Origin of the sequence: Paenibacillus anseongensis (assembly GCF_009757995.1) — a bacterium.
Lineage (GTDB): Bacteria > Bacillota > Bacilli > Paenibacillales > NBRC-103111 > Paenibacillus_E > Paenibacillus_E chondroitinus.
In genome coordinates, this window is the sequence record NZ_WSEM01000008.1 from 865,072 (window position 1) to 918,241 (window position 53,170).

Here is a 53,170-nt window from a genome sequence, read left to right on the forward strand (position 1 = left end):
CGTTCGAAATTGAGGAAACGTCGATTTCAAACTGAGATTGAACGTATCTCCCGCATAAATCCCCGCTAACAGCGGTTCTACAATTCGCTCCAAGACTTCCTTACCTAATCGGCGTTCCAAAAAATGTCCCAAAGACTCATCGTTCGTTATTTCACGCTTAGGTAAAACCAGATCTAAGGCTGCCCGCACTTTGCCTAGCGGAGAGATAAGACCTGTTTTCATGAACGGGGTCATTTGTGTGGGAATCCCAAGCACTAATCCAGGAGGCATCCGATGCAGCTTCCCTTGACGCACAATATACGTCTTTTTGGCCTTCGGATTCGTACCTGTAAGCTCCTGTTCAAGTCCAAGATCATACGCCAGATCAATAATAGGCCGCTTCCGGGCAAGAAAGGAGTCGGGCCCCTTTTCAATAACGAAGCCCTCTTTCTCGATCGTGCGAATTTTCCCGCCAAATGCAGCCGACTTCTCCACCACAGAAATACGAAATGGCCTGCCTTCCGCTTCCAAACGTTTCTTCAGATAAAACGCAGCGCTAAGTCCTGTAATTCCCCCGCCAACGATCATGTAGTGAGGTGTAGGGGTACTCATGACTGTTTACTTTCTTCCTGCCATTTGGTGTAAACAACATCACTAAGTGTTTGCATATATAACGGGTCCGTATTAAGCGATTCCGTTCTTTCTAAATGCAAGCCCAGCTCCTTAGCCAAAGCTTGCGCTTCAATATCAATGTCATAAAGAACTTCCAAATGATCGGATACGAAACCGATTGGGCAGAGCAGAACGCTCTTCACGCCTTCTTCTTTCTGAATTTGCTTGAGAACGTCCAAGATGTCAGGTCCCAGCCATGGCATGGCCGTTTGGCCTGCACTTTGCCAACCGAATTGCCAGTTGGTCAACTGTACGCGTTCAGCGATAGCTTTGGAAGTCGCAAGCAATTGATCCGGGTATGGATCTTTCATTTCGAGAATTTTCTCAGGCAAACTATGTGCTGTAAAAATAACACGGATGTCACTCCGCTCCGCATCATTGAACTTCGTTAGCGCCTTTTCGACCCGAGTGCTCAGAGCATCAATCAATTTCGCATGAAGATGGTAATCCAGAACGAAGCTCATCTTAAGTCCAAGCTCCTCTGCCTTGTCCTTCGCTCTCTTCACATAACCGCCAACGCTCATCGTCGAGTAGTGAGGGGCCAGAACGACTCCTACAGCCTCTGTGATCCCGTCTTTGACCATTTGCTCCACACCATCTTCAACATAAGGCTGAGCGTGCTTCAAGCCTTGATAGCACACAAACTCAACTTCCGGATGTTCGGCGCGCAATGTGTCCTCAAGGCCTTTGACCTGCTTATTCGTATTTTCGCGCAGCGGGAAGAACCCGCCTACAATTGCTTCATAACGCGCAGTTAATTCGTGCAGCTGCTCAGGTGTAGGCGGATGTCCGCGTCTAATATGCGTGTAATACGCTTCCACCTGATCAAGACTTTCCGGTGTCCCGTAGGACATGACTAATACACCAACACGACGTTTTGTCATCCTAAACACCACTCTTTTCTGCTTGTTGAGTTAACACGGAATGCGAGTACGCATGAATGAATGCCGTCAAATCTTTGAGCTTTTCCAGCGACGCTTCCGGGAACAACCCATGTCCAAGGTTGAAAATATAACCTGGCTTCTTCATGCCCTCATCCATAATCTCTTTCGCCTGCTGCTCGATGACGTGCATAGGAGCCGTCAGGATATAAGGATCCAGGTTGCCTTGCACCGCGAAGCGCTCGCCTACCCGCTCACGTCCTACCGGAATCGGAATACGCCAGTCCAAACCAATGACATCCGCTTGCAGATTGTGCAAATAAGGAAGCAATTCGCCTGAGCTTACGCCTGGAAAATAGATTTTCGGCTCCTTCAAGTGAGACAGCTCCTTGAAAATCCGCTCCATTGTAGGTAATACATACACTTGAAAATCTGCAGGAGACAGCGCCCCTACCCAGCTATCGAATACTTGAACAGCCTTCGCACCTGCGGCAATATGGGATTTCAAATAAGTAATCACCATGTCGCCAAGTTTATCCATCAGCGCAAACCAAACGGCAGGCTCAGAGTACATAAGCTGCTTCGTACGAATATAGCTCTTGGATGGCTTCCCTTCAATCAAGTAGCTGGCAATCGTAAATGGCGCGCCGGCGAATGAAATCAGCGGAACTTCAAGCTCTTTGTCTAATATGCGGATCGTCTCAATGATATGGGACAAGTCTTTGTCCACATCAATAGGACGCAAACGTTCAACATCCTGCGCCGTCCGAACCGGTGTATGAATAACTGGACCAACATCCTTGACAATATCAAAATCGATCCCAAGTGAAGCAACGGGATTCATAATGTCTGAATATAAAATTGCCGCATCAACACCAAGCTTCTTAATGGGCATCATCGTAACTTCTGCAGCAAGCTCCGGCTGTTTGCAAATCTCGAGCAGAGTGAACTTTTCTTTAATTTTCCGATAATCCGGATCGTAACGACCGGCTTGGCGCATATACCATACCGGCAGTGTATCCACCTGTTCTTTCCGGCACGCTTTAATAAAATTGTCGTTGTAGCTCATGAGGCACCTTCCTCTGGTTTCCATCTATTCTCATTCATTATGCCCTAATTATACCCCTGTCACAACCGACGTAAGCTTACGTTTTGCGACAAATGTATGACAAAAGAACCACCCGCAACTAGGTGTGGCGGCGGTTCAATTTCCTCGGGAAACTGCTTGGCTGCGCCTTCTAGGGTGGATGGTTCCATCTTCTAAAATTAGCTGTTTTTCAAATAGCGGGCAATATCTTTGGCAAAGTACGTCAGGATAATATCAGCACCGGCGCGCTTAAAGCTCAGCATGGTTTCCATCACGATTGCCTCTTCATTAACCCATCCTTGCAGGGCAGCAGCCTTGATCATGGAGTACTCAGCACTCACATTGTAAGCCACGACCGGCAGGTCGAAATTATCTTTGAGCATACGAATGACGTCCATGTAAGCAAGAGCCGGCTTCACCATTAAGAAGTCAGCGCCTTCTACAACATCGCTTTCCGCTTCACGCAGCGCTTCTCTTCCGTTCGCAGGATCCATCTGATACGTTTTGCGGTCGCCGAATTGCGGTGTGGAATGTGCAGCGTCCCGGAACGGGCCGTAATACGCTGACGCATACTTCACCGAGTAGGCCATGATCGGTGTATTTTCGTAGCCTGCTTCATCCAAACCGGAACGAATCGCATGAACATAACCGTCCATCATATTCGATGGGGCGATAATATCAGCACCGGCTTTCGCTTGGGAAACCGCCGTTTTGACCAGAAGCTCAAGGGAGGAATCATTCGCAACGTCGGCTGCTCCTGTAATCGGATGATGATGAATGACACCGCAATGTCCCGTATCTGTAAACTGGCACAGACAAGTATCCGCAATAATGAGCAAGTTCGGGTTCAATTCTTTGATAAAACGAGTTGCTTGCTGCACGATACCTTCATCCATGTAAGCGGATGTGCCTTTTGCATCCTTGAAGTCGGGAACTCCGAACAGGAGAATGGCTTGGATACCAAGCGATGTAATTTCGTCAATTTCGGCTTTCAGCATGTCTAATGACAAATGGTAAACGCCAGGCATAGAAGCAATTTCGGACTTGACGTTCGTGCCATGGGTTACAAAAATAGGCTGTACCAGGTCATTGACCGTCACCTGATTTTCACGAACTAAATTACGAATAGCTGCATTACCGCGTAAGCGGCGATTACGAACAATGGGGAAACTCATGAGGATTCCGCCTCCTTTTTTAATGCCATTATTTAGGTTGAATCATGCTTTGAACAAGTGAAGCAACAGTGGCCTCTTCAGCCATATACGTAATCGGCAGTCCATATTGACGTACCGTTTCTGCGGTTTTGGGTCCGATACAGGCAATTTCAACACCTTGCAGCAGAGATAAAGGCTCTTCTATGCCAAGCTGCTTCAAGGCTTCAATCAAATTCGTAACGGTGGATGAGCTCGTAAAAGTAATAATATGAATGCTATGATTTTGCAGCAGATGAATGATTTCATCTCCGTCATCCGCTGTGAGCACATTCTCGTACACATCAACTTCCGTCACTTGCAAACCAAGCTCGCGCATCTTAGCAGGTAAATAATCACGTGCCAAATCGGCTGTTGGCAGTAGGACCTTCTGACCCGCTATCAGATCAGCCTGAATGGCCTCCAGCATGCCTTCACCCTGATATTTGCTTGGAAGTACGTCGGCGATAATGCCTCGCTCAGCAAGCGCCTCAGCCGTTCTGGGGCCAACTGCCGCAATGCGGGCATTGCCCATTCTACGAACATCGATCCTCCGCTCGCGCAACCGGTTGAAGAAAAACTCCACCCCGTTCACACTGGTCAATAAAATCCAATCGTAAGTATGCAGTTCATCTAAAGCCTCGTCCAATGCTTGCTGGGCTTCAGGACGACTTGGCGGCTGCAGCTTGATCACCGGGAACTCGACAGCTTCTCCACCCAGGTCATCGATCAGATCCACTAGCTCGCTGGCTTGGCTTCTGGCGCGTGTCACCAGAATTCGACGGCCAAACAACGGCTTCTTCTCAACCCAAGCTAGCTTCTCACGCAGCTTCACAACTTCACCGACAATAATGACAGCAGGCGATTTGAATTCAGCTGCTCTCACCTTCTCCGTAATGTCGGAGAGCGTGCCTGTGATGGTTGCCTGGTCAGCCCACGTGCCCCATCTGACCAATGCTACCGGCGTTTCCGGGGGCTTGCCGCAGCGTATTAATTCACGGCTGATCTGTTCGATATTCGCAACACCCATTAAGAAGACCATCGTACCGATTGCTTTGGCCAGATGCTCCCAGTCCAGACCGGAATACGTTTTATTGGGATACTCGTGACCCGTAATAATCGCGAAGGACGACGTGAAGTTGCGATGTGTTACGGGAATGCCCGCATAAGCCGGAACGGCAATGGAAGACGTAATGCCAGGAATGATGTCGTAAGTCACATCGTGCTCCGCAAGCAGCTCCGCTTCCTCCCCTACACGTCCGAAAACACTGGGATCGCCGCCCTTTAGACGCGTCACGACCTTGCCTTGCAAAGCCAAATCTACGAGTAAATGATTGATTTCTTCTTGCTTTAAAATATGTTTGTCCGGAAGCTTGCCGACAAAAATCAGCTCAGCATCCGGTCTGCGATGCTTGAGTAGACGGGGATTCGCCAAACGATCATAGACAATGACATCTGCTTTCTGAATGGCTTCCAAACCACGAACCGAGATCAGCTTCGGGTCGCCAGGACCCGCGCCAACGAGATAAACTCTTCCCTTGTTCAAGTGGCTCACTCCCTTACCTCAGCTAGGATACGTTCAGCGCCTTGTTCAATCAGCTTGCCTGCGATAAGTTCGCCAAGCGCTTCCGGATCACGCCCGGAAGCCGTTTCCTTCAGCATGGTCGCGCCATCCGGCGTTCCGACCATGCCTGTCAGCGTCAGCAGCGGTCCTTCAGACTCGCTGCCTTCTTCGCTTACGCTCGCGTAAGCGCCGAGCGGCACCTGGCAGCCTCCGTTGAGTCTGCCGAGGAATGCCCGCTCTGCCCGCACCGCGAGCGCAGTAGGCTCATGCTGGAACTTGCCCAGCAGGTCCATCACGAAAGCATCGCCGCCCCGGCACTCGATGCAGAGCGCCCCCTGCCCTACGGCAGGGAGGCACTCTTCGGGCGGCAAGTACGCGCTGATGCGATCCTGCCAGCCGATCCGGTGCAAACCGGCTGCGGCCAACATGATCGCATCGAAGTTCTCTTCATCGAGCTTGCGCAGCCTCGAATCAATGTTACCGCGGACCGACTCGATGCGGAGGTCCGGGCGAAGATGCTGCAGCTGGCTGGCACGGCGCAGCGAGCTGGTGCCTACAAGAGCGCCCTGCGGCAGCTCCTGTAGGGAGCCGTATCCGCGTGTGATAAGCGCATCGCGCGGATCCTCACGCTTCGGTATCGCTCCGACCACAAGCCCTTCAGGAAGCTCGAAGGGCATATCTTTCATGCTATGGACAGCGATGTCAATCTCGCCGTCCGTAAGCGCCTGTTCGATCTCCTTAACGAACAGCCCTTTGCCGCCTACTTTGGATAAGGTTACGTCCAAAATACGGTCGCCCTTCGTGACAATTTTCTTAATTTCAAATTGACAGTCAATCCCGTGCTCCGCAGCCAGTTGCTTTAAGAGCTCTACCGCCTGCCCCGTTTGGGTTAACGCTAGTGCGCTTTGTCTAGTACCTACAATAATGGTTCTCATCTCTACCCGCCTCCTAAACTCGCTGTCCGAAATCTGTAATCGTTGACCATGAAGGCCGGTCTGTATCCACTTGACCTGCTAATCCATTCGGCCAAGGTCCTCTCTCTATCGCCAAGTAAAGCTTGTCCTTCCAATTGTCGAACGAACCGTCGCGAATTTTCTCCAGCACGTCCCAGTCCAGCATTTCTTTGAACATGCGCTGTCTGGCTTGCTTGTCCGCTATTTGACTTTGAACGAGATGCCGTACTTCGCTGAGAAAATCAAGATAAATCTCGTATTCCTCACCGTAATTATTATCCAGCTCCCGGGCGATTTTACGTGCTGCCGAAGGACTTGCTCCCCCGGTTGAAACGGCAATCACCAGCTTCCCTCTTCGTACAACTGAAGGTTGTATATACGAGCTAAGCTCCGGCTGATCCACCACGTTGACCAACTTCCCGTGCACCGTTGCAAATTCATAGACTTGTGCGTTTACTTCAGCGCTGTTAGTTGCCGCAACTACCAATGTAAAAGGCATAAATTCTTCACTGGTCATCATAGACGGATGAAACGTCTGCCTGTGCAGGACTACTGCCGAATGATTCGCCAGTTCGGCTAATCTCTCCGTGAATTCCATGCTGATCATCGTCACACGGGCCCCAGCTTCGAGCAATGAGAAAACCTTACGTTCAGCAACAGGACCACCGCCAATTACCAAACATTGCTTTCCCGCGAGATTCACCATAATCGGGTACGGGTACTTCATGTTCAATAGCTCCATATCCAGTCGTGAAAACCGGAAACTAAGTTGGAAACAACAAAGTTAACCACGACAATGAAAAAAGCAGCCAGGTTCCAAGCAGCTAATTTGTAGCCGGAAATCCGCATCGACTTCTGTTGAAATAGATAGAACGCATAGGCGGCGAGCACAAAGAATGAATTAATCACCTTCGGATCATAGAGTAAATTGTGATTCCCCTCCAGGACAACCCAAACCACGCCAAGACTTAACGCCATCAGCAGCAAAGGAGCCCCGATAATGACGGAAAAATACGTATAATGCTCAATTTTCTCAAGCGAAGGCAATCGCATTACGGTTTGAGAAAACTTTTTAGCTTTTAACATATTGTGTAAAAACACATACATGCAAGAGAAGATTGCTGCAATGGAAAATGCCACGTAACTGCCGATCGCTAGGGAAATATGTATAAATAAGAGCTCATCGTTGACGTCCCAACCAGCTTTGATCGGCATGACATTCGGGTTTCCAAATATGTTTAAGGCGAGTATGGCGAAACCAAAAACGTTAACAAAAAACACGAATAATTCGATGCGGAAAAATCGGTTTACCAGCAAGGAAATTGAAACAATCAACCATGAGAACATAAATAGGACGTCTGTTCCGGCAAATGCCCATTCGGTTAAATGATTGTATAAATTAATTGCTAAATACGCGGTCTGCAGGACCCATACAAATAAAAGGAGCCCCGTCCCCATCCGTTTTGCACTTCGGTTCGCATTCGCGAAATCCGAAAAGTAAAACAATAGGCTCAGGGCATACATATAAATCATCGCATCAAACAACCAGCTACGAGTTACCATGGCACCTCTCCCAGGCGATTAGCGCCTTTATTCTCAAGATTTTGCCAGAATGTCAGCGGTTTGTAACCCGCGTACGGACAGTTTCTCTTCCAGAAGCTGTTTCGCTTCCTGCGCTTTCTGCCCGGCTTCCAGCTCTTGTGCTAATTGATTGGCTTGCTCTTGTTGTTCTAATGTCTCTTCCAGGGCAAATAATTTCGTGAAGAGGTCGAGTGCTTCTTCCCCATGGCGTTCTCCCGCCATTTCCTTAATACGCAGGATAGGGTCTCGCAGCACTTGGTTCACGATGCTTTTGGTTAATTTACGGATCACTTTAATTTCACGCTCATCGAGATCAGGCAGCTTATTCAGCATGCTCTCCATCGTCTCTTCGTGAATCTGGCTGGCTTTCGCCTGTAGAGCGTTAATCACCGGACTTACGCCAAGTGTCTTTGTCCACTGTTCAAACACACCGATTTCCGTTTCAATCATTGTCTCAATCTTGGCAGCTTCTTTCTTTCTCTCCTGCAAATGCTTATCAACGATATGCTCCAAGTCATCAATATCATACAGGAACACATTCGGCAGTTCGCTAATTTGTGGATCCAAATCACGAGGCACGGCAATATCCATCATGAACAGCGGGCGTGATTTTCTCTTTTGGACATAAGACTGAATATCATTTTTTGTTAAAACATAACCCGGAGCACCTGTCGAGGAGATAATAATATCCACCTCTGGCAAATACGAAGCCATTTTGTCCATGGTGCACGGAATACCGTTGAATTTATCCGCTAACTCGGCTGCACGCTCAAACGTACGGTTAACGACGATAACTTTGTTAGCCCCGTTCGCATACAAATGCTTAACCGTGAGCTCGCTCATCTTCCCGGCGCCGATAATCATAACGGTTTTATTGTTATATGTACCAAAAATCCGCTTACCGAGCTCCACAGCAGCATAAGAAACAGAAACCGGATTATTGCTAATGCCCGTTTCGGAATGCGCCTTTTTGGCTAAAGTAACGGATTGCTTAAACAACGTGTTGAAATAAGAACCCGTCGCTTTCATTTTTTGAGACGATAAAAAAGCTTCTTTGACCTGTCCTAGAATTTGGGTTTCCCCTATCACCATAGAATCTAAACCGCTGGTTACGCGGAATAAATGCTCAATCGCCTTCTCATTTTCATGCATATATAAATGTTTCTGAAACTGAGCCTTGGGAACTTGGAACCACCGCTCAATAAAATGTGTTAAATAATGATTGCACATCTGTGGTCGATCCACAACGGCGTAAATTTCCGTGCGATTGCAGGTGGCGACAATTACACATTCTAAGATGCTTTTTGTTTCTTTCAATTCCGCCAATGCGATCGGCAAATCTTGTTCGGAAAAAGCAAACTTCTCGCGAATTTCAACTGGAGCTGTTCGATAATTAAGACCAACTGTTACAATATGCAAGTGTACCACCTGCCCTTCTTTCATTTTCTATGAACATTATAGCACAGCAAACTATTCAATCCGACAAAATTTTTGAATAAATTATGAATGCTTCACTATGCTCGTTAGTTTTAACAGCATTCGGCTCGCCTATACCTGAATTGGCAAGAAGCCCATTTATTGAAGCAGTTTTTTGCGGAGAAAAGCCGTTAAATTGCTATCGAGCTCCGCCAGTTTCGTGTTTTGGGAAGACACAATATCTCCATTGGAGGCCATGATTTTCTCATATATCTCATACATGCTTTTATATTGCAGCCCGGCTTCTTTGAGCGTTTGCAGTTCATCAGGCTTTAGTGCCCGTTCACCGCCAATCTGGAGTCGCTGCAAGTACTGCGATAACTGTATCATACTGGACATGGGAGTGAGATAGGCCGATCCCCCTGCCGCCAGTACAAGACGTTCATGCGTATAGCCCGCAGAGTATAAAGCCTGCTGGCTCGCCGCCAGCTCATCTGTCGTTTTGCTTTGCGCGGCTTCCTCCAGGTAGCTCATTAAAAGTTCCATCTGAAATAACGAAACCTGATACAGCAGATGGGATGCGTCATGTTTTTCTTTATGATGGCCAAGCATTTGTGACAGCTGATAGATGGGCCAAATGATGAGAAACAGAACAATACAGTACAGGACTGCTTTTCTTGTTATTTTTCGTCTCACTGCGTTAACTCCCCGCTTCCCTTATTGGACATGTGCCGCAATAACATTGTATGGGAAGAAGGACAAACAAATAACCACGGATTTCTCCGTGGCCATCGTTATTGTTATGTGCAGAACCTTATTTCACAAGCTCTGCTAGCTTAATTTCAGGAGTTTCTACTTGCAATTCACCCATTCCGCGAACTAATTTCTTCGCATGGAATGTTTCTGGTTTCAATACGGATACCATAAAATCAATTGCTAATTGAGGGTCCACTGTCTCACCGCAAGTATAACAGTCAAGCGCGGCAAAACCTCTCTCAGGATAAGTGTGAATGGAGAGATGACTCTCGGACAACATAACAAGTACAGTTGCTCCTTGTGGTTCAAATTGCTTGGATTGTACAGATAGTACGGTTGCTCCGCATACCTCGGCAGCTTCTACCATCTGAGCCTGCAACCATTCTGCATTGTTCAGAAGTTCGAAATCTACCCCCCAAGTATCTACAGCAACGTGTCTTCCGAAAGTTGAGTATTCAGTTTCCATCTTTCGGTTCCCCCTTCCTAGGAATAAAATGTGTGTAAAAATTTCATCCGCTAGGACCTACGTCATTCACTTCCCGAGGGTATTATCTCTCGCAACATTCAATGTCCTGAGTGAATCCTGGTTCCTATATTGTTTCAACGAGAATAAAAATAACATCTATCGACGAGAAATGCAATAGTTTTTTTTGCCAAAGCCCTTCTCATCCGAGCACGCAATATCTAATCTATGTAGAAGGCGTTTAACTTGTTCATTCGGCTCAAAAAGTCGTAATTTGGACACAAAAAAGACCCTTAATCGGGTCTTCCATTTGCATGTATATGTGGTTGTTAAGCCTCCAAAATAAACAAACGATGTGTGAGCTCATTGAGGCGAGTGTCGATCTGCTGGTGTTCTCCTTGTTCCTGCACCATATTGCGCAAGTCTAGAAGATGATTAATTTGGTCGTAGATCATTTCGATCTCTTGTTCGACTTCTCTCTTTTGGAACATTTCTTGCATGAGGCCAATGGTATCTCGGAACTCATAAATGACCGTTATCAATTGCCCTTTAACTTCTTCAATCTTCACAACAGTACCGCGCTCATAGTAGTATACCATGGTATAGCTGGAATAAATTCGGTTTACCGTTGCGCTTCCTTTGAACTCTGATACAGCTTTTCGCATTAAATTAGCCAGTAAAGTATTACTTAATCTGCAGGATCCTGTACATTCATATAGGCCCGATTTCTTCTCAAATGATAGGACGATTTCTTGACCTGCACCATCTTGAAAAACAACTTCTTGATTGCCATTTTCCAAAACCTTCACTTGCAAAGTCACTTGATGGTCCACGAACATTTGAAAAAACCTGAACATCTCGGCTTCTGTTAACTGGAGGCAGGTCTTGACATATTCAGTCGCTAACCTTTGTGCCATAAAAATCCCTCGATTCTTTGTTTTCAAGCAATGAACAATTACCTTGTTTATTATTATACTACAAGCGGCATTAATATTCCTGCGTGCATTTCATGATAATCCGCCAAATATTCTGAAAAAACCAAGGAAATACGGAATGCCAGTAAATTTTCCCTAGAAAACCTCACTTTCCTGTATGCTTCTTCTTGATTTCCTCTCTCTTTTGGCATCTTACTCTCATATACACAAAAAACCGCCCTTTGAATCAGGACGGTTCTCGCTGGATTACTTCTTCGTTTGTTTCAATCGTTCCAGCCGGGGCTTCAGCTGCTTCCACTTCCGGCTCTCCATAAGCAATAGCTTGCTCCAGGATCCCCCACAGCTCGTCCTTCCCGAGCGTAAGCTCAGAAGAGAACATCAGAGGCTGAACGCCTTTATCCATTCCCAGTGTTTCTCGCACAATTTTAAGGTGTTTGGCCCATTGGCTTTTGGGAATCTTATCTGCTTTCGTTGCAACCACGAGAACAGGCACATCGTTATGTCTTAACCATTCATACATCGCTTGGTCATCCTTGGAAGGCGGATGTCTTAAATCCACCAACTGCATGACAAGACGCAACGTTTCGCGGTTCAATAAGTAATTCTCAATGAATTTTCCCCATTGTTCTCTTTTTGTTTTGGATACTTTGGCGTAACCATAACCGGGAAGATCAACAAAATATAAGTCCTGATTTACTTTATAATAGTTCAGTGTTTGGGTTTTACCCGGTTGGGAGCTGGTTCTTGCCAAGTTTTTGCGGGAGATCAAGCAGTTAATGAGCGAGGATTTCCCGACATTAGAACGCCCTGCCAGAGCAATCTCCGGCAAGGCATCCTCTGGATATTGGCTAGGTCCAACCGCACTGATGACAAACTCAGCTTGATTGACTTTCAAGAATGTTCAACTACTTTCTATGGTTATCCGACGTGAGCTGGCGGCCTATTCTTCACAAGTGCATGTTCGAGCACCTGATCCATATGGCTAACCGGTATAAAGGTCATCTCATCACGGACACTTTCTGGAATTTCAACGATATCTTTCTCATTATCCTGAGGCAGCAGAATGGTACGAATACCAGCACGATGTGCAGCGAGTGCCTTTTCTTTCAGTCCCCCGATTGGCAGCACGCGGCCGCGAAGTGTGATTTCGCCCGTCATTGCAACTGAGCGGGAAACCGGGATATTCGTCAAAGCCGAGATCAAGGCGGTTGCCATCGTTATCCCGGCGGAAGGACCGTCTTTGGGTATCGCACCCTCCGGAATGTGGATATGGATGTCATTCTTCTCGTGGAAGTCAGGTGCAATCCCAAGCACATCAGCGCGTGTTCGCGTATAGCTGAACGCTGCTTGTGCGGACTCCTTCATGACATCTCCGAGCTTACCTGTCAGCGTCAGCTTGCCTGTGCCTTGCATCACGGTCACTTCAATGACCAGCGTATCTCCGCCGACTTCCGTCCAGGCAAGCCCTGTGACCGCTCCGATCTGATCCTTCTCTTCCGCTACATTGTACCGGAACTTAACAGGACCCAAGTAGTCCTTCAGGTTCTCTTCCGTTACATGCACCGGCGTTGAAGGGTCGGACACGATTTTTTTGGCTGCCTTCCGGTTCATCCCGGCAACTTGCTGCTCTAGATTACGAACACCGGCTTCTCGTGTGTAATCACGGACGATTTTCATCAACGCTGCGTCATCAACGACAAGTTGATCTTCCTCTAAACCATGATCTCGCTTTTGCTTCGGCAGCAAATATTTCTTGGCTATCTGCATTTTCTCAATTTCCGTATAGCCCGGGATGTACAGAACCTCCATCCGATCTAACAAAGGACGCGGAATATTGTGCACAGCATTAGCGGTTGTGACGAACATGACGTTGGACAAGTCGAACGGAACTTCAATGAAATGATCACTAAAAGTGCTATTTTGCTCGGGATCCAGAACTTCCAACAGCGCTGATGCAGGATCACCGCGGAAATCCATGGCCATTTTATCGATTTCGTCTAATAAGAAAACGGGATTATTGGCTCCGGCATTTTTCATCCCCTGGATGATCCTGCCGGGCATAGCTCCAACATACGTGCGGCGATGGCCGCGGATCTCCGCTTCATCCCTGACACCGCCGAGCGAGATGCGGATAAATTGTCTGCCCATGGATCTTGCGATCGAGCGGGCGATGGACGTTTTACCGACCCCTGGCGGACCCACCAGACAAAGGATAGGACCTTTCAGCTTTTTGACCAGCTTCTGCACAGCCAAGTACTCCAGCACGCGTTCCTTCGGTTTCTCAAGCCCGAAATGATCCTCATTGAGAATGTCCTCGGCGAGGTTCAAATCAAGATCATCTACGGTCGATTTGGACCAAGGCAGCCCGAGCAGCCAATCAATGTAGTTGCGAATGACGCCGCCCTCTGCAGAGGTTGCCGGCATTTTCTCCAGACGGTCGATTTCTTTCTCGACCTTCTCACGCACCTTGTCAGGCAGCTCAGCTTCCGACAATTGACTCCGCAGCTCATCGACTTCGCCTGCGCGGCCTTCCTTATCGCCAAGTTCCTTCTGGATCGCTTTCATCTGCTCGCGAAGGTAGTATTCCTTCTGCGTTTTTTCCATCTGCTTTTTGACGCGTTGACTAATCTTGCGCTCCAGTTCAAGCACTTCTCGCTCATTGTTGAGAATATTCAGCATTTTCTCAAGCCGCTCACGCACATCCACGGTCTCCAAAATGTCTTGCTTATCCTTGATTTTGAGCGACAAATGACTGCAGATGACATCAGCTAAACGGCCTGGCTCATCGATATCGGATACAGCCGCGAGCGTCTCTGGTGTCACCTTTTTAGATAAATTGATATAATGCTCGAATTGGTTCAGGACGGTACGCATCAGCGCATCAATCTCTGGATCCGTTATTTCTTGCTCAGGCAGCTCTCTTGCCGTCACTTCGTAGTATTCATCATTCACGAGGTACTCTACAATCTCAGCACGCAACACGCCTTCTACCAAGACACGAATCGTTCCATTCGGCAGCTTCAGCATTTGCCGCACCTTAGCAATAGTCCCGATGCGATAAATATCTTCTTTGGAAGGCTCTTCAATGTTGATCTCAGATTGAGAGCAGAGGAGTATCATGCTGTCATCCACCATTGCCCGCTCTAATGCTTTAACCGACTTTTCCCGCCCTACATCCAGATGTAGAACCATGCTCGGATAAACCAGCAGTCCCCTTAGAGGCAATAGCGGCAATCTGCGCACCTTGATTTTTCCGGGTCCCATCCTCTGCACCTCCATATATAGGGAGCTCTGAGCCCTGCTCAAAGTCTCTCATTATTGTATTCATCCGTTGCCCTTTACATTTTATCAAAACTGCACAGAAAACACCAATTGGCACCTAACGCGGCATGTAAGGTAATTGCAGCTGAATTTAGGAATCAATCGTGTGCTGTGAATTCGCATGCAGAATCGGCAATGTCGATGAAGCAATTGTTCTTTCTGCGGCAAAAGGCAAAGGAATGACATTGTCATGAAGCTCAATTCCCAGTGCAGCACTCAAGACTTCCTCGATGGATTCCGCAGCAACGACCTCTACCCCTGGTAAATCAGCAAACATCTCCTGCCAATTTTCCTTCGGGATGATGACTTTGGTTGCTCCAGCTTGGAATGCGGCCTCCACTTTCGCGACTACACCGCCTACCGGTTTGACTTTCCCATGTATGCTCATTTCACCCGTCATGGCCAGTTTGTTATCGACAGGAATTCTGTGTATCGCAGATGCGATAGCTGTTGCCATTGAAATACCGGCAGAAGGCCCGTCAATCGGCACACCGCCGGGGAAGTTAATATGCAGATCATAATCGGAAGTGTTGAATCCGAGCTTGCGGAGGACTGTCAGCACGTTTTCTACAGAGCCGCGAGCCATGCTTTTTCGGCGAATTGTCCGTGATCCTCCTCCCATTTCTTCTTCATCCACCACACCTGTGATGTTGAATTTCCCTGTACCTGCGACGGCGATTGGAATAGCTGATACTTCAATCTCAAGCAAGGTACCCAAATTAGGACCATAAACAGCTAACCCGTTAACAAATCCAACTTGCGGTTGGGCAGGTACTTTGCGTTCAGGTCTGGGAGGGATTTGTGATGAATTTACAACCCATTCTATGTCGGAAGCCGTAATTTCATCTCTTTTATCCGATAAAGCGATACCGGCTGCAAGTTGAATAACGTTCACAGCTTCCCGGCCGTTCGTTGCATACTTCATGACAACCCCGACGGCAGCTTCGCATTTCTTAAAGCCGATCTTATCCAAAGCTTTGCGTGCAATCTCTCCAACTTCTTCCGGTAAAAGAGGGCGGAAAAAGATTTCCAGACACCGTGACCGAATAGCTGGTGGAATCTCGCTTGGCGTACGGGTCGTAGCCCCCACTAAACGGAAATCCGCAGGAAGGCCATTTTGAAATATATCATGGATATAACCTGGAATATTCGTATCTTCCGAGCTGTAATACGCGCTCTCAAGAAATACTTTACGGTCTTCCAGCACCTTTAATAATTTGTTCATTTGCGTTGGGTGCAATTCACCGATTTCATCGATGAACAGAATGCCCCCATGCGCCTTGGTCACTGCGCCTGGCTTCGGCTGCGGAATTCCCGCAACGCCCATTGCGCCTGCACCTTGATAAATTGGATCGTGAACAGAACCGATTAAGGGATCGGCAATCCCTCTCTCATCGAAGCGAGCTGTTGTCGCATCAATCTCCGTGAATTTAGAATCCGCCCGGAAAGGAGATTCCTGATTTTTCTTCGCTTCCTCCAACACGACGCGGGCAGCAGCTGTTTTACCGACACCCGGAGGCCCATAAATGAGAACATGCTGTGGATTAGCGCCGCACAGAGCGGCCTTCAAAGCCTTCAAGCCTTCCACTTGGCCAACAATATCCTGCATGGAGGAAGGTCTCGTTTTCTCCGATAACGGCTTTGTCAGTGATATGGATCTAAGCTTTCTGAGCTTCTCCAATTCTTTTCTGGATTCTCTATCGACAGCAGTCCGATTCGTCTGTTGGTTACGCAGTAAATTCCAGAAATACAGCCCGATAACAACCGCAAAAAACACTTGAATTACCATTAAAATAATACTTAGACTCATTGTCATGCCTCCTTAGTAAAACCTTAGCGATAACTTCCATTATTCCCGTGTAAAAGAAGGTTAATCCAATCCATGCAAACTTTTGATTGACGTATGTAAGCTCCCTTTATGAAGAAGGATAAGAGATGACCTTTCATGCAAAAGGATGTGGCATTTTGAAGCGCTTATTGACAATCGTCCTTCTTTTTCTGTGCCTCCTCGCAGCAGCAGGCTCTGATGCTTATGCTTTTGCAGGAAACCCCCTGCTCCCTTATGCCGATATCATTATTGATGTAGGCCACGGCGGTGTTGATTCCGGAGCTAAATACGGCAAATACCAAGAAAAAGATATGAACTTAGCAATCTCTAAAAAGACTTACAAACTACTTCAGAAAAAAGGCTACCGTGTCATTATCAACCGAACCGATGATTATGCCTTGAGCCAAGATAATAAATGGTCCTATGGAGGAAGACATCGCAAAGATTTGGCACAGCGATCCGGAATAGCCAACACGATTAAGCCTAAAATGATGCTCAGCATGCATATTAACTGGTCGGGCAAACCAAATCGGCGAGGACCTCTTGTTTTTCACCAAAATCGATCTGAAAGTATCCTGTTTGCCAATTTGCTGCAAAACTCGCTTAATCGTGTGTACGGCTCAAAGGAACTGCCTATTCTCGGAAAAAAATATTATGTGCTTCGAAACACCAAATACCCGGCCGTTATCGTGGAGTTCGGATTTATTTCAAATAAATCCGATCGCAAGCTGTTGAATAGCTCTCACCATCAAGCCAAACTCGCGGATGCCGTTGCCCGGGCTGTGGATGAATACTTTGGGATGGTCAATAATCCTACTATCTCGCGTTAAGATTCACCGTTTGTGAAAGAGGAACAAAGGTTGCTTCCTTTTGAATCGTTGGAATGGCCTCCTTGATGACTTGAGCTGTTTTCTTCCCAGGAGGGCCAACATGTCCAATGGCAATAACCAAATCTCTGTCTTTCACAAACTTCTTAAACTTTACCATCTGCTTGCTAATGTGGCTGTAGGTATAGAGGTCGTCAAAAAACAGCTGATTTTCCGAAAATGGAACGCCCTTCTGGCCCGCCAATTTCCCAATCAAGCTATGCGGTGTCGTGCGGCTGTCCAATAAAATAAGATTTTTCTCTTTACAGATATCAACGAGAATATTCATAACTCTTTCATCGGCTGTCGCTTTAGAGCCCATATGATTATTGATCCCTATCGCATAAGGGACATCCTCTATTGCCGCTACGATCCGCTTATGAATCTCATCACTGGATAAGTCCGTTGTAATGGCTCCCGGGCCAAGCCAACTCTTCTTACCTCGCACTGGCTCCATAGGCAGGTGCAGGATGACCTCATGGCCTTTGTCATGCGCTAGTTGAGCGTCTTGCTTGGTAGAGGGCAGAAATGGCATCACAGCTACAGTGAAAGGAATGGGCAAATTCAACATTTCCGTGGTGCCATCCATATTGTTGCCAAAGTCATCAATGACAATGGCTACCTTTTTCGTCTTTGATTCAGCAGCAGGCTGATTGGGGTTCAGGCTATCAGCAGCGCCTGAATGTACGGGCAGCAGGAACAGCGAAATCCCCATCGTAACTGCCAAGGAAATTCGACGTGTTGCAGCGTTCTTTTTTAACAAAATCATGGTCATTCTCCTTCATCCATAGTAAAACTTGCGCGAATTGAGCAAGCTTTCCAGTTCTCTCATTATGCTTCTCTTGCGCCCCAAATATGCGTGCGTTGAATAACAAAAAGCCGTCAAGATCCCTTACAAGGGTTCTTAACGGCTTTCCTTATGTTAAAGAAAAATTAGTGCTTACGACCAGGAATGACGCCTGTTTCTTCATAGGCTTTGACGATGATATCAATTTCTTTCTTCAACTCATCGAGCAGTTCTGCTTCCGGCACCTTACGAATCATTTCTCCATAGCGGAACAGCATGCCTTCACCACGAGCGCCTGCAATCCCGATATCTGCCTCACGAGCCTCTCCAGGACCGTTTACGGCACAACCTAAAACAGATACTTTAATTGGCACCTTAATCTTGGCAATGTAGTCCTCTACCTCGTTAGCGATCGAGAACAAGTCAATGTCAAGACGTCCGCAAGTCGGGCAGGATACCAGCGTTGCCGCGTTCGTAATTAACCCGAACGTTTTGAGAAGCTCACGCGCCACTTTAATCTCTTCAACCGGATCCGCACTAAGCGAAATACGAAGCGTGTTCCCGATGCCCATGTTGAGAAGCGTTCCAATACCCGCGGCACTTTTCACTGCGCCCGTAAAGAGCGTTCCCGCTTCCGTAATGCCAAGGTGAAGTGGGTAGTTAAAAGCTTTCGCAGCTTGTGAATAAGCGGCAATCGCCATCGGTACATCAGAAGCTTTGAGAGAGACGATGATATCTTGAAAATCTAATTCTTCTAGAATGTTGATATGAAATAAGGCACTTTCCACCATAGCTTCCGGCGTCGGATAACCATACTTCTCCAGAAGATGGTTCTCAAGCGAACCTGCATTCACACCGATTCGAATGGGAATCCCGCGCTCTTTACAAGCCTTAACTACCGCTTCAACCTTCTCGCGGCGACCGATATTGCCCGGGTTAATCCGCACTTTATCGATCCCGTTCTCAATTGCAGCAAGCGCTAGACGATGGTCAAAATGAATATCGGAAACTAGCGGAATATGGATCTGTTTCTTAATTTCTTTAATCGCTTCAGCGGCTTCCTTATTGTTCACGGTTACGCGAACCAATTGGCAGCCTGCTTCTTCCAGACGAAGAATTTCAGCAACAGTGGCTTTTACATCCGCTGTTTTCGTCGTACACATGCTTTGCATGATGACTTCATTGCTGCCGCCGATGGTCAAATCGCCTACTCGAACGGGCCGCGTATCTTTTCTATGGAACATTATGGTTTCTCTCCCCATGACACCAAACATCCTCCGCTCCAATTTCCTGTATAAGGAAACCGGATTGGAGGCTGTGTGTTCGTTAATGAAATTATGGGTTACGCACTTTCTTCTTTTTTCTTACCTGATGCTTGTGAACCGTCTTTCGATGTCAGCACAGGCGTTAGCTTGTTCTGAACAGTCTCCTTAGAAACTACACAAGAAGAGACATCGGTTCTTGAAGGGACTTCAAACATCACGTCAAGCATAATGCTTTCGATGATTGCTCTCAGACCGCGCGCGCCGGTATTCCGTTTAATCGCTTCTTTCGCAATGGCGTCAAGCGCCTCTGCGTCGAATTCGAGTGAAACGTTATCCATTTCGAGCATCTTCTGGTATTGTTTCACGAGCGCATTTTTCGGCTCGGAAAGAATACGAACCAGTGCTGCTTCATCCAGCGGCTCTAGGGTAGAGATAACCGGCAGACGGCCTACGAATTCCGGAATCAATCCGAATCTGAGCAGGTCTTCTGGAAGTACCATGGACAGGTACTCGCCCGGTTTCAAATCTACTTTAGCTCCGTCTGTGCTGAAGCCGATCACTTTTTTACCGATTCTGCGTTTAATAATTTGCTCCAGACCGTCAAAAGCTCCGCCGCAAATAAACAGAATGTTGGTTGTGTCGATTTGAATAAACTCTTGATGAGGGTGCTTACGTCCGCCTTGCGGAGGAACTGATGCAACCGTACCTTCAAGAATTTTGAGCAAAGCTTGCTGAACGCCTTCACCAGAAACGTCTCTAGTAATAGACGGGTTCTCGGATTTGCGTGCTACTTTATCGATCTCATCGATGTAGATAATGCCGCGTTCTGCTTTCTCCACATCGTAATCTGCAGCTTGAATCAGTTTGAGCAAAATGTTCTCAACGTCTTCCCCTACATAACCTGCTTCCGTCAATGAAGTTGCGTCCGCGATAGCGAAAGGAACATTCAAGATTTTGGCAAGCGTTTGTGCAAGAAGTGTTTTACCGCTTCCTGTTGGTCCTAGAAGAACGATGTTACTTTTTTGAAGCTCAACATCTTCCAGTTTATTTTGCGAATTGATACGCTTGTAGTGATTATAAACCGCTACAGCAAGTGATTTCTTCGCTTGTTCTTGCCCGATGACGTACTGGTCCAAAATGTTGCGGATTTCCTTCGGTTTCGGAACATCCTTCAGATCCAGTTCTTCTTCGTGGCCTAGTTCTTCTTCCACAATCTCCGTGCAAAGCTCTATACATTCATCACAAATGTAAACTCCCGGACCTGCAACAAGCTTGCGAACTTGGTCTTGGGATTTTCCACAAAAGGAACATTTGAGTTGGCCTTTTTCATCGTTAAATTTAAACATGGGATCACTCCTTTATTTCAAGTCGTTTCGAGTGATAACCTCGTCGATTAACCCGTATGCCTTCGCTTCTTCAGCGCTCATAAAGTTATCCCGGTCGGTGTCTCTTTCGATCTTTTCAAGCGGCTGTCCCGTACGATCCACATAAATCTGGTTGAGTTTTTGTTTCGTTTTGATAATCCAATCCGCGTGAATCTTAATATCGGTCGCTTGACCTCTTACACCGCCGAGCGGTTGGTGAATCATAACTTCAGCATTCGGCAGCGCGTATCGCTTGCCTTTGGCGCCCGCTGTTAACAGCAGGGAACCCATACTTGCAGCCATACCTACACAAATCGTAGATACATCCGGTTTAATAAATTGCATGGTATCGAAGATACCCATTCCAGCTGTTACAGATCCACCTGGTGAGTTGATATATAAGTGGATATCCTTTTCGGGATCCTGAGCAGATAAAAAAAGCAGCTGGGCAATGACCAAATTAGCCACATCATCATCAATGGCAGTCCCAATGAAAATAATGCGGTCCTTAAGTAGACGCGAGTAGATGTCGTAAGAGCGTTCCCCACGTGCCTCTTGTTCAACAACCATAGGAATAAGACTCATTGTACCAACTCCTTTTGTGGCCAAAGCCATGTTTTCCAAATTGGGATTCAGTAACAGTTTAACATGTTTGAGCAGCAAAGTCATTTTTTCAGAAGACTGCTATGTATTCAATGGATTTCTTATGTTTGTAGGCAGTTTGTGGCTAAAATAGGGTAAAAGAAAGGCACGTTGCTTACGTACGTGCCTTTACTTACCTTATTTATACTGCTGCGGAAACATGCTTGCTATTTTCAAGCAAGAAGTCAACCGTTTTTCTAATCACAAGATCATTGCTCAGACCATCTAGGCTGCCGTTAGAAGCAAACAGCTCACGAAGTTCTGCCGTTGATTTTTGGTAGGATGGTGCATATTTCTCAAGTTCCGCGTCAACTTCTTCGTCGGATACTGTGATGTTTTCTGCAGCTGCAATGGCTTCAAGAACAAGGTTGTTACGAACACGCTTCTCAGCATCTTCTCTCATTTGATCTTTCAGCACGCTCTCGTTTTGACCGGAGAACTGGAAGTAAATCTCAAGCGTCATGCCTTGGGAGCGAAGACGTCTTTCGAATTCTTTCACCATTACATCAAGTTCTGCTTCTACCATGGATGCTGGAATTTCAACATCAGCGTTAGCCGCAGCCTTATCAACAACAGCTGTTTCCAGAGCAGCTTCTGAATCTTTTGTTTTGCGCTCTTGAAGGCGAGTTTTCAATTCTTCTTTGTACTCAACAAGTGTGTCGAACTCGCTTACGTCTTTAGCGAACTCATCATCAAGTTCTGGCAAGTTTTTGCGTTTGATGTCGTGAATTTTCACTTTAAACACAGCCGCTTTGCCTTTCAGATCTTCGGAGTGGTAATCCTCAGGGAAAGAAACGTTAACATCTTTCTCTTCGCCTTTACCAAGTCCTACAAGCTGCTCCTCGAAACCTGGAATGAAGGAGTTGGAGCCAAGCTCAAGGGAGTACTTCTCTGCTTTTCCACCTTCGAATGCTTCGCCATCAACGAAACCTTCGAAATCAAGAACAACTACATCGCCGTTAGCTGCTTGTCCTTCTTCAAGAACAACCAATTCAGCATGACGTTGTTGCAGACGGGAAAGCTCGCTGTCCAGTTCTTCGTCCGTTACGTTAGCATCTACAGCTTCAACTTCGATGCCTTTGTAATCGCCAAGCGTTACTTCCGGTTTAACAGTAACCTTCGCTTTGAATTTAAGAACTTGTCCTTTGCCGAATTGCTCTACGTCTACTTCTGGACGATCAACAGGCTCGATTTTAACCTCTTCAATCGCTTGTACGTAAACTTCTGGCAAAATGATGTCTAGTGCATCTTGGTATAGGCTTTCTACACCAAATTTAGCTTCAAAGATTGAACGTGGCACTTTCCCTTTACGGAAACCTGGTACATTTACTTTCGCGGATACTTTTTTGAAAGCTTTATCCAATGCATCTGCGACGCGCTCTGCGCCAACTTCCACTTCAAGAACGCCTACGTTCTTCTCTATTTTTTCCCAACTTGCTTTCATTTTATGCTTTCCCCTTCCAAAAATGTACGATGACATATTTTCACGTTACGCTCATTATAACCATTCTATTATAACATATAACAAATTCATTTCAAGGCGACCTTTCGACCCTAAAACGGATCGGGGTTAAACTGCTTCACAAACGCCTGCAGCACGAGATGCGCCCGCTTCCATTGCAGCGCCATCGACCCTACAATCCCGTAATTATCTAGCAATTCCTCTCGGTTAACAGAACCAAATAATCGTTCTTGCAAAATCGCGTGCAAGGCGGATGCCCATACGTCAACGGCGCCTTCTTCGGCTTTCAGCAAGTCTGAATAGATGGCTGTTCCATAGGCATAGGCCAAAAATTCCTGCCAAGTTTGTTTGGCAAAATAAACAAAATCCGGCTGGCTTATTTCACTAATATCCCCGACTCTGCGAATCATATCACGAATTTGGGATGGAAAATCCTCCGGGCACAGCGGTGTCTCCTCGATCTGGACGGCAATCCTGTTCCCGTTTTTGGGAAACTCAATGAATCCTTGCTCCCCCATTTGCTTAAGCGCCTGCAGCGCCTTGAACTGGATATGCGGGTGCCGCGGCTTTTCGCTAAGCCATTCTTTGATAGCCGAGCCTATGCCGGGTTGATCGATAAAACCCAATTGTTCAAGACTGCTTACTTGCTGCTCCAAATTACCTTCTTTGAGCAAGTCCAGCAGCTTCAAGGCATATGCCCCATCATCTGACGACTTCTCATGTATGTATTGCCTTAATAAATCCTCTTCTTCCTCTAAATCCTCTTCCGATGGACTCGGCATAGGGAATAGCTCTTCTGGAAACATGGTTTGCAGCCAAATCCGCAATGCTTCCCACTGCTCGATCTTATCCGATTGCGCAGCTGGAAATTGAAGCAGAAATGTCAGCAGTTGAAGAGCATCGCTATACTGTTCGTTTTTTAGAAACCTGGTAAGTTCCTCTTCGTAATATTGCTCTGTTTTCGGGAAAAGAATAACGTTATTCATCGACAACTCGGTTATGTGGATCACCTCAGAAATCTTGGTCTGCTGGTGACAGTTTACTTGATTGTTCGGGTGATTGCAAAATAATTTTAAAACAAGTGTTGACTTCTCTTAAAAAGATATGATAATATAACTCTTGCTTCGCCAAACAGCTACACGCTGCTAGGTAAGAAGAGGTCCATGTCTCAGTAGCTCAGCTGGATAGAGCACACGCCTTCTAAGCGTGCGGTCGGGGGTTCGAATCCCTCCTGGGACGTATTGCAAGGAGAAAAGATCGCGAGAATTCGCGGTCTTTTTTTTGTTAGAGGGGTAAGCGAAGCTTCCCCCTCTATTTGTATGCAGCAATCCACTCAATGAAATTTGCTGCTATCTCTCTCTTGGCGCTCTTAACAAGCTAAACTACGGAGGAGAAGATAAATCCTCCAACGGTACTTTACGAAGAGAACTACAGGGCGCTATTTCATCGAAATATGCCCTTTTTCGCCGGAGAGGAGCTGTGGGCCTTTATTTGTCCGTTTTCTTAAAGAAAACGGGATGAGGCGGTCAAATAAGGCCCTGTAGTTCCGCTGAACGCTCATATAGGCTGAATTTGCTAGAATAGTGGCCCGTAGTTCCTCTAAATAGAAAAAGCCGCCAACCTTAGGTTGCGGCTTCTTGAAGCATTATTTTAAAATACAAATCCGTTCCTACATTCCTACACAGAAGGCCGATTCGGCTGATGATGGCCAGGCTCAGTTGAATCCAAATTAGACTGCACGCGTGAAGATTGCTTCGAATGATCGATCGTGCTTTGCGCTTTTTGTTTCATACTTTTTTTGCCCATGATGAATTCCCTCCTAGTAAGGTGAGCCCGTAGAGTGATCTCTACAGGCTCTTGTTAATGCCATTAGACTTTAGTGCTTCTTGTGAGGCAAGTTACTGCCTGGCTGACCGTCACCTTGTGTCCTGAAATTCTTCGCGGCTTTCCTCTGCTTGTCGTGCAGCTTGCTAATGAAATGACTATCCATGAGCATTCGCCTCCTGAAGAAAGAATGGCACTACCCCTTTAGAATGTCACGCAAGGTCAAGATTTAAACGCATGGCTAAATTTAGAAGAGCGCCTCTAGCTTCTGCATCTGTTTTGACTCTTTCATAAAGTTCCTCGAAATTACTGCGATTGGCAATGAATTCAGGCTCTGTTTTAATGGCGATTTGTGTCCAATTAATCAGCAAATTCTCCGCTTGTGTCAGTTCATTATAGGCACGGTGCAGGCCAACACGTTCAATGATATCTTCCAGTTCAGCCTGTCCGACTTCTTGGCCCGCCTCTTTCAAATCGGCAATCCGTTTATCCGCTTGATTACTAATTTGCAAAAAATGCTCTCTGGAGGCTAGATAATCGATTTGTGCTTTGGAATGTTTCTTTTTCATGGCCATCACCTTTACTGTTTAGTAATAATAATTCATTAATAATAACAGGCTTGGATTTAAAACACAAAATCTATCCGATGACATTTCTCGCTATTCTTGGACAGACATTATATATTCCCAATTTGCATACCCTTTATCATCATGCTCTCTTCATAAAGAAAGGAAGGAACGTCTATGTGCGGAATAACGGGTTGGATAGATTGGCGGAAAGACTTGACCGGGTACCCGTCCATTCTAGAAAATATGACGGAAACGCTCCATTTGCGTGGACCGGATGCTTCTGGCACCTGGATCTCACAGCACTGTGCCCTGGGCCATCGACGTCTTAGTGTAATGGATCCGGAAAACGGCGCTCAGCCCATGATCCGGAAACAAGGAGACTACACCTATACGATCGTATATAATGGCGAACTTTACAATGCCCCCGAGCTGAAGAAAGAGCTCGAACTGCGCGGACATCATTTTCGAACAACCTGCGATACCGAGGTGCTGCTTGTTGCCTTCATTGAATGGGGGCGGGCTTGTGTAGACCGTCTGAATGGTATCTTCGCCTTCGCAGCATGGAACGACCAGGAGCAATCCCTCTTTTTGGTCAGAGACCGGCTTGGCGTAAAGCCGCTTTTTTATTCTCATCAGAACAGCGTCCTTCTATTCGGTTCTGAGCCAAAAGCCATCCTCGCTCACCCTGACTTTCAGGCGGAAGTCGGCGCAGAAGGGTTGGCCGAGATCTTCGCAGTGGGTCCTGCGCGCACTCCGGGACATGGCATTTATCGCAATATGTCGGAGCTGAAACCGGGACAATGCGCTATTTTTGACCGCAATGGCCTATCCATCAGAACGTACTGGAAGCTGGAAAGCCAACCTCATCCGGATGATGTGGCAGCGACGGCGCTCCAGGTTCAACAACTGCTAAGCGACACCGCCCAGCGGCAGCTCGTCTCCGACGTACCGATTTGTACGTTGCTATCCGGAGGGCTTGACTCCAGCGCACTGACCTCACTTGCCGCGGAGCATTACAAAGAAAGCGGTAAAGGCGCTTTGCACACTTTTTCAGTCGATTACAAAGATAATGATAAGCACTTCAAAGCCAATCTCTTTCAACCAAACTCGGATGCACCTTGGATTAAGCGGATGACAGAGCATCTTGGTACCGAGCACCATTATATTGAGTTCGATACGCCTGAACTAGTGGAATCCCTGAAAACAGCCGTTTTTGCCCGGGATACGCCGGGAATGGCCGATGTTGACGGATCCCTTTATTTGTTTTGCCGGGAAATTAAAAAGGAAGCTACGGTCGCCATTTCGGGCGAAGCTGCGGATGAGATCTTTGGCGGATATCCTTGGTTTCACAACGAAGAAGCCCTCTCTGCCAATACGTTCCCTTGGTCATTGAAATTGCCTAACCGGGTCGATCTGCTGGCACCTGACTTAGTTGACTGGATTAAGCCAGTTGAATACGTCAGCAATCGCTATCAGCAGGCCTTAAGCGAAGTACCGCGGCTAGCGGGAGAAACGCAGCAGCAAAACCGGATGCGGGAAATGTCCTACCTCAACATCACCCGTTTCATGCCGACACTTCTCGACCGCAAAGACCGCATGAGCATGGCTGTCGGACTTGAGGTACGTGTTCCGTTCTGCGATCACCGACTTGTTGAGTATGTGTGGAATATTCCCTGGGAAATCAAAACATCCGGAGACCGAGAAAAAGGCATTTTACGAAAAGCACTCAAAGGCGTTCTGCCTGATGATGTCTTAACCCGCAAGAAAAGCCCGTATCCAAAGACACACAACCCTAATTATTTAACGGCTGTTCGCAAATGGGTGTTGGAAATTTTGGATGACCCCGGCTCACCGCTGCTGCCCTTCATTGATGTAAAAAAAATACGGGCACTCGCCAGCTCCGACACGAACGACTTCGATCTCCCATGGTTCGGCCAGTTGATGACGGGACCTCAGCTGTTCGCGTATTTGGCACAAGTGGATATGTGGTTGCGAAACTATAAAATATCAATTCGTTAATAGAAAAAGGCCTGCTGTCCACTGTTGATGTGGGAGCAGGTCTTTTCATTAGGATTCATTTTGATCAGGAAGCCTATCCAGGAATAATCGCAAAGCTTTAGCGCGGTGACTAATTTCATTCTTCTCTTCCACCGTCAGCTCCGCCATGGTTCTTCCCAGAGAAGGAATATAAAACAGCGGATCGTAGCCGAAGCCACTCTCGCCGCGTTGTTCCGCTATAATGTAACCCGGGCAAGAATCCTCGGCCTCAATGGTTTCATTCGCTACCGGATCAATAAGCGCAAGGGCACAAACAAACGCTGCCTCACTTAAAAACTTCGGATGTCCTGCTTCCTCAGGCAACCCATCAGCCGGCGCGGACTCGCTCAAAGCTTGGAGCAGTTTGTGATTGTTGGCTGCATCCGTTGCGTTTTCTCCGGCATATCTAGCCGAGTAAACACCAGGATCACCGCCGAGCGCCTTCACGCACAAGCCTGAGTCGTCTGCAAGGACGGGAACATGAAGATGCGCCGAAATAATCTGTGCTTTGATCCGCGCATTCTCTGCAAACGTCTTGCCGCTTTCGACGATTTCCGGAAGATCCGTATAATCTGCCAAGCTGCGGACCTTGTACCCTTTTGGGCCAAAAAGACTTTCAAACTCCTTGACTTTCCCCTCATTGCGGGTTGCAATCACAACAATATTACTTCGTAGCCGCATGTTGTACACCCCGAATACGATCCGCTATAGGGCCTAGCACTTTAGACTGCTCTTCAATCATCGTATGAATCCCTGATTCTGCAAGCGCAAGCAGCTCATCCAATTCCTTGCGTGAAAACGGAGAGTCCTCGCCCGTTCCTTGGATTTCTACAAATTGGCCTTGCCCCGTCATGACAACGTTCATATCCACCTTAGCCTGCGAATCCTCTTCATAGTTAAGATCCAGACGCGGTGTTTGGCCGATAACGCCAACAGAAACAGAAGCTAAAAAGTCGTTAATCGGAAACTTCGCCAAATTTTTATCCGTTGCCAGCTTGTTGATTGCGAACGCCATCGCTACGAATGCACCGGTAATCGAAGTGGTCCGAGTACCTCCGTCAGCTTGGATAACATCACAGTCCAGGGTGATGGATCTTTCGCCCAAAGCTTCCAAGTTAACGACGGAACGCAGCGCCCTGCCGATCAAACGCTGAATCTCCATCGTCCGTCCGCCAAGCTTGCCTTTGGCCGCCTCACGCTGATTTCTAACTTGCGTGGCGCGAGGGAGCATGGAATACTCCGCGGTCACCCAACCTTTGCCCTGTCCTTTCATAAAAGGCGGGACACGCTCTTCAACCGTTGCTGTGCAAATCACTTTCGTATCCCCGACCTCAATGAGCACCGAGCCTTCCGCATGTTTTATATAATGAGGGGTTATTTTCATAGGGCGCAATTCTTCATTTGTTCTTCCGCCAATTCGCATAAATCGTGTTCTCCTCCTGTCGCTTCCAAGGGAAGCTGAATACTCTTGCCCCATTGTAACAAAGTAGCCGGAGAAAAGCACCCTCATCAAGAACAATGATACCCGGCTGATCAAAAGGATGAGAAAACCTCTATGCAAGATTCCTTGCATAGAGGTCTATGAAGCGACGCAAGCTGTTTAGGACTTGGTCGAATTAATATGAGCAGGTCTCGCTACTGGCTTCGTATAGTTCTGAGTACTATCCGAAGATGTAAATTTCACAGCGCCATCCACTTTAATTTGAACTTGCTTAAAGCCTGTGTTCTCCGTCAAGGAAAGAATAACGGACTTCAGAGCATCTTCAGGCGCTTTCTGATCAGAGCCAAGCAGTTTATTCGAGAAGTCAACCGTAATCAAAGCGTCCGCCGGGCTAATGCTCTTCACTTCCGTTGCGGCGTTCAGAACGCTAGCCAGCCCTTTCTTCTGATCAGGCCCTTTGATCAGCTGATCTACAACGGCTTTAGCTACATTATCCGTTCTTTTGACGAGCCTTGTTACAGGTACATAATATTTGTAGTTTTGATCGTTTTGATTAAGGAAGTAAAGCGTAACCGGTGTGGATTGCCCGAATTCCGCGTCTTCTGCTTTCTCAAGGTTAATCCCCATCGAACGCGCCAGCGGAGTATCAAGCGGCGTCTTGCCTTTTGGCATCTCTTTGAGATCCTTACCTTCAACACGGAGTTGTACTTTTTCTACCGTTGGGAAATTCGTCAGATTCCAAGTGATTGCTTCTAATATTTTTCTTTCGTTTTGCTGATCATACGTGAGGAACTCTTTTGAAAAATCGACAATGGCGCGTTTATCTGAAGTTACATTTAAGGAGATGACTTTCGTCCCTTTTGGCAGCAAGGCCTGAAAGCCAGATGGGAGTAAACTGGAGACCGGACCGCCATCCACCATGTACTCCAGCGTCGTTTTCGCAACCGACACCGATTTCGGTAATCCCAGACTCAGCGGAGCGACGAAGCCTTTGGCATCCTTCACATACACCGTCATTTGGGATGAATTATCGTCGATCATATCGATCGTGACCGCAGCTGATGTCGTCTGAACGTCTGCTTCCGCACCCGTGGTCGGAGGTGCATCAATGTCAGCTTTCTTCCCAGTGCCCAGGACCGAACATCCTGTGGTCAGCAAGGCAATCACCCCCGCGATAGCGGCTGAACGAATCCAATGTTGATGTTTCATTTGCTTATTTCCTCCTTCGAGTTTTCGCAGAAGCCTCTTCTGAAGCGTCTGCCGCTTATTTACTTTTCGGCATGGCCTGTACATTGCTTTTTCGTATTATTATGTATACGGGGATTTGTCCGATTTATAACTACTTTTTGTCCACATGCTCAAAAAAGCAGTCCCGAAAAGCCTCCACCCTTTTTCTGCCCAGTCCATGCCTTTTCGGCATCTTAACGCGATATGCTATACTTGTAAAAATAGACAGATTTGATCTAACTGGAGGCGCACAGATGAGAACATTCCTCAAAGATAAAACGCTCATTTTCAACGAATTCCGGGATGAAGTATTCAGTCACTATCCGCAAGCCGTCATTGAAGAGGCTGTTGCCCGCCTGCTTGTGGAAATCAAAGGCATCAAAAAAATCCCTTACGAGACGATCACCACGACTTTATTAGGGGTTTTAAGCAAAACAGAAACTTACAATGTCATGACCACACTCATGGAGCTGCAAAAAAAGGTCAAACATGACTCCGAGCTGTTAGCGAGTATGAAAGACCCTGCCTACAACGTACATCGAACCATTGCCATGTCAATCTGTGGCTTGTATGGCAGCGGGGCAGCCTCCCTATTCGGTTTCATGGATTGTAAATTCCGTTTTTTCTTTCCGACCAAACGCCCTAAATCGTTTATTTCAAAAGGCATTTGCGCAATTGTCGCTTCTACGGCAAGTGTCATCATTTCCGAGAATGTAAAAGTCGATTATTCGCAGCGCAATCTCGCTCTGCTCGCTGAGAGAGGTGTCCAGCTAGAAGACATGGTGGAAATTCTGGATCAGCTTCAGCGTCCCTACAATCCCGACATGGAGCGCAGCCTATGCGAAGAGCATATTGTCGCTGTACTGCGCAAACAGCAGACCTTCCATGCGCTGCAGTTGGCGATTAAGATAGACACCGCCGTCGAAGCCGGCGAATTCAATCCGCAATATAATCATATTGTCGGGCAAGACGAAGGACTTTTCGGAGTAGATGAAAGTATCGCAACCGCTGTGCCTCTGATGTATGGAACAATTGCACTTACGAATTTTGGCTATTTGGACAAAGAGAAAATCGGGATCATTAAAGATTTGGACAGCGATCATTCCGAGGGGAAATGCAATACGTTTATTGACGATATGGTTTGCGGCATTGTGGCTGCTGCCTGCGGTCGGTTAGCGCATAATAATATTCCTACTTATAGTAAGCCTTTGAAGTAGGGGTGGCGCGGATGGCCGCGTGATGCGAATTCGCGGAATCGCCGAGGAGATGAAGACCGAGACTGACGCGCGGCGCGAGCTAGCGGAGATACCGAGGAGATGAAGGCGGATAGCTGTTTGAGCGAACGTGGAGTAGGATAAGGGAACCAGAGGGCGCTATTTACGGGAAATGAGCGATTTATGGATTTTAGCGGAACTGCAGGGCACTATTTGATCTCAAATCGCCAAATTTCAGCTAAAATCGGAAAAATAGCGGACCATAGTTCTCTCCAACTCGCGTAAAGCCGCCGCCAATGACAAAAAAAGCACATCAACATCCGCTCAACATGAGGATGTGATGTGCTTTTATTCATTTAGCGGTGATAGCTACGTAGCGCACCAGCTCCGCGGCAGGGTTGACCTGCTGTACGCGGCCCTCCGCTTCCAGCAAGATGAGGTGAGCGATCGTCTCCGACAACGCGAACCTCATCTGGTGCACGCTGAGCCGGTCGCCGAAGGTCGCGCGGCACACCTCATAAGCGCTAAGCGGCGCGCTTAGCTGACCCTCCATGAGCGCAAGCCGCTCATGATGATGGCGCACTAGCTCCTCGGTGCGTGCGCCAAAGCCGGACCAAGGCTCCCGGTGCCCCGGGTAAGCCATTTTGACCGGCAGCCTGCCGATCTCCTGCAGGCTGCGCAAGTACTCGCCGAGCGGGTTCTCTTCCACCTGCGGGAGGAAGGAAACGTTCGGCGATATTTGCGGCAGGACGTGGTCGCCGCAAAAGATCACCTCCGCCTCGGCATCGTAGAAGACCAGGTGACCCGCGGCATGGCCGGGGGTCTCCATAGCTTCGTACACGCGGTCCCCGAGGCGCACGGGGCCTTCACGCAGCAGCGTAACCTGCGGCTGCGGTGAAACCAAATCGACGAAGCTCACCATGTGCTTCGTCATCTCCGCGAGCCCGGCTTCCGGGAAGCCATGCCGGGCAAAAAGCTCCAGCAGCCGCGCCGACATCGGCTGCTCCGGCCCCCACAGGAGCTGCACTTGCGCGTAACCGGTCTCCGAGAGGAGAACCGGCGCGCCCGTGCGCTCCTGGAACCAACCCGCCATCCCGTAGTGGTCGGGATGGTGGTGGGTGAGCACGATCTGCTCGACGTGCTCAAAGTCGATCCCGCGCTCCTGCAGCACCTGCAGCCAGAGCGCTTCCGCATCCGGGGTATGCAGCCCCGGATCCATGACCGTGTACCCTTTGCTGCCGCGAATCAGGTAGGCATTCACCCATCGAAGTGGAAAAGGCAGCGGCACCTTCACTTGAGTAATTTCATCTGTATGTTCGGTTACGATGTTCATTTGCGAGTCGTCATCCTTCCTTATGCCCTACAAAAATCATCCGGCACGATGCATCAGCCTCATACGGATGACCGTCATAACTGCCGTATACATGATCTATATGTAAACCTGCTTTTTGCAGCATCGCCTCAAACGCCACTCGGTCGTACAACTTCACCTGTTCCAAATACTTCCGCTCCGGAGATCCCTCCTGCGATATCACAATTCGCTTGCGCACGCAGCCATCTTCAATAGCTCTCGTTTCGAGAATTTGAATGTCTCCCTCCATCCGCTGTGATTGCGGGACGAGATGAGTTTGAACATAAATCGGATTCAGGAAATCGATAATAAAACGACCGCCCTCTTTTAGAAGACGATGCATCTCATAAAACACCTTGGCATTCTGATCTTCCTCATCAAAATAGCCAAATGAAGTAAATAAATTCACAACTGCATCAAACTGACGCCCCAAGGGAACTTCCCGCATATCACCGCGCACCCATGTCACACGCTTCTGCTTATCCAATTCTGCCGCTTCCGTCAAAAGCACTTCAGACAAATCAACACCCGTGATTTCATAACCAAAATCAGCCAGTGCCAAGGAATGACGCCCCATCCCACAGCACAAATCCAACACCTCGGCCCCTTGCTCCAGGTCAAGCCAATCCATCATTTTTTTCACTTCATGATAAGCGCCTTGCATATCCCGATGCTTATATACTAATAAATAATCATTTCCAAAGCTTTCCTGATACCAAGCCATTTTATCACCTGCAATTTCTATTTATAATCGTTAGAAGTTTTAAAAAGAGTCCAATTTCTGCTGTACCCGGCGCAAGCTTTCTGCGGCTTCTTCCGTACTAAAGTTACCTGCTTCAAGCAACTTTTCTTCGGTATTCAGCAGTGTTTTATAAAAAGCAACACCTTCTCGCAGGAACTCCGATTGGTCCGGATGGTCCTCCATATAATGAAACAGCACGTCCTCCGCCTTCGCATAGTCGCCTTGTTTTTCATAATGGGCAAAAAGCAACCTCTTCATATCCTCCGGAACCATCCAGGCCTTGAGCCGATCCAAACTGGTTTGTATGCGAGCAGCCACTTCTACATTCTCATCATCCTTGGGACTAACTTCGGGAGAAAGAGACAAGTGCAGCAGTAAATCGAGAGATTTTACATAGGCATGGTACGCCTCGTCCATTTGTTCATGCTGCTTCAGCAGATCTCCGTGACCGACGAACATATCTCCAATGACCATCGCTTTCGCCGTATCCAAATTTCCATGATAGGAGAGCAGCTCCAGGATATCCTTGCTTGATAAAGCCATTAACGAACGAACATTGAGCCCGAGTAAATGCCGGCTGGCTTCGTCCAACAGCTGCTGGGCATCTGCCAGTGGAATATGTTCCTTATTAAAAAGAATGCGATGCAGGACCTGAGTCATCTGCTCAATCTGCCGCATAAAATAATCACGTTTGAACATAAGAAACCCTCCTGTGCCCAAATGATATACCTCGTTTCAGCTTACCACGCCTCGGATAGAAACTCAAAAGCGGAAGTCGCCTATTTTTGCATATACACCGCACCATTGGCAGCAGCCCTTCATAAACTAATTTTGACTGTATCCCTAAACCTTGTATTTCCCAATACCCGAGCAAGGAGGGGTGACACACATCCATGGCCAGCGACCACAAAAACAAATTTCTACTTACGAACCGCGAACGCGAAGTATTCGAACTATTAGTGCAGGACAAAACGACGAAAGATATCGCACAGCAGCTTTTTATCAGTGAAAAAACTGTGAGAAATCATATCTCCAATGTCATGCAAAAGCTGAACGTAAAGGGTCGTTCACAAGCGGTTGTAGAACTGATCAAGCTTGGGGAATTAAAGATCTGATTCCGTCAGCAAACGGATCCATGTAAGCCTTCGATGCCTCCTATTGGAGGATTCGAGGGCTTTTATGTTGTTCGCGCGCGCGTTAAAAAGTGAACGTTTTGTTAACCCAACATTTCGACAGTAAATGATCCTTAGCATGTACTATAGTAGTAACTAACAAGTACATTACACCTTTAGGGGGCTATTTCAATCCATGATCGAAATGATTACCGAGCAAAAAAATGTGTTTTCCTTGTCAGAACTCCTGAATGTGGAACCAGGCATTCTGTTTCGACTCTGCCAGTATATTGAGTCAAGGGGCCATCATTTCACGAAATCAGAAGAAGGCGCCTTCCAATTCAATGATAATGATATTGCTGTGATTTTAGCCCATTATTAATGGGCTTTTTTGTTGCCTTGCAAACCACAGTTCCCACGCAAAAAAAAGAAGCCCCATGCAGGGCTCCTTCTTCTCTCTTTTTCTAACCTCTTCCCTATTCTCCCACTGGTCCCTCTCCATCACTTTATCGTGATAGAAGTTACAACCTTATTCGCGCCTTTCAGCTGAATAAGCCGTCCTTCCTTAAATAACGCCAAATTGCCCGCAATATTCACACTGGAAGCAACTTGATACACGGTCGTCTGATCCTTGCCATTAATCGATTGCACGATAGAAATCGTGGCAAGCTCTCCTTGCGCATTAAGAGTCGTTCCTTTCAATTTCCCTTGCAGATCAAACGGCAAATTCTCGTCAACGCTTTTCGTTACTTCAATGTAAATGACTTTATTGTCAGAGGTGCGGATATCGACCTCGTCGCCTACTTTAAGGTCAATGGCTCTAACCTTCACGCCGCCACGATAGACGATGACATCCGGATGCAAAGTAAAAGCAGTTGTAACTCCCGATTTCGTGAGCTTCAGCTCGCTATTGGTAACAACAGCGCTAACGGTGCCGTTATTTGTGATAGGCTGCACCATTTTGGTCACTTCTATATAAATGACTTTGTTCTCGGAGGTGCGAACGTTGACTTCATCCCCAATTTTCAGCTCGGATAGTGCCACTTTCAAGCCATTGCGATACACAACGACATCCGGATGCAGCTTTATTTCAAAATTCACATTGTCTTTCTTGAGCTTTAGTACGTTGTTACTCACCGCTGCCGTGATCGTTCCGCTATTCGTAATTGCTTGTGCCGTTTGTGTTACTTCAATAAAAATAACTTTATTGTCCGAGGTCCGAACGTTCACCTCATCGCCGACCAACAGAGCGGTAGTCGCAACTTTGACGCCATTTCGATAAATAACGATGTCTGGATGCAGCGTATAGTTGGTTGTAACACCTGATTTGGTAAGCTTAAGGACATTGTTATTCACAACGGCTGTAACGGTACCGCTGCTGGATATCGGAACAACTGATTTGGTCACTTCAACATAGATGACTTTGTTATCCGAGGTGCGAATGTTAACTTCATCCCCGATTTTCAGCTCATAAGGACTCACTTTCACACCATTGCGGTAGGCCACAATATCCGGATGGAACTGCAAAGATGAGGTAACGCCCGATTTGGTAAGGGTCAATGTATTGTTGGCAACCGCTGCACTAACGGTTCCGCTGTTGATGATGGTTTGCACCGGTTTAGTTACTTCAATATATATAATTTGATTATTAAAAGTCCGCACACTCACTTCGTCTCCAGCCTGCAAAGTCGAAGGACTGATTTTCACTCCATTTTTGTAAATGTAAACGTCCGGATGCAAGGCATAGGTTGATGTCGTACCTGAGGTTGTCAATACTAAGGCGTTCCCGTTAACAACACTTTTTACAGTTCCTGTCAGTGTGTTATTTCCTTGATCAGGCAATTGACCACCTGTACGGTCAAGCAATGCAGCAAGCTGAGCCCGAGTAACCGGCTGATTCGGTCTGAACGTATTATCCTCGAAACCATCAACCAGGCCTTTTTCAATGGCCACAGCGATATAACCTACAGAACCTGCAGGAATCTGCTTCGCATCTTTGAACGGTAGGGTCGTGTTCATTTTTGCTTTGGCCTGAGCGTCCAGCTTCAGAGCTTTGACCAAAAGCGTCGTCGCCCATAACCGATCGCCTTCTTTTTGAGGCTGCACGGAGTCGTCATTTTCGGAAAACAGGTCATTTTCCAGTGCAACAGCTACATACCCTACCGCCCAGGCCGGAATTTGATTGGCATCTTTGAAATTGAGATGTGTGCTCATTTTCGCTGAAGATTCTGCTTGGCTGCGAAGCCCCATAAGTCGGACGGCTGCTGTTATCGCTTCAATACGTGAAACCGTGTTTTGCGGTTTAAAGGTACCATCCTCATACCCCTCAAATACACGCATGGATGCTAGACTCGCGATATAGCGTATGGCCCATTCCGCAGTTTTCAAATCGTTAAAAGTGAGGTGGATTTCGACCTTTCCGTCATCTTTCCGATTGCCGCTGCCGTTGCCATTGTCTTTAGCTAGAACAGCTGTGCTGCTCCCCATGATTGTTACGAAAGCAAGGCCAATCGCAATTACTTTTTTGAGCATCAAGCTTTACTCACACTCCTTCACCTTAGATAACCACACGTATCAGATTAATTCGTAAAATTGGTTATTTTTAGGAGGGTGCCCCTCTATTTTCCTTTCACATTCACTCACAACTTCCCCCTCACCCACGCGCATTGGCGAAAGCGCCTACATTATGCTATGTTGGAAGAAATTATGAACAAGGGAGCGAACGAAATGACGGCACATGCAGAGGGACCTCTGTCTCTTTTTCACCCGATTCTGAAGATGTGGTTTATTTCACGCTTCGGCGAGCCCACCGACGTACAGAAGCAGGCTTGGAAAGAGATAACTGCCAGCAAGCATACCCTCATCTCCTCCCCAACAGGTTCAGGTAAAACATTAGCAGCCTTACTGCCCTGTATGGATCGCATTGTGAAAATGAAACAGGCTGGCGGCGAGCCCTACGCCCCCGGTGTACGCGTACTGGTCGTTACGCCGCTAAAAGCGCTGAATAATGATATTCATGATCATTTGTTTCATTTTATGGCGGAGATCGAGGAGCTTGCCGCCTCATTTGAAAAGGACACCGCCTGGCACGGACTGCGTGTCGGCGTCCGCACCGGCGATACTACACAGAGCACGCGAGCTTCGATGTTGAAGCATCCGCCGGATCTGCTGGTGACCACGCCAGAGTCTCTCTATCTGCTGCTTACCTCGCCGCGCGCGAGAGAAATGCTCAAGAGTGTGGAGCAAGTCGTCATCGACGAGATTCACGATTTGGCAGCGGACAAGCGCGGCATGCATTTGTCATTGACGCTGGAAAGGCTGGATGTGTGGTGTGGGCGATCCGTTCAACGGATCGGTGTCTCTGCCACACAAAAGCCGATCGAACGCGTCGCACGCTATCTCGGCGGTTGGGAAGCCGGCGAACCGCGCCCTGTCGCGATTATTGAGAGCAAAGCCGAGAAGCATTACGCCCTGCAGGTGACGATGCCGGAGCCGGTACGAGCCGGAGCGGATAAAGAGGCCATCTGGACGCCTCTTGTAGAACGTGTGCTGCAGCTTATGGAAGGCTGCCGCACGGTGCTTATCTTCGCCAACAGCCGCAGGCTGTGCGAACGGTTAACCCTGCGCCTCAATGACCATGTCGGTCATGAGATCGCGCGAAGCCACCACGGCAGCGTAGCCCGCGAGATCCGGCTCGAAGTCGAGCGCCAGCTCAAAGCCGGCGAGCTTCGCTGCCTGGTCGCCACGTCGTCGCTGGAGCTCGGCATCGACGTCGGCCATGTCGATCTGGTCATCCAGATCGACTCGCCTTTCACCGCTGCCGCAGGCATCCAGCGGATCGGTCGCGCCGGCCACGCCGTCGGCAGCGTCAGCCGCGGCGTGCTGCTGGCGCGCAGCCGCAGCCTGCTGCCGGAGCTCGCCGTGCTCAGCCGGCGGATCGCCGCGCGCGACATCGAGGCCATCCGCATCCCGCGGGGCAGCCTCGATGTCCTGGCGCAGCAGCTCGTCGCGATGGCGGCGCTCGGCGACGAGCTGGATGTCGCGCTTCTGGCGCGCTTGCTCGCACAGAGCGACTCCTTCCGCGAGATGCCGCGGGAGCGCTGGCTCGCGATGCTGGAAGTGCTCGCGGGGTTATACCCCTTTGCGCGTCCGCTCATCGCATGGGACCGCGAAACCGGCCGCTTGGAACGCGTAGCGGCTTCGCAAATGGCCGCGCTGACAGGCGCGGGCACGATTCCACAGAGCACGGCTTATCCCGTGCATCATAACGAAACCGGCCTTCATTTAGGCGAGCTGGATGAAGAGTTCATTCACGAATCATCGATCGGCGACGTATTCCAGCTCGGTACGGCTTCGTGGCGCATCGTTCGCAAGCGTCCGGAGCGCATTTATGTGCAGGAAGCCGAGAACCGGTATAGCGAAATCCCCTTTTGGCGCGGAGAGACTGGCGGGAAATCCTATCAGCTCGGGGTTCAAACGGGATTGCTTTGGCGTGAGCTGCGGGATCGATTGAACGCGCAGTCTCATACAAAGGGAGATGTCGACGTCCAAGAATGGCTCATGGAGCAGTATTTTTTCGATACAGAAGCCAGTCATGCCCTGATTGGGCTCATTCGCAATCAAATTGCGGTCAATACGGTACCGACCGATCAAACGGTTGTTATTGAAACTTTTGCCGATGAACAGAACCAAACGCATTACGTGCTGCACAGTTTATTTGGACGGAAAGTAAACCGGACTTGGCTTATGGCGCTCGAGAAGCATTTGAACCAGAATGGACACCAGGCCATCTATACAAATGCCAAGGACAACGGCATCGAATTGATTTTTCCCAGCTATCAAGAAACGGTTACGCAGGCTATCATGTCCCTTTCTTATAATGAAGCGGAACAATTGGTTATCGGAGCTGTCGCGGAATCCGGCATGTTCGGTGCGGCTTTCCAACGGCTTGCGGAAACTTCCCTGCTGCTTTCCCGCAGTTTCACACGAATGCCCGCTTGGCTGAAAAGGCTTCGCGGCCAGGAGCTGATGAAAGAAGCACTACCCTACAAAGAGCGTTTTCCGCTCTTTCAAGAAGCCATGCGCGAATGCTTGGAAGAGCATGTGGATTTGGAGCATCTGAGAAGTATCCTGGACGGGATGCAAGCTGGTGAAATCCACTTTGCGGTTCATCGCAACCACTTCCCTTCACCGCTGGCGGCTCAATTTCAATCTGATTACGTCGCCCAAAAAATCTATGAATCCGATAGCTTATCTCAGGATTTGCAAGTCGAATTACTAGGCTTCAGCCGGCAGATGGCTGCCGATATTTTTGGCGCAGAGACCGTTCGTAACGCGATAAATCCTCAAGTCCTGGAAGACGAAGAAGCCAAACTTTCCTTGGCGGAAGAAGCATGGACGTCAGCTCAACAAGTCTTTCGTTATTTAAAAGAGCGCGGAGATGCCTCCGTCACCGAACTCGTCAAAGCTGGGTCTACCACTGACTCTTCAGCTCAGACATGGATAAAGGAACTGCTGGAGCAAGGCAAAACCTCAGCTATCTCCTTCACCGACGAGCCGCGTTATATATGCAGCGATGAAGTCACATTTTATACTTCGCTCACCTTAGATCCGCTCTCCAGAACATTCGTCTTCCAGAGGTATGCGGACGGGCGGCTGTCTTTCACCGCTGAGGAGCTCGCGGACCGCTACGAGCTGGAGATTGCGCAAATTGAAAGCTGGATCGAAGGAGCTATCGCTTCCCACTTATTAGAACCTGCACCTTTCGCAGATCCTGAAGTGGAATCGCTTTGGACAAGCAGCAAAGTCGCTTCCCGCTTAGTACGCCAATCTCTGCAGATTTTGAGACGCGAGAACTCAGCTATTCCTCCGCTCACCTATCTGATGCACATGCCGCTTATGCGCAAACTCATCGGGAGATCAGGCGTTCCCGGCATAGAGCAGCTGCGGGAAATAATCACGGATTTGCAGGGCTTCTTCCTGCCCGTCTCACTCTGGGAATCCGTTTTCTTCCCGACAAGGCAGTTATCCTACCGGAAACAGGACTTGGATATGTTATGTTCATCAGGTGAAGTTTTTTGGATAGGCCACAAGGAAGAGGGAGAAAAAGAAGGTCGCATCGCTTTCTTTCTGGCAGAAAGTTCCACACTTTTCGAACCCTGCCTTGCCAGCATGCACCATAGACCTGCCTCTTCTCCAGAACTGCTGAGCCTTATGGAAGCCAAAGGAGCTGTATTTCTCAGCAAGCTTGGTCTTGAAACTGGAAAAACCCCTTCCATTTTATTAGAAGAGTTGCTCCAGCTTGTCTGGGATGGTCAGGCGGCCAATGATCAGTTCGCGCCGCTGCGGCTTCATGCCACGGGCACTTCTACTTCGAAGAAAGGGGACAAATTCCAATCAGGACTTGGCCGTTGGTATGCCCTAAGCACACTGCATAATACGGCTTTTGATAGGCAATCCTCCGCCATGCAGTGGACGCATCATCTCTTAGAGCGTTATGGTCTTATTACCAAAGACCTCGTCTCTGCGCTTTGTCCCTATCCATGGGAGGCGATTCATACCGCCTTGCGTCAATTGGAAGAGTGGGGGCTTGTCGTCCGAGGGCTGTTCATCACCGATTTGCATGCTCTTCAATTCGCGACGAAAGACTTTATTCGTCTGCTGCACCAGCCAGTGGCACAAGGAACTGACCGGTCTTCTACTTTCACCCTAGTTAGCGCAGTAGATCCAGCCAATCCTTGTGGGCTGCTTGTTCCCTGGCCTGAAAAACCCGGTATTTCCTTCTCCCGCAAAACCGGCAATTACTTAGCTCTCAAAGGCAGCGAATGGTTGTATTGGATCGAAAACAACGGGAAACGCATCTACCAGCTCTCTGCACATAGCCATGATTTGGCGGAGACTGCCCACGAGCTCAAGCTCATGTTCCGGCAACTGCTGAAACAGCACCAACTGCGCAAAATCGTCATCGAGACATGGAACGGTGTCCGTATTTCCGATGCGCCTGAACAGGAAGCTTTGAAGCTTCTTGGCGCAGAAAAAGACCGCACCAGCTTCGTTCTTTGGCCAAGCCAATTAAGCTGATACGGTCATCTATGCACGTTCCACTTGTACAGCACATATTTTGAACTCCGGCATCCGGCTCGTTGGGTCGAGGGCATCGTTCGTCAGCACGTTGATCGAGTGTTCATCCCCCCAATGGAAGGGAACGAACACCGTACGAGGCTGGATGCCTTCGGTTACCTTCACTTCGAAAACAAGTGAACCCCGGCGGCTCGTTAACCGGATCTTGCTATCCATACCAAGTCCGATTCGCTTGGCGAGCCATGGATGTATTTCCGCAACGGGTACGGGAGCTTTCTTGTGCAGAGCTTCCGTCCGGCGCGTTTGTACGCCGCTCAAATAATGGTTCGCCAGACGCCCTGTAGTTAAGACGAAGGGATACTCGCTATCGATCGGCTCCGCCGGCATTTTCGGCTGAATGCCAAATAATTTGGCTTTACCATCGGGATGATGAAAATGATCGGCGAATAATTGCGGTGTTCCCGGGTGATCAGGTGCCGGACATGGCCAGAATATCCCTTTTTCCTCTTGGAGTTTCTGGTACGTGATGCCGCTGTAATCGGCCTTCCCACCTGCGGATGCAGCTGCCAATTCACGAAACACGTCTTCAATGCTTTCATATTGAAAGTACCTTCCGCGCCCCAGCGCTTCGGCCAAACCACAAATAATGTGGTAATCGAGCTTGCTGTTTCCTGGCAGCTCCATCGCTTGGGGACGATGGAACACACGCCCCTCCAGATTCGTCATCGTACCTTCCGCTTCTGCGAAGGAAGAACCTGGCAGCAGATAATGCGCGTAGCGCGCCGTTTCTGTTTCAAACATATCCACAACAACTAGCAAATCCAGCTTTTGCAGCGCCCGCTCCACCATACGGTTATTCGGACTTGAAACTAGCGGATTTGATCCAAGTACAATTAACGCCTTGATTTCACCCTCATCGACCTTCTTCAGAAGCTCGTAGGCGGAGACCCCTTTGCCTGGCAGCTCGCTGGAATCGATGCCCCATACTTTCGCAACATGCTCACGCGCAGCAGGATCTTCGATCAAGCGGTAACCGGGCAGTTGGTCGGCTTTTTGGCCATGCTCGCGACCGCCTTGGCCGTTTGCTTGGCCGGTAACGGCGCCATAACCGCAGCCTTTACGCCCTATTTTTCCCGTAACCAATGATAAATTAATATAATTCAGCGTATTCTCCACACCGTTGGATTGCTGTTCCAGTCCTCTTGCTGTCAAAACGATTCCCGTTTCCGCCTTGGCAAAGCCGCGAGCAATGGTTCGAATGACAGGCTCCAGAACACCTGTCAATTCCTCCACTCTTTCCGGCGTGTAAGATTTCACCGCTTCCTTTAAACTCTCAATGCCAGCTGTCCGCTCTTGAATGAAACGTTCGTCGACAAGCTTCTCTTCCAGCATGACATGCAGTAAACCATTAACAAACACAGAATCGAACCCGGGCTGCAAACGAACATGAATATCAGCGACCTTCGAAGTCATGGTATTGCGTGGATCAATCGTGACAATGACCGCACCTTTCTTTTTCGCTTCAAGCAGATACGGCATCATGGTCGGCTGACATTCTGCAATGTTGGTGCCCGCTAGAATAATATATTTGGCATTCGGAATTTCGGACAAAGGCATCGACATGCCTCGATCAATACCGAAAGCTTGGTTGGAAGCCGCCGCTGCGGAAGACATGCAGTAACGGCCATTGTAATCGATATATTTACTGCGTAAAGCAACTCGAGTGAACTTGCCCAACAAATAAGAAACCTCATTGGTTAAAGATCCGCCGCCGTATACGCCAATTGCATCTGCGCCAAATTCCGCTTGCAGGCTTTGGATGCGATTCGCAATGTCGGTATAGGCGTGGTCCCATGTCACCGTTTGCCAATACCCTGCTCCGCCAGCCGACTTTACCAAGGGCTCGAGAATGCGTTCTGTGTGAAACACATGATCCAAAGCATTTAAGCCCTTCTGGCACAAACGGCCTGTGGCAACCGGGAAGTTCTGGCTTGGTTTGGTAATGAGACCGGCTGTTTTGTCGCTTGTTACGATCTCTAGTCCGCACTGCATGCTGCAGAAGCAGCAATGGGAGGAAGGTTGATCTTTCGGTTTGGTCATACCAGAAACCCAATGAATATAAGGCCATTATGAATTTTGGTCGAATAGGTCCGCACGCATCCCGTATCCGGGGCTTGCACGAGCCCCGTCGAAAGATGGATTTTGCGATCATGCATCGGACAGAAGACGTGCTCGTCACAGACGATACCTTCCGCAAGCACGCCTGCTTTATGCGGACAACGATTTTGAATCGCCGTCAGTTTGCCGCTGTTCATCTTGAAGAGGGCTACTTCCTCCCCTTGATACCGAATCGTCTTGCCTGTATTTACCGACAAATCCTCATAAGATACGGCCTCAACCCAAATCATTTGCTCTTCTTGTGTCTTCATGGTCTTCTCCTCCTGAGTGATTTCATTTGGTAAGCTCGACGACTTCATAGAGATCGCGTTGAATTTTTTTGCTATCGATGGCTTGTTTCCAAGGGTCTTTCGTAACGGCCAACGCTTGATCAATCCTGGCGCATAGTTGTTTGCGCTCTTCCTCGTTTTCAACCACAGCACGAATATGCTCAATTCCCAAACGGTGTACCCATTCGCTTGTACGCTCGCCGTATTTCCCAGTTTCGCGATAATATTGCAGATAAGCTTCGGTATATTCAATAATGTCTTGTTCTGTTTTCACGGTTGTTAAAAGATCGCCGACGCGTACCTTCACACCGCCGTTACCTCCGGCATACAGCTCCCACCCGCCATCGACGGAGACGATGCCCAAATCCTTAATACCGGATTCCGCGCAGTTCCGGGGACATCCTGATACCGCGAGCTTCACTTTGGCCGGTGTATTTAAGCGCTCAAAACGCTTCTCCAGCTCGATGCCCACCGCCATGGAATCCCCTGTACCGAACCGGCAGAACGTGTCGCCGACGCATGTTTTGACCGTACGCAGGGCTTTACCGTAGGCATAACCGGAAGGCATATCCAGCGCTTCCCACATGGCCGTCAGATCTTCCTTTTTCACGCCTAGCAAATCTAGACGTTGCCCGCCCGTAAACTTCACAGTCGGAACATTGAACTGCTCCGCTACTTCGGCAATACGCTTCAATTCCGTCGGATTCGTGACGCCGCCATAAATCCGTGGAACAACGGAATACGTACCGTCCTTTTGAATATTCGCATGCATACGCTCGTTAACGAAGCGCGAAGTGCTATCGTCCTTATATGTTTCAGGGCTAATCATGCCCAGGTAGTAGTTAAGCGCAGGGCGGCATTTGGAGCAGCCCTCTTCATTTTTCCAACCGAGCACACTCATGACTTCACGTACATGCGACAATCCTTTTTCGCGAATCGCTTCGACAACCTCATCCCGTGTATGTGCTGTGCAAGAACAAATGGATTCTTTAACGGCATTTTTATCGTAGGAGGAGCCTAGCGTATAAGCTAACAAATCGCTGACAAGCGGTTTACATCCGCCGCAGGAACGGGAAGCTGTCGTGCAATTTTTCACCTCTTCAACTGAGGTCAAACCTTGATCTTTAATCGCAGAACAGATCGTTCCCTTCGTTACCCCGTTACACCCGCATATAATCGCGTCGTCTTTCATCTCGGCAACACCGGATGCTGCTCCGCCGCCGCTCGCTGTATCCGTCAAAATCGCTGTTTTGGCCATCCCGCTGATATCGGTTTCCTCACGAATCATTTGCATGAGCCGCGTGCCGTCTGACGTATCTCCAAAGAGTACAGCACCAACAATTTTGTTGTCCTTAATGACCACTTTTTTGTACACGCCAGTGAACTCGTCATGAATTCGAATCGCTTTGGTGCCTTCTTCATCCACAAATTTCCCGCCAGAGAATACGTCAACACCTGACACTTTCAGCTTCGTATAAAGAACTGAGCCTTCATAAGGGCCTGTTTCCACGCCTGCCAAATGCTTCGCTAACACAGCGCCTTGTTCGTAGAGCGGCGCAACCAGCCCGTAGGCAACGCCACGATGCATCGCACATTCCCCAACCGCATACACATTAGGAACACTTGTTTGCATATAATCATTTACAATAATACCGGGATTGCATTCCACGCCAGAATTTTTAGCAAGTTCTACATTTGGCCGAATCCCCACTGCCATGACGACCAGATCCGCATCCGTTATTGTGCCGTCCTTGAATTTCAAGCCGGTAACCCGTTTGTGGCCGACGATTTCTGCGGACTGCTTCGCCAGCAAGAAGTTAATGCCTTGTTCCTCCAGAGCTGCTTGCAGCATTTTGGATGCTGTGCGATCCAGCTGACGATCCATGATCGCGTCTGAGATATGAACGACATCCACTTTCATTCCTAAGTTGAGGAAACCTCTTGCAGCTTCCAATCCGAGCAAACCCCCGCCGATAACAACCGCCTTTTTATACTTTTTCGCGGATTCCATCATGATTTCACAATCACGGATGGTCCTGTAGGCCATGACCCCTTCTTTATCTGCACCAGGCATTGGAATCATAAAAGGATTGGACCCTGTTGCCAAAATTAATTTATCGTAAGGAACGGTTACACCTTTGTCACTCGTGACCGTTTGAGCTGCGGTATCGAGTGCCGTCACGGTTTGGTTGGTATAAAGCGTTATATGATTGTTTCTGTACCATTCATAAGGATGAATAACAATATCTTCAATGTTGGAATCCCCCGAAAGGACATAGGATAGCAAAATCCGATTATAGTTCGGATGAGGCTCACTCCCAAAAATAGTTACCTCATATTTATCCGGAGCAAGTTTAAGCAAATGTTCAACTGCATTAACACCGGCCATGCCATTTCCGACTAAAACCAACTTTTCTTTTTGAGTCATGGTCTCATCTTCCTCTCTACTGTGTCTATCTCTATATCCCATTTTGTTACAAATATCCCTTTAAAAAAGTCCACTCGGGAGCAGCGATCTACACGATACGGATACTCCCAGGTGGCAAATATGGGATATGGAGCTTAAGCAGCTCGGGTTGAACTGCCAAAGACGGCAAGTCGTAAACGTCTTTGCGCATACAGCCTGCAGGAGGGCGCAAGCTGCATGAGCAAACCCTCTACTTTCACTTGGAAGGAGCTGCTGATCCTGTTGCTAACTCCCCACAGGACCAGCAGTCTACCCATTACTTAAGCATGCACGCTATCAATGGCTGGTGGAGCTACTTTCACTTTACCGCCATCGCCAATCCAGCTGCGTTTCCATTGTCCTTGCACAGAGGCGATCAAAATCACGCAGCACACGGCAATTCCACTTAAAATAAGGAACCCTGGTGCAAAAGAACCTGTGGCCAATTTCACATTTCCGAGAATTTTAGGCAGGAAATATCCGCCCAAGCCGCCGGCAGCGCCGACAATACCCGTGACCACGCCGATCTCCGACTTGAAGCGTTGAGGCACAAGCTGGAAGACCGAACCGTTCCCCATGCCAAAAGCCATCATCGCGATGAATAACAAGACTGTTGTAACCGAAAGCGCCGGAAGCGTTGAAATCCCCGCCATCATTAATGCGACAACTCCATACAATCCCATCAGCATCCGAATGCCGCCTAATTTATCGGCTAACCAACCGCCTACTGGTCGGAAGAAACTACCGCCGATTACGCATAGGGTTGTAAAATCAGCAGCACGTACCGGCGAAAGACCATATTGTGTATTAAAGAAGATGGTTAAGTAGGTGGACATGCCGACGAAACCGCCGAACGTTACGCTATATAAAATACAGAACAACCAGGAATCCTTCTGTTTTAAAACTCTGCCATATTCAGCAACCGTCTTGGGTGCTGGTTTGTTCGGGCTGTTTTTAGCCAAAATACTGAAAACAACCAACGTGATCGCAATTGGAATCATGGCAATACCGAAAACAACATGCCAGTCGCCATAATGCTGAGCAATCCGGTTAGCGAAAAGCGTAGCGAAGATCGTCCCGCTGTTCCCTGCTCCGGCGATCCCCATCGCCAAACCTTGATATTGCGGTGGATACCAGGAGCTGGCTAACGGCAATGCGGCCGCAAAACTCGCTCCGGCAATACCGAGCATCAACGCTACGAAGTACATATCGCCCATCGTGTCAGCGAACTGCCATCCCCAGAATAATGGGATCAAGGTTAGCGTTAGTCCAATTTGTCCTGTAAGCTTAGGACCAATCTTATCGGTCAGTACGCCCAGCACCAGTCGAAGTACCGCTCCACCTAATGTAGGCAAGGCAACGAGGTTTGCTTTTTCAGCAGCATTCAAGTGGAAATCATTCGCGAGCACGACCGCCAGCGGCCCTAAAATCACCCATACCATGAAGCTCATGTCAAAATACAAGAATGAACTGAACAAAGACCCTTTGTGTCCCACTTGCAGAAAACTTTTCCGATCAACCATGTGCGTCCCTCTCCTTTTGAGGCTTTTCGCCTTCTCCTTTTTTCCTTATCCTGATTTCTCTCTGTCTGCACACCCATGGACAGAAAAGGCCGACAAACATACCCCTACATACATCGGGATGTTTGTCGGCCTCTTTGCCACTGCTGCCACATCTTCGTGAACAGCATGTTTCGTCGTATTTTGAAAAGTAAACATAAAAAGCCTATCCGGTTACGTATTTGTAAGGGGATAGGCGCCATTGCCTGCGTTAGAGGCACACCATTGTGCCGATTTCTAACTTGATTATAGTACGGCTTCACACCTATGTCAATAAACGTAACACAAAAAATATTTAGGCCCTCCATTCCACCTATTATATCGACAAAAATCAAATTCATATGCTATAGTAATGCCGTATAACCATTCAAACACCCAAGAAACCTCACATGAAGTTACCATAGAGTAAAAGCTAACAACGATGGAGGTATTCAAATGTTGCAATCATTTATACTGATCGACGAGTTGAAGCAAACTCGCTCAGCTACCTCCTCGCCATCCACAAACGAGATGAGCTATTCTAATCGTACACAAGCATCCATACCTGACGAGGTATTAAAGGACTTGGGCTTTCGCGTCTATACAGCATCCACAAGTAAAGAAGTTTCCTTCATCATTCCTAAAGTTGATGCTGTTCTATTAAGTGTAAGCCCCGATCAAGTGGAAACCTGGCGCAAACGCGTATTGGCTGAGCGCAGCCTCCCCCTCTTCTGGTGGTGTGATTCGCACACTTTTCCTTCTAATGAATGCAGAATGGATGCAGGTATAGATGGTTTAATCGGTTCAACGATGAGTCCGCTTGAAATTCACTGCGCTCTGCTTTTAGGCGTAAATCATTATTTTCATCGAACCGAATGGCAGCAGGAGCGCGAACAGCTTCTCTCCAAGCTGGAGGAGCGCAAATGGGTCGATCAAGCCAAGCGAATCTTATGCGAGATTAAAGGGATTTCCGAAGCGGAAGCCTACGACTTTTTGCGCAAACAAGCCATGAATGAGCGTAAACGTATGGTAGATGTCGCTACCTCCATCGTCAAGGTGTACCAATTACTACGAGATCAGAATCAAGGAGGCCGCAAACGATGATATCTTTACTAAAAGAAGTAGGACGCGGAAAGCGCGGAGCAAGAGATCTTTCGTATGAAGAGGCATCCCAAGCTGCAGAACTTATCCTAACCGGCGGCGCTACTCAGGCTCAAATGGGTGCATTTCTTGTCGCTGAACGTATTAAAATGGAATCGCCGGATGAGATTAAAGCCTTCATCCACGCGCTGCGTAAACGTACTTTTTCCTATCCGATACCTGGCAGCATGGACTGCGCAGGACCTTACGACGGCCGCACCCGCACGTTCATTGCGACTCTGCCGACCGCATTTGTGCTTGCAGCCTGCGGTCTCCCGACTACGCTGCACGGCAGCCCGAGCATGCCGCCCAAATGGGGCATCACGCTGACTGACGTGCTGGACGCACTTGGCGTACCGGCGCTAACCTCGTCGCGCGAGGCGCTGGTATCCGCAGCAGCGCGAACAGGATTCCTATTCGCGCCTACTGAAAGCTGGTGCGCACCGCTTGGCGAGCTGCGCGAGCTGCGCAAGGAGCTCGGCTTGCGGACTGTGTTTAACACCGCCGAGAAGCTGCTTCGTTTCACGGAAGCCCCATTCATGGCTGTCGGTGTGTTTCATGGTACGGTTTTCGAGAAAATAACGAATTTACTCATCGAACTGGGGATTACCAGCGGAATCGTTGTGCAAGGCATGGAAGGCTCGGAAGATCTATCCATCGAAAAACGTACGAGGACCTACGTGATTCAAAATGGCTCCAGTGAATTATTCATTGTAGATCCTGAAATCTATGAATTAATGGTTGAAGTGCCTGAAGTCGAATGGACAGCGCAGCTGCAAGGTGAAACGACGATGGCCGTTTTACGCGGAGAAGCTGAACTTCCTTACTTGAACATGGTGCTGCTGAACAGCGCTGTTCGCCTCTGGGTTTCCCAGAAAGCCGGCTCCATTGAAGAAGGCATCTACATGGCCCGTCATGCGATCGAGCAAGGAAAAGCACTTCAGACCTACACCGAGTGGACCGAAGCGATTAAGCCGGTGTCAGCAACTTAAGTTATATGCCCTCCGCAGAAATTTTCTGCGGAGTTTTTTTATTAGGCCATGACCGTTAAGCGCTCACTAGCCGAAACACGTGCTTGCCCAGCGGGGATCTTGCCGGGATAACCCGTATGCAGGCTGCCAATGATCCTCTCGTCAGGCTGTACCCAAAAAGCCCCTGCCCTTCGTTCAGGCAGAGGCTGACAGACCACTATTTACTTCCCGATAAACTGCTGGGTGAACATTTTACCGCACGGTCCTCCAGCGACAATACCGATACCAATGTGCGTGTAATCTTTGCTTAGAATATTTGCTTTGTGGCCAGGCGAATTCATCAGCGCCTCATGCGCAGCTTGCACTGATTGATTACAAGCGATATTTTCTCCTGCCGCATTATAGGTAATACCGAATTTCTCCATCATATCAAAAGGTGAGCCATATGTCGGTGAATCGTGAGAGAAATATTTGTTATCGACCATATCCTGGCTTTTGAGTCTTGCTGTCTTGGTCAGTTCAGGATCGGCGACTAGGGCAGCTAATCCCACAGCAGCCCGTTCCTTGTTCACCAAGTCCAACATTTGCTGCTCCTCTGCCGTCAGATCCGCACTCGGAGGAGCTTGGGGTGCCGGTGCAGGTGCTGGCTCAGGCTGGGAAGGTGGCGGTTCGGAACGCGGCGGGGCTGGGGTTGGCGGCGTCTGCTTCTTGGGAATTTTCAAATTTCCATAAGCCCATAGGATGGACTGGAGGGTTTGATCATCAACGTTTCCGGTAACCGGTAAGCCGTAACGGCTTTGAAAAGCTTTAACACCTGATTGTGTTTGATTACCATAGTAACCTGTGATGGGTCCGCTATAGTAACCCAGAGATTTCAGCATCCCTTGAACCGCATAAACATCCGGCCCCTTGGCCCCTTTTCCATAGGCAAAAGCGGTCGTTGAGGTAGAGCAGAACAAAGCGATACAGATAAGTATGATCCAGACATGCTTTTTCTTGCCATGAAACATGCGTTTACGTTCACTCCCTGTCGTCGTCAGTATCATTCGCCCGACACGGGCGACTGCCCTTAGAGTGACCTATTTTTTGGATTTTATCCATTGCATGAATAATTTTAATCAATACCAAAAGGTCGGATACCTGCGCTTCTTATCCAAATTGTTGACGATCAAAGCAATGAATACGATAAGCACAGATCCAATCAATACCGGCGTAAACAGAAAGGACCAACTGCTGCCGCTTAAAATAACGACCAAAGGGTCAGCCCCGGCAGGGGGATGCGTTGTTTTGGTCAGCATCATCAAGCCAATGGCCAACCCTACCGCTATCGCCATAACCCAAAAGCCTCGGCCAAACAGATGGAAAAAAATGAGTCCTACTAAGGTTGAAATCAAATGCCCTCCGATGATATTGCGCGGCTGAGACAGTGGTGCATCCCAAAGACCAAAAGCCAACACGCAGGTTGCACCAAATGGGGCCATGATCCAAGCATTCGCGGTCAAATCCGTTAGGAAAGCTAAAAGAGCTATGGCGATAAATCCCCCCATCGAGCCGATCAACGCATTCTTTGGAACGACTTTTAGTGGGCTTCTGTTTTGGGTTCTCATTTTCTGCCAAAATCCTGACTCGTTTTGGATATTCATTTTGTCCACCACCTTTTTCATTAAAGAACTAGTCAACTAGTTATATAATTTATTCTCCGACATGTCAACCGTTTCTTCCTTCTCTTATCACGCATTTTGTTGGATTTCGAACGAATAAGGGTTATAATATAACTAGTTAACTATGAAAAGAGGTTTTTTCACAGTGGAAGAAGATAAAAAATATATCCTTCAGGTTAATCCCCAATTAACCTTTAACGTAAATACACAAATCAAAGAACAACTGAAATGGTTAATCGGCATTGAACAAATGGAAGCCGGCGATATGCTGCCGACAGCCAGTCAATTGGCGGATGAGCTTGGCCTCAATCGAAATACGGTTAACTGGGTATACAACCAATTGCGTGACGAGGGGCTTGTGTCCATACAGAAGGGTCGCGGTACGCAGATCGCTGGCGGGTTCGAGACCAAACATCTCTTGGAAGAGCGGAAACCGATGCAGCAGCTTATGAATAATACGATGCGCGAGGCCGCGGCTATGGGATTTGATTTGCCATCCTTTTTCATCGCCGGTCTTGCCTACTCCTTGCTGCAGCCTCCCTCCCCTGCCCGCAAGCTGTGGATTTTGCTGGTGGAATGCCGAGGTCATGATTACCCTTTCTACCGGCAGGAAATCGAACGAGCAACCGATGGTGAAGTGGAGACTTTATTTCTGGGTGACAGTTCCCTTAATGAGGATGTCGTAAGAGAAGCCGTTATGCGTTCGGACGTCGTCATCACAACCTTGAATCATGCCGAGGAAACCAAAGCACTGTTTGCTCGCTATGACAGTAAAGTGATTGTGATCGGAGCAACGCTTGAGGCCTCACAGCTGCTTGAGATTGCCAAACTGCAGGAAGGCACACATGTCGCCTTTGTTTGTCTGGGTAGAACAGGCGGGGAATGGATGGCCAACCGGATTCGGGAAGCAGGGATTCATCAGCTTCATGTTGAGATTGCAGGCATGAACGAACCCGATCGTCTGAATGAGGCTCTTCAGCATTCGCACAAAATTTACGCATCTGCCGCCGTATTTTCTGAACTGAAGAAGCTGCACCCTGATAAAACACTGCTATTCCCTATGAAACTGGAACAAAGCAGCGAGAATTTATTGCATGAAATAGCCGTTCAAAAGAAATAAGAGTATTTGTTTTACATCGCTGCATAAACACTCCCCTGGGAGATTCATTAGCGGTGGAATAAGTAAAGAGGATGCCCCCTGCTTTTTCGCGGATTTTGGGACATCCTTTTCGTTTTTTTTCATGGTAAGCGGAACTAAAGGGCGCTATTTCTGCGATATCTGGTAATAAGAGGGGCGAACGGTCAGACCCCCTAATTCCGGAGAGTTGTTAGCGAAAGTAACGTTGCTCTTAGAAATC

The 53,170-nt window shown here is 48.2% G+C and carries 48 protein-coding genes and 1 tRNA gene (1 of these 49 cut by a window edge); 10 read left to right on the forward strand and 39 right to left on the reverse strand.

Annotation, left to right across the window (positions count from 1 at the left end; genetic code table 11):
• From hemG to lonB, 15 genes are all read right to left on the reverse strand, one after another.
• Window positions 1-591, reverse strand: partial view of a protoporphyrinogen oxidase gene (gene hemG / locus GON05_RS11480; RefSeq protein ID WP_157319226.1) — the start only. Its footprint begins 876 nt before the window's first position; only the first 591 of its 1,467 coding nucleotides appear in the window; it begins with the start codon at window positions 589-591; the stop codon falls past the left edge of the window.
• Complete coding sequence (hemH, locus tag GON05_RS11485; RefSeq protein WP_157319227.1) at window positions 588-1,535, reverse strand: ferrochelatase; 948 nt, start codon at window positions 1,533-1,535, stop codon at window positions 588-590. Before hemH ends, hemG begins: the two co-directional genes overlap by 4 nt.
• A gap of 1 nt (window position 1,536) precedes the next feature.
• Window positions 1,537-2,601: a uroporphyrinogen decarboxylase gene (gene hemE, locus GON05_RS11490; RefSeq protein ID WP_157319228.1), complete on the reverse strand. Its 1,065-nt coding sequence runs from the start codon at window positions 2,599-2,601 to the stop codon at window positions 1,537-1,539.
• A 197-nt stretch (window positions 2,602-2,798) separates the two neighbouring features.
• Window positions 2,799-3,794, reverse strand: a complete 996-nt coding sequence (gene hemB / locus GON05_RS11495) for a porphobilinogen synthase (RefSeq protein WP_157319229.1) — start codon at window positions 3,792-3,794, stop codon at window positions 2,799-2,801.
• A gap of 28 nt (window positions 3,795-3,822) precedes the next feature.
• Window positions 3,823-5,355: a uroporphyrinogen-III C-methyltransferase gene (gene cobA, locus GON05_RS11500; RefSeq protein WP_157319230.1), complete on the reverse strand. Its 1,533-nt coding sequence runs from the start codon at window positions 5,353-5,355 to the stop codon at window positions 3,823-3,825.
• Between the two features lie 5 nt (window positions 5,356-5,360).
• Window positions 5,361-6,308, reverse strand: coding sequence for a hydroxymethylbilane synthase (gene hemC / locus GON05_RS11505; RefSeq protein WP_157319231.1), 948 nt, complete (start codon window positions 6,306-6,308; stop codon window positions 5,361-5,363).
• Window positions 6,309-6,321: 13 nt separating this feature from the next.
• Window positions 6,322-7,053, reverse strand: a complete 732-nt coding sequence (locus GON05_RS11510; protein WP_157319232.1) for a precorrin-2 dehydrogenase/sirohydrochlorin ferrochelatase family protein — start codon at window positions 7,051-7,053, stop codon at window positions 6,322-6,324.
• Between the two features lie 2 nt (window positions 7,054-7,055).
• Window positions 7,056-7,889: a cytochrome c biogenesis protein CcsA gene (gene ccsA, locus GON05_RS11515; protein WP_127455285.1), complete on the reverse strand. Its 834-nt coding sequence runs from the start codon at window positions 7,887-7,889 to the stop codon at window positions 7,056-7,058.
• A gap of 33 nt (window positions 7,890-7,922) precedes the next feature.
• Complete coding sequence (gene hemA / locus GON05_RS11520) at window positions 7,923-9,326, reverse strand: glutamyl-tRNA reductase (protein WP_127455284.1); 1,404 nt, start codon at window positions 9,324-9,326, stop codon at window positions 7,923-7,925.
• A 156-nt stretch (window positions 9,327-9,482) separates the two neighbouring features.
• A complete protein-coding gene (locus GON05_RS38815; RefSeq protein WP_181646271.1) occupies window positions 9,483-10,019 on the reverse strand; it encodes an S-adenosylmethionine decarboxylase in 537 nt (178 codons plus the stop codon).
• A gap of 118 nt (window positions 10,020-10,137) precedes the next feature.
• Complete coding sequence (gene speD, locus GON05_RS11530; protein ID WP_127455282.1) at window positions 10,138-10,545, reverse strand: adenosylmethionine decarboxylase; 408 nt, start codon at window positions 10,543-10,545, stop codon at window positions 10,138-10,140.
• A 326-nt stretch (window positions 10,546-10,871) separates the two neighbouring features.
• Window positions 10,872-11,459 carry a non-ribosomal peptide synthetase module gene (locus GON05_RS11535; RefSeq protein ID WP_157319233.1) on the reverse strand — a complete coding sequence of 196 codons (588 nt, stop codon included), beginning with the start codon at window positions 11,457-11,459 and terminating at the stop codon, window positions 10,872-10,874.
• A gap of 244 nt (window positions 11,460-11,703) precedes the next feature.
• Window positions 11,704-12,372 (reverse strand): ribosome biogenesis GTP-binding protein YihA/YsxC, encoded by a 669-nt coding sequence (gene yihA / locus GON05_RS11545; RefSeq protein WP_127455280.1) that lies wholly within the window; start codon window positions 12,370-12,372, stop codon window positions 11,704-11,706.
• Between the two features lie 23 nt (window positions 12,373-12,395).
• Window positions 12,396-14,741, reverse strand: coding sequence for an endopeptidase La (gene lon, locus GON05_RS11550; RefSeq protein ID WP_157319235.1), 2,346 nt, complete (start codon window positions 14,739-14,741; stop codon window positions 12,396-12,398).
• Between the two features lie 148 nt (window positions 14,742-14,889).
• Window positions 14,890-16,608 carry an ATP-dependent protease LonB gene (lonB, locus tag GON05_RS11555; protein WP_174806792.1) on the reverse strand — a complete coding sequence of 573 codons (1,719 nt, stop codon included), beginning with the start codon at window positions 16,606-16,608 and terminating at the stop codon, window positions 14,890-14,892.
• A gap of 155 nt (window positions 16,609-16,763) precedes the next feature.
• On the opposite strand from lonB, the gene GON05_RS11560 reads away from it, so the two are divergent.
• Complete coding sequence (locus GON05_RS11560) at window positions 16,764-17,456, forward strand: N-acetylmuramoyl-L-alanine amidase family protein (RefSeq protein ID WP_157319236.1); 693 nt, start codon at window positions 16,764-16,766, stop codon at window positions 17,454-17,456.
• Here the strand turns inward: GON05_RS11560 and GON05_RS11565 are convergent.
• The 6 genes from GON05_RS11565 to GON05_RS11590 form a co-directional block, all read right to left on the reverse strand.
• Entirely contained in the window at window positions 17,443-18,261 is an 819-nt protein-coding gene (locus GON05_RS11565) for a divergent polysaccharide deacetylase family protein (RefSeq protein ID WP_397369546.1), read from the reverse strand. The genes GON05_RS11560 and GON05_RS11565 overlap by 14 nt on opposite strands.
• A gap of 164 nt (window positions 18,262-18,425) precedes the next feature.
• A complete protein-coding gene (gene ispG / locus GON05_RS11570; RefSeq protein ID WP_127455275.1) occupies window positions 18,426-19,523 on the reverse strand; it encodes a flavodoxin-dependent (E)-4-hydroxy-3-methylbut-2-enyl-diphosphate synthase in 1,098 nt (365 codons plus the stop codon).
• Window positions 19,524-19,621: 98 nt separating this feature from the next.
• Window positions 19,622-20,890 carry an ATP-dependent protease ATP-binding subunit ClpX gene (clpX, locus tag GON05_RS11575; protein ID WP_157319238.1) on the reverse strand — a complete coding sequence of 423 codons (1,269 nt, stop codon included), beginning with the start codon at window positions 20,888-20,890 and terminating at the stop codon, window positions 19,622-19,624.
• 12 nt (window positions 20,891-20,902) lie between these two features.
• Complete coding sequence (clpP, locus tag GON05_RS11580) at window positions 20,903-21,493, reverse strand: ATP-dependent Clp endopeptidase proteolytic subunit ClpP (RefSeq protein ID WP_127455273.1); 591 nt, start codon at window positions 21,491-21,493, stop codon at window positions 20,903-20,905.
• 199 nt (window positions 21,494-21,692) lie between these two features.
• Entirely contained in the window at window positions 21,693-22,994 is a 1,302-nt protein-coding gene (gene tig, locus GON05_RS11585) for a trigger factor (protein WP_157319239.1), read from the reverse strand.
• Between the two features lie 110 nt (window positions 22,995-23,104).
• Window positions 23,105-23,998, reverse strand: a complete 894-nt coding sequence (locus GON05_RS11590; protein WP_157319240.1) for a hypothetical protein — start codon at window positions 23,996-23,998, stop codon at window positions 23,105-23,107.
• A 179-nt stretch (window positions 23,999-24,177) separates the two neighbouring features.
• On the opposite strand from GON05_RS11590, the gene GON05_RS11595 reads away from it, so the two are divergent.
• A tRNA-Arg gene (locus GON05_RS11595) sits at window positions 24,178-24,251 on the forward strand.
• Between the two features lie 438 nt (window positions 24,252-24,689).
• On the opposite strand, the gene GON05_RS39705 is transcribed toward GON05_RS11595, so the two are convergent.
• The 3 genes from GON05_RS39705 to GON05_RS11605 all read right to left on the reverse strand — a co-directional run bounded on the left by GON05_RS39705 (window position 24,690) and on the right by GON05_RS11605 (window position 25,405).
• Window positions 24,690-24,818: a hypothetical protein gene (locus GON05_RS39705; RefSeq protein WP_258567559.1), complete on the reverse strand. Its 129-nt coding sequence runs from the start codon at window positions 24,816-24,818 to the stop codon at window positions 24,690-24,692.
• A 70-nt stretch (window positions 24,819-24,888) separates the two neighbouring features.
• The gene (locus GON05_RS11600; protein ID WP_082562468.1) at window positions 24,889-25,002 is read right to left on the reverse strand and encodes a DUF4023 family protein; all 114 of its coding nucleotides are present in this window, start codon (window positions 25,000-25,002) and stop codon (window positions 24,889-24,891) included.
• A gap of 46 nt (window positions 25,003-25,048) precedes the next feature.
• Entirely contained in the window at window positions 25,049-25,405 is a 357-nt protein-coding gene (locus tag GON05_RS11605; RefSeq protein WP_157319241.1) for a hypothetical protein, read from the reverse strand.
• A gap of 174 nt (window positions 25,406-25,579) precedes the next feature.
• Here GON05_RS11605 and asnB point away from each other — a divergent pair, with 174 nt between their 5' ends.
• Entirely contained in the window at window positions 25,580-27,424 is a 1,845-nt protein-coding gene (gene asnB, locus GON05_RS11610) for an asparagine synthase (glutamine-hydrolyzing) (RefSeq protein ID WP_157319242.1), read from the forward strand.
• A gap of 48 nt (window positions 27,425-27,472) precedes the next feature.
• Here the strand turns inward: asnB and GON05_RS11615 are convergent, their stop codons facing one another.
• From GON05_RS11615 to GON05_RS11625, 3 genes are all read right to left on the reverse strand, one after another.
• Window positions 27,473-28,123 carry an XTP/dITP diphosphatase gene (locus GON05_RS11615; protein WP_157319243.1) on the reverse strand — a complete coding sequence of 217 codons (651 nt, stop codon included), beginning with the start codon at window positions 28,121-28,123 and terminating at the stop codon, window positions 27,473-27,475.
• Window positions 28,107-28,865, reverse strand: coding sequence for a ribonuclease PH (rph, locus tag GON05_RS11620; RefSeq protein WP_157319244.1), 759 nt, complete (start codon window positions 28,863-28,865; stop codon window positions 28,107-28,109). Before rph ends, GON05_RS11615 begins: the two co-directional genes overlap by 17 nt.
• A gap of 177 nt (window positions 28,866-29,042) precedes the next feature.
• On the reverse strand, window positions 29,043-30,092 hold the full coding sequence (locus tag GON05_RS11625) for a GerMN domain-containing protein (RefSeq protein WP_157319245.1): 1,050 nt from the start codon (window positions 30,090-30,092) through the stop codon (window positions 29,043-29,045).
• A gap of 272 nt (window positions 30,093-30,364) precedes the next feature.
• Between GON05_RS11625 and GON05_RS11630 the strand changes: the two genes are divergently transcribed.
• Window positions 30,365-31,327, forward strand: a complete 963-nt coding sequence (locus GON05_RS11630; protein WP_157319246.1) for a phosphatidylglycerophosphatase A family protein — start codon at window positions 30,365-30,367, stop codon at window positions 31,325-31,327.
• Between the two features lie 349 nt (window positions 31,328-31,676).
• On the opposite strand, the gene GON05_RS11635 is transcribed toward GON05_RS11630, so the two are convergent.
• From GON05_RS11635 to GON05_RS11645, 3 genes are read right to left on the reverse strand one after another with little or no spacing between them, the layout of a single operon-like run.
• Entirely contained in the window at window positions 31,677-32,657 is a 981-nt protein-coding gene (locus GON05_RS11635) for an MBL fold metallo-hydrolase (protein ID WP_157319247.1), read from the reverse strand.
• 10 nt (window positions 32,658-32,667) lie between these two features.
• On the reverse strand, window positions 32,668-33,399 hold the full coding sequence (locus tag GON05_RS11640; protein ID WP_157319248.1) for a class I SAM-dependent methyltransferase: 732 nt from the start codon (window positions 33,397-33,399) through the stop codon (window positions 32,668-32,670).
• Between the two features lie 39 nt (window positions 33,400-33,438).
• Window positions 33,439-34,116, reverse strand: coding sequence for a DUF6483 family protein (locus GON05_RS11645; protein WP_157319249.1), 678 nt, complete (start codon window positions 34,114-34,116; stop codon window positions 33,439-33,441).
• A 194-nt stretch (window positions 34,117-34,310) separates the two neighbouring features.
• On the opposite strand from GON05_RS11645, the gene GON05_RS11650 reads away from it, so the two are divergent.
• Window positions 34,311-34,532 (forward strand): helix-turn-helix domain-containing protein, encoded by a 222-nt coding sequence (locus tag GON05_RS11650; RefSeq protein ID WP_145661635.1) that lies wholly within the window; start codon window positions 34,311-34,313, stop codon window positions 34,530-34,532.
• A 193-nt stretch (window positions 34,533-34,725) separates the two neighbouring features.
• Window positions 34,726-34,911, forward strand: a complete 186-nt coding sequence (locus tag GON05_RS11655; protein ID WP_127455261.1) for a hypothetical protein — start codon at window positions 34,726-34,728, stop codon at window positions 34,909-34,911.
• Window positions 34,912-35,030: 119 nt separating this feature from the next.
• Here GON05_RS11655 and GON05_RS11660 read toward each other — a convergent pair whose 3' ends face one another.
• On the reverse strand, window positions 35,031-37,061 hold the full coding sequence (locus GON05_RS11660; RefSeq protein WP_157319250.1) for an S-layer homology domain-containing protein: 2,031 nt from the start codon (window positions 37,059-37,061) through the stop codon (window positions 35,031-35,033).
• Between the two features lie 159 nt (window positions 37,062-37,220).
• On the opposite strand from GON05_RS11660, the gene GON05_RS11665 reads away from it, so the two are divergent.
• The gene (locus GON05_RS11665) at window positions 37,221-41,609 is read left to right on the forward strand and encodes a DEAD/DEAH box helicase (protein ID WP_246238983.1); all 4,389 of its coding nucleotides are present in this window, start codon (window positions 37,221-37,223) and stop codon (window positions 41,607-41,609) included.
• 9 nt (window positions 41,610-41,618) lie between these two features.
• Here the strand turns inward: GON05_RS11665 and GON05_RS11670 are convergent, their stop codons facing one another.
• From GON05_RS11670 to GON05_RS11690, 5 genes are all read right to left on the reverse strand, one after another.
• Window positions 41,619-43,709: a molybdopterin oxidoreductase family protein gene (locus GON05_RS11670; RefSeq protein ID WP_157319251.1), complete on the reverse strand. Its 2,091-nt coding sequence runs from the start codon at window positions 43,707-43,709 to the stop codon at window positions 41,619-41,621.
• Complete coding sequence (gene nirD, locus GON05_RS11675) at window positions 43,706-44,038, reverse strand: nitrite reductase small subunit NirD (protein WP_397369554.1); 333 nt, start codon at window positions 44,036-44,038, stop codon at window positions 43,706-43,708. Before nirD ends, GON05_RS11670 begins: the two co-directional genes overlap by 4 nt.
• A gap of 22 nt (window positions 44,039-44,060) precedes the next feature.
• On the reverse strand, window positions 44,061-46,484 hold the full coding sequence (nirB, locus tag GON05_RS11680; RefSeq protein WP_157319252.1) for a nitrite reductase large subunit NirB: 2,424 nt from the start codon (window positions 46,482-46,484) through the stop codon (window positions 44,061-44,063).
• A gap of 134 nt (window positions 46,485-46,618) precedes the next feature.
• A complete protein-coding gene (locus tag GON05_RS11685; RefSeq protein WP_157319253.1) occupies window positions 46,619-46,780 on the reverse strand; it encodes a hypothetical protein in 162 nt (53 codons plus the stop codon).
• Window positions 46,781-46,783: 3 nt separating this feature from the next.
• Window positions 46,784-48,025, reverse strand: coding sequence for a nitrate/nitrite transporter (locus tag GON05_RS11690; protein WP_157319254.1), 1,242 nt, complete (start codon window positions 48,023-48,025; stop codon window positions 46,784-46,786).
• A 471-nt stretch (window positions 48,026-48,496) separates the two neighbouring features.
• On the opposite strand from GON05_RS11690, the gene GON05_RS11695 reads away from it, so the two are divergent.
• The gene (locus GON05_RS11695) at window positions 48,497-49,144 is read left to right on the forward strand and encodes an ANTAR domain-containing response regulator (protein ID WP_246238985.1); all 648 of its coding nucleotides are present in this window, start codon (window positions 48,497-48,499) and stop codon (window positions 49,142-49,144) included.
• Window positions 49,141-50,172, forward strand: coding sequence for an anthranilate phosphoribosyltransferase (locus GON05_RS11700; RefSeq protein ID WP_157319255.1), 1,032 nt, complete (start codon window positions 49,141-49,143; stop codon window positions 50,170-50,172). Before GON05_RS11695 ends, GON05_RS11700 begins: the two co-directional genes overlap by 4 nt.
• A 41-nt stretch (window positions 50,173-50,213) precedes the next feature.
• Here GON05_RS11700 and GON05_RS11705 read toward each other — a convergent pair whose 3' ends face one another.
• The 3 genes from GON05_RS11705 to GON05_RS11715 all read right to left on the reverse strand — a co-directional run bounded on the left by GON05_RS11705 (window position 50,214) and on the right by GON05_RS11715 (window position 51,794).
• Entirely contained in the window at window positions 50,214-50,369 is a 156-nt protein-coding gene (locus GON05_RS11705) for a hypothetical protein (protein WP_157319256.1), read from the reverse strand.
• Window positions 50,370-50,372: 3 nt separating this feature from the next.
• Entirely contained in the window at window positions 50,373-51,197 is an 825-nt protein-coding gene (locus tag GON05_RS11710; protein WP_246238986.1) for a peptidoglycan-binding protein, read from the reverse strand.
• A 72-nt stretch (window positions 51,198-51,269) separates the two neighbouring features.
• Window positions 51,270-51,794, reverse strand: coding sequence for an HPP family protein (locus GON05_RS11715; protein ID WP_246238988.1), 525 nt, complete (start codon window positions 51,792-51,794; stop codon window positions 51,270-51,272).
• A 163-nt stretch (window positions 51,795-51,957) separates the two neighbouring features.
• On the opposite strand from GON05_RS11715, the gene GON05_RS11720 reads away from it, so the two are divergent.
• Window positions 51,958-52,932 carry a GntR family transcriptional regulator gene (locus GON05_RS11720; RefSeq protein WP_157319257.1) on the forward strand — a complete coding sequence of 325 codons (975 nt, stop codon included), beginning with the start codon at window positions 51,958-51,960 and terminating at the stop codon, window positions 52,930-52,932.
• Window positions 52,933-53,170: the final 238 nt, after the last annotated feature.

Excerpts from the sequence above, each read along its gene's own strand:
- hemH (WP_157319227.1), bottom strand. The coding sequence starts at position 1,535 with ATGACAAAACGTCGTGTTGGTGTATTAGTCATGTCCTACGGGACACCG.
- hemE (WP_157319228.1), bottom strand. The coding sequence starts at position 2,601 with ATGAGCTACAACGACAATTTTATTAAAGCGTGCCGGAAAGAACAGGTG.
- hemB (WP_157319229.1), bottom strand. The coding sequence starts at position 3,794 with ATGAGTTTCCCCATTGTTCGTAATCGCCGCTTACGCGGTAATGCAGCT.
- hemC (WP_157319231.1), bottom strand. The coding sequence starts at position 6,308 with ATGAGAACCATTATTGTAGGTACTAGACAAAGCGCACTAGCGTTAACC.
- GON05_RS11510 (WP_157319232.1), bottom strand. The coding sequence starts at position 7,053 with ATGAAGTACCCGTACCCGATTATGGTGAATCTCGCGGGAAAGCAATGT.
- ccsA (WP_127455285.1), bottom strand. The coding sequence starts at position 7,889 with ATGGTAACTCGTAGCTGGTTGTTTGATGCGATGATTTATATGTATGCC.
- speD (WP_127455282.1), bottom strand. The coding sequence starts at position 10,545 with ATGGAAACTGAATACTCAACTTTCGGAAGACACGTTGCTGTAGATACT.
- GON05_RS11535 (WP_157319233.1), bottom strand. The coding sequence starts at position 11,459 with ATGGCACAAAGGTTAGCGACTGAATATGTCAAGACCTGCCTCCAGTTA.
- lon (WP_157319235.1), bottom strand. The coding sequence starts at position 14,741 with ATGGGACCCGGAAAAATCAAGGTGCGCAGATTGCCGCTATTGCCTCTA.
- lonB (WP_174806792.1), bottom strand. The coding sequence starts at position 16,608 with ATGAGTCTAAGTATTATTTTAATGGTAATTCAAGTGTTTTTTGCGGTT.
- GON05_RS11565 (WP_397369546.1), bottom strand. The coding sequence starts at position 18,261 with ATGATTTTGTTAAAAAAGAACGCTGCAACACGTCGAATTTCCTTGGCA.
- ispG (WP_127455275.1), bottom strand. The coding sequence starts at position 19,523 with ATGTTCCATAGAAAAGATACGCGGCCCGTTCGAGTAGGCGATTTGACC.
- clpX (WP_157319238.1), bottom strand. The coding sequence starts at position 20,890 with ATGTTTAAATTTAACGATGAAAAAGGCCAACTCAAATGTTCCTTTTGT.
- clpP (WP_127455273.1), bottom strand. The coding sequence starts at position 21,493 with ATGAGTCTTATTCCTATGGTTGTTGAACAAGAGGCACGTGGGGAACGC.
- tig (WP_157319239.1), bottom strand. The coding sequence starts at position 22,994 with ATGAAAGCAAGTTGGGAAAAAATAGAGAAGAACGTAGGCGTTCTTGAA.
- GON05_RS11590 (WP_157319240.1), bottom strand. The coding sequence starts at position 23,998 with ATGAATAACGTTATTCTTTTCCCGAAAACAGAGCAATATTACGAAGAG.
- GON05_RS39705 (WP_258567559.1), bottom strand. The coding sequence starts at position 24,818 with ATGGGCAAAAAAAGTATGAAACAAAAAGCGCAAAGCACGATCGATCAT.
- GON05_RS11600 (WP_082562468.1), bottom strand. The coding sequence starts at position 25,002 with ATGGATAGTCATTTCATTAGCAAGCTGCACGACAAGCAGAGGAAAGCC.
- GON05_RS11605 (WP_157319241.1), bottom strand. The coding sequence starts at position 25,405 with ATGAAAAAGAAACATTCCAAAGCACAAATCGATTATCTAGCCTCCAGA.
- asnB (WP_157319242.1), top strand. The coding sequence starts at position 25,580 with ATGTGCGGAATAACGGGTTGGATAGATTGGCGGAAAGACTTGACCGGG.
- GON05_RS11615 (WP_157319243.1), bottom strand. The coding sequence starts at position 28,123 with ATGCGGCTACGAAGTAATATTGTTGTGATTGCAACCCGCAATGAGGGG.
- rph (WP_157319244.1), bottom strand. The coding sequence starts at position 28,865 with ATGCGAATTGGCGGAAGAACAAATGAAGAATTGCGCCCTATGAAAATA.
- GON05_RS11625 (WP_157319245.1), bottom strand. The coding sequence starts at position 30,092 with ATGAAACATCAACATTGGATTCGTTCAGCCGCTATCGCGGGGGTGATT.
- GON05_RS11630 (WP_157319246.1), top strand. The coding sequence starts at position 30,365 with ATGAGAACATTCCTCAAAGATAAAACGCTCATTTTCAACGAATTCCGG.
- GON05_RS11635 (WP_157319247.1), bottom strand. The coding sequence starts at position 32,657 with ATGAACATCGTAACCGAACATACAGATGAAATTACTCAAGTGAAGGTG.
- GON05_RS11640 (WP_157319248.1), bottom strand. The coding sequence starts at position 33,399 with ATGGCTTGGTATCAGGAAAGCTTTGGAAATGATTATTTATTAGTATAT.
- GON05_RS11645 (WP_157319249.1), bottom strand. The coding sequence starts at position 34,116 with ATGTTCAAACGTGATTATTTTATGCGGCAGATTGAGCAGATGACTCAG.
- GON05_RS11650 (WP_145661635.1), top strand. The coding sequence starts at position 34,311 with ATGGCCAGCGACCACAAAAACAAATTTCTACTTACGAACCGCGAACGC.
- GON05_RS11655 (WP_127455261.1), top strand. The coding sequence starts at position 34,726 with ATGATCGAAATGATTACCGAGCAAAAAAATGTGTTTTCCTTGTCAGAA.
- GON05_RS11660 (WP_157319250.1), bottom strand. The coding sequence starts at position 37,061 with ATGCTCAAAAAAGTAATTGCGATTGGCCTTGCTTTCGTAACAATCATG.
- GON05_RS11665 (WP_246238983.1), top strand. The coding sequence starts at position 37,221 with ATGTTGGAAGAAATTATGAACAAGGGAGCGAACGAAATGACGGCACAT.
- GON05_RS11670 (WP_157319251.1), bottom strand. The coding sequence starts at position 43,709 with ATGACCAAACCGAAAGATCAACCTTCCTCCCATTGCTGCTTCTGCAGC.
- nirD (WP_397369554.1), bottom strand. The coding sequence starts at position 44,038 with ATGAAGACACAAGAAGAGCAAATGATTTGGGTTGAGGCCGTATCTTAT.
- nirB (WP_157319252.1), bottom strand. The coding sequence starts at position 46,484 with ATGACTCAAAAAGAAAAGTTGGTTTTAGTCGGAAATGGCATGGCCGGT.
- GON05_RS11685 (WP_157319253.1), bottom strand. The coding sequence starts at position 46,780 with ATGGGTAGACTGCTGGTCCTGTGGGGAGTTAGCAACAGGATCAGCAGC.
- GON05_RS11690 (WP_157319254.1), bottom strand. The coding sequence starts at position 48,025 with ATGGTTGATCGGAAAAGTTTTCTGCAAGTGGGACACAAAGGGTCTTTG.
- GON05_RS11695 (WP_246238985.1), top strand. The coding sequence starts at position 48,497 with ATGTTGCAATCATTTATACTGATCGACGAGTTGAAGCAAACTCGCTCA.
- GON05_RS11700 (WP_157319255.1), top strand. The coding sequence starts at position 49,141 with ATGATATCTTTACTAAAAGAAGTAGGACGCGGAAAGCGCGGAGCAAGA.
- GON05_RS11710 (WP_246238986.1), bottom strand. The coding sequence starts at position 51,197 with ATGATACTGACGACGACAGGGAGTGAACGTAAACGCATGTTTCATGGC.
- GON05_RS11715 (WP_246238988.1), bottom strand. The coding sequence starts at position 51,794 with ATGAATATCCAAAACGAGTCAGGATTTTGGCAGAAAATGAGAACCCAA.